This window comes from Actinoplanes awajinensis subsp. mycoplanecinus (assembly GCF_001509495.1).
GTDB lineage: Bacteria > Actinomycetota > Actinomycetes > Mycobacteriales > Micromonosporaceae > Actinoplanes > Actinoplanes palleronii.
Map to the genome: position 1 here is coordinate 112,284 of NZ_LLZH01000013.1, position 56,115 is coordinate 168,398.

Genomic DNA, 56,115 nt, shown 5'->3' on the forward strand with positions numbered 1-56,115 from the left:
GATGGCGGCGCTGGCACCCGCATACGGTGTCGTCATCGCAACGGCGCTGACCCTGAGGTTCGGGCAGGCGAATCTGCTCCTCGAATCGGTCCCGTATCTTCTGGTCAGCGCCGTTCCGCTGCTGGTCCGCAGCTCACGGGCCTTCAACGGCGCCTGCTACACGGCGGCCGTCCTGCTGGTGTGCGGCGGCTGCGTCTTCGGCGGCGTGGTGTTCCTCCCCGCGGCGTTGCCGCTCATCTGCGCCACCCCGCCCGGGCTGGGTGCCCCGGTACTACAGGTAGGCGTGGCCACGGCCCTGGCAGCCACAGTCGTGGCGCTGGTCGCATCCCTCTGAACCGACCCCCTGATCCGTCCGCGCGTCGTGGTTACGCTGTCGTACGAAATGGGGTGATCGGTGTTTCGGATCGAGTTCGTGCTTCGGCCGGTGCTGGACGTGCCGGCCTGGGGTGGTGACGAACCGAGGCTGCACTGGTTCGGCTTGACCAGTGCGTGGTATTGGATGAGCGCCCCGGGCTGCGAATTCCTCCGCTACACCGACGACGCGGTGCGCCACTGGGACCTCGAGCGGCCGCATCCCGACTACTACGTCGCCCGGCTCTGGGAAGACCTGAACGGGCTGCGCTGGGCGCTGCGGGAACCCGTACCCGAGGATCTGATCCCGCTGGTGGACGGAACCTTCGTGTCGCGCGAGTTCCCCGACGACGACTTCGGCGACGACGTGGATGCCGTTTTCGATGTCCAGGGCGACTACTGCCTCGATCTGGGTTATCTCACCGACTCGCCGGAGGTGAGCTGCTGGCGGCATGTGGTGGACGGCGCGGATCTGGTGACCTTTCGCCAGCAGGTGGCACCGGCGGGGCTCGGCACCTTCGGGCCGGCACAGCTGGACGCCACGGTGCCGGCCGTGGAGTTCTTCGCCGCGGTCGAGGATTTCGACCGCCGGTTCATCGCGGCGATGGAGGACCGGGTCACCGCGCTGGAACGGTCCGGGCCGCCGCCCGGGATCGACCTGGACGTACGGCAGCTGCGGGCCGAGCACACGAACCGCAGCGGCTGGCTCGGGCAGCGCCTGACCACGCCCCGCGCCGTCGACTGGGCGAAGGTACGAGTCGGGGCTGCGGAACTCCGCACGTGGCCACCACTACCCCAACCCGACAACGGCTGATCCAGGCCACTCCGGATGCCGCCGCCGACGACGGCGACGCAGGCGACGATGATGGCTCGATGATCTCGCGAGGGCGTGCTGTGGAGCTGGCCGAGGCCCGGATGCGGAGGGATCGCGAGAGCCGGCCGGCGAGCGCGCCGGAGTTGGCGGTCTCCGAGGTGGAGGAGCATGAGCTGGGCTGGATCGTGCACTGGGCCTCGGTCGACTACCTCCGCACCGGTGACCCTCAATATCGGCTGGGCGGCGGCCCCTACCTCGTGGACCGCTACGACCAGAGCGTCCACACCATCGGCACCGTCGCCTCCGTCACCGGCGACTGGGTGTGGAGGTATGTGGAGCAGGTCTGGCAGGTCACACTCCTGGACGTCCTCGCGGAGCGGGTCCGTCAGGTCCTGTCCGACGAAGGCTTTCTCTCCGCGATGCGGCATCTGCGCCGGACCGCCCCGGCACTGACCCCGGCACAGGCGAAGATCTATGTCACCTGCGTAGAAGACGGCATCGAGCTTCCGCCCGAGTTGGTCGGCTTGACGTGAGCGGCGGCCTACTACCGTGGCACCGTGACCGACAAGCTGCCTGAGGTGCCGCCGGCCTATCAGCCACCCGCGACCGTGCCGCTGGCGCCCTGGGAGCCGCCTCTCGTCGAAACCGGTCCACCCCAGACCAAGCGCGGCCTCGCCACCCTAGTGATCACTCTCGGTCTCCTGCTGTGCCTCGGCGCGGTCGTGCTGGCCATCCGCCTCTGGCCGCAGAGCAAGAACGAGACATCCCCCGCCGCCGTCACGACCACAGCCCCCGCGCCGGAAGCCACCACGCCGGAAGTGGCTGTGACCGGCCTGCCGGAACTCCAAGCCCTCCCGGCCACCGCTGAGCAGGATCTCAAGGACGCCACCGACGGCACGTCCACTTCGATCCGCTTCACCAACACCACCAGCGAAACGGTCAGCGTCTCCTGGCTCAACTACGACCACAACCGGACCTGGTACGCCGACCTGGCCCCCGGCCAGTCCTACGACCAGCAGACCTACACCGGCCACGTCTGGGTGATCACCCGCACCGGCGGCACCGCCCTCGCCCTCTACGTCGCCACCACCGACCCTGCCGAAGCGATCATCAAACAGTAGAAGATCAGACCGCCAACCGGTCCAGCCGCTCGATCGCCGCCGACACCTCACCCGTCAACGCGCTCAGAGTGCTCGCCTGCTCCCCCGTCATGACCTGCGCCTGCGCGGTCGTCACATCGATGTCCGCTATCGCCCCGCTCATCGTCGACATGATCTCCACGACCGCCTCCACGTGCTCGTTCAGCTCGTCCAGGGTCGCGCTGATGGTCGCCGTGGACTCCGCGGTTGTCGTCGCCAACGACTTCACCTCGTCGGCCACCACCCCGAAGCCCTTCCCGGCCTCCCCGGCCCGCGCCGCCTCGATCGTCGCGTTCAGCGCGAGCAGGTTCGTCTGCTTGGCGATCCCGCCGATGAACCGGGCCACCTCGTCCACCCGCCGCAGGCTCGCGTGCAGGGTGCCGACCGCGCCGGCGGCCGCCTCGTTGCTGACCAGCAGGCGACCCGCGGCATCGCGGACCCCGGCCACCTGACCTTCGATCCGCCCGGCCGCCGCGCTCACCGTCGCGGCCCGCTCGGACACGCCCGCCAGCTGCTCGTTGACCGCCGCCGACGTCCCGGTGACCAGTTCCCGGGCCGCGCGCCGCGAGGAGTCCTGTGCCGCGCGCTGCTCCTCGTGCGCGAGCTGCACCTCCTGCTGGCGCTGCTCCTGCTCGGTGCGCAGCTGCTGCTCGTTGGTGCTGATCCGGTCGAGCATCGAGTCGATCGCCCGGCCGAGCGCGGCGAGGTCGTCGGTGCCGGACGCGTTGATCCGCAGCTGATGGTCACCGGAGGCGATGATCTGCTCGGTGGTGCGCAGCAGCGGACGGACCCGGCCGCGCAGCGCCCGGCGGGTCGACCAGCGCATCAACCCGACCAGCAGCAGGCTGGCCACGGCCACCATGGCGAACAGCCGCCAGGCGGTACGGGTCGCGGCCTGGTAGATCGGCCGGGGCTGGATCGCCTCCAGGGTCAGGCTGCCGCCGTCGAGGGTGCCGATGGTGGCGTCGACCGCGATCCGGTCGGCGTCCAGCACCACGGTGTGCACCGCGACCGAGCCGATCATGCTGGTCAGCGCGGGCTGGGCGATCGCGCCGGACCTGGCGCCGGTGGCGAGCGTGATGCTCAGGTCGAGGTCCTTGCCGAGCGCGCCGAGACGGACGGTGCTGAGCTGTTTGAGCATGACGAAGCCGCCGGACGGCGTGCCCTCGCCGGTGCTGTGGAACGCGCCCAGGCCGCAGAACAGGTAGCCCCCGCCGGCGGACAGCACGCCGCAGGTGGCGGTTCCGGCCGGGGCGCCGGGATCGTAGAGCCGCTTGAGCAGGGCCGGGTCGGTCAGCCCGGCCGGCAGGGCGAGGTATTGGTCGCCACCGGGGGTGAGGCCACCGGCGCGCAGGCTGCCGTCGGGCCCGATGCCCAGGACGCCGTCCAGGTCGTTCGCGTCGTGCTGGGTGGCCGGCGGGAAGTTGGCCTCGAAGCTCGCCGTGTCGGCCGTGCCGATGGCGTCGTAGGCCTCGTCCCAGATGCTGTTGGTGACGCCGAACGCCGTCAGCAGCCGGGCCTGACCGTCGAGCCCGATCCGGATCCGCTCGGCGTCCTGCGCCACCTGCCGGGCCTCGAGGTCGCCGAACGCACCGGTGGCAACCTCACGGAGAAGCAGGAAGCCGAGGACACATGCGGTCAGGGCGCCTACGGCGGGCAGGATTCGTCGTGCTTCCGGTCGCATATCCGTTGCATCGGCGTGGCCGCTAAACGTCTGAGTAATAGCCGACTGTGTCCCCGGTTACTCAACGTGACCACAGAAGCAACCGAACCACGACTACAAGATCAGACAAGCACCGCCTGCCGGGTCTGTTCCCGATCAGAGTGATCGGCGATCAGCGGCCCCACGTCCAGGATCAGCGCGATCCCGCCGTCGCCCAGGATCGTCGACCCGCTGATGCACTTCACCCGGCTGAACAGCACCCCGAGCGGCTTGATCACCGTCTGCAGCTCGCCCAGCAGGCTGTCCACCACCAGCCCGGTCCGCAGCCCGGACTGCTCCACGATCACCACGCTCTGGCGGCGCGCCGGCGGACCCGGTATGTGGAACAGCTCCCGCAACCTGATGAACGGCAGCACCTCGCCGCGCAGGTTCATGCACTCCCGGCCCAGCTGCCCCTCCGGCAACTCCACGCACTCGGTGACCCGGTCCAGCGGCACGATGAACGACGACTGTCCGACGCCGACCAGGAACCCATCGATGATCGCCAGCGTGAGCGGCAGCCGGATCCGGATCGTGGTGCCCAGACCGCGGGTCGTCTCCACCTCGATGCTCCCGCGCAGCGCGGAGACGTTGCGCTTGACCACGTCCATGCCCACCCCCCGGCCGGACAGATTGGAAACGGTCGCCGCGGTCGAGAATCCCGGTTCGAAGATCAGGTTGTAGACCTCGGGATCGGTCAGCGCGGTGTCCGGCGCGATCAGCTCCCGTTCCACGGCCTTGGCCAGGATCCGCTCCCGGTCCAGCCCGCGCCCGTCGTCGGTCACCTCGATCACGATGTTGCCGGCGTCGTGATAGGCGTTCAGCCGCAACGTCCCCTGGGGCGCCTTGCCGTGCCGACGGCGCTCCGCGGCCTGCTCAATTCCATGATCAAGACTATTGCGTACGAGGTGCAGCAACGGGTCACTGATCCGCTCGACGAGAGCCTTGTCCATCTCGGTGTCCCCACCCGTGATCACCAGGGACACCTCCTTGCCGAGCTCCATGCAGACGTCCCGCACCACCCGCTCGAACCGCCGCAGCGTGGTACCGATCGGCACCATCCGCAGCGACAGCGCACTGTGCCGCACCTCGTCGACCAGCCGCATCACCTCACCCTGCGCTTCACTGGCGGCATCCGAGCGAGCGGTGTCGGATCTGGCCGAAGCCCCGGCGGACCCAGCCCCGTCCGACCCAGCCCCGTCGGAGCCGGTGAACCCGGTGCTGGACTGCGCGATCACCAGCTCACCCACCAGGTCGATCAGCTTGTCGAGCCGGGCCGCGTCCACCCGGATGGTCCGGGTGTCCTGCGAGCGGGTCTCGGTGGTGCGCCGCTGCCTGGACAGCGCCGCGTCCACGATCCCGCGCTGCACGATGCCCTGCTCGATCAGGATCTCCCCGATCGGCACCGGCTGGGTGCCCTCACGGACCGCCCGTTCCTGCTGGACGCGCAGCGCCTCGGCCAGTTCGAGCTCGGTGACCGCGCCGCTGCTGACCAGCACGTCGCCGATCCGGTCGTTCTCCGGCATGGCCCGGATCGCGGAGACGTACGCGTCGAGCCGGCTCTCCGCGGGCGTGATCCGGATGTCGCTGTCCTCGCGGACAAAATCGAAGACCGCTTCGATCTCGCTCTTCGGCGCGGTCGTCTCGAGGTCCACGGTGAAGCCCAGGTAACAGGTCTCCGGGTCCATCTCGGCGGCCTCGGGCAGCCGGTTGATGTCGGTGCTGACGGCGGTGACCGTGCCGAGCGTGGACAGGTAGCGCAGGAACGACAGCGGGTCCATCCCGTTGCGCAGGCAGTCCGGGCCGAACCGCAGGTCCAGGTGCCAGACGCCGTCCTGCGGCGGGGCGGCCACCGCGGTCTCGCCGACGGGCGCCGGCACGGCCGGGCCGCCGGCCAGGTACGGCTCCAGCCCGGTCAGCAGCCGGGCCCCGTCGGCGGCCCGGGCGGCGTCCGGTTCGAGCCGGCCCTGCGCGATCCCCTCGATCATCGCCGAGATGTGGTCGACGCACGGCAGCAGCGCGCTGACCAGCCCGGGTGTCACCGGCAGCTGGCCCTCGCGGACCGAGCCCAGCACGGTCTCCACCACGTGCGTGAACGAGACCAGGTGGGTGAGCCCGAACAGCCCGGCCGAGCCCTTGACGGTGTGCGCGGCCCGGAAGATCGCGTTGACCGCCTCGCCGCCGGACGGCTGGTCCTCCAGCTCGAGCAGGCCCTCTTCCAGGCCCTGCACCAGGTCACGCGCCTCGGTCACGAACATGTCGAGCGCTTCGCGCATGTCGTCGTCGAGGGCCATCACAGCTCCAGGCGGGTCAGGGAGAGCACCTCCGCGACGGCGGGGCTGGGGTCGGCGAACTCCACCGGCAGGCCCAGGCGTACGCCTTCGTTGCGGGCCACCAGCAGCACCTGCAGCCCGGCGGTGTCCAGGTCGGCGATGCCGGACAGGTCGATCCGCAGGCCGGCGCCGTCGCCGAGCGTGGCGAGCAGGCGTTCCCGGTGCTCGGCGGCGGTGACGACGGTCAGCTCGTCGTCGAAGACGAACCGGCGCAGCCCGCCGGCCGGTGCGACCGTGGTCACGGGCCGACCAGTTTCGACACCGCGCTGAGCATCTGCTCGGGCTGGAACGGTTTGGTCACCCAGGCTTTCGCGCCGGCCGCCTGGGCCTGCTTCTTCTTGTCCTCCTGGGACTCGGTGGTGAGCATGATGATCGGGGTGAACTTGTAGGCCGGCAACTTCTTCGCCTCGGCCACGAACGTAATCCCGTCCATGTTCGGCATGTTCACGTCCGAAATGATCAGGTGGATGCGCTGGCCGCCCAGTTTGCTCAGCGCGTCCTTTCCGTCATTGGCAGTGATCACCTCGTATCCGGCGCCTTTCAACGCGATGCTGACCACCTGCCGCACCGACGCGGAATCGTCCACGATGAGAATGGTTTTGGCCATCGCCGCCTCCTATGAGGAATCGTTCTGCGGGAAAATGGTGCTCAGAAGAATGTGATCTCGGATTCGCTGACCTTGGCGGGCCCGCCGGAGTTGTGCGCCTGGTGTTCCTCGGCCATCGTGTAGCGGGACGCGAGCTCGTCCAGCAGCACGCGGGCGTCCAGCGGCGCGGCCCCGGACGCGGCGGCCGCCGCGACGTCCGGGAAGAGCCCGATGTTGTCCCTCAGGTGTTCGAGCATCTGGTTGACCCGGTCCTGGAACTGCAGGTTGACCAGCGAGTCGCTGATCTCGCCGCGGATGCCGACGGCGGCCTGTTCCAGGCCCTGCGAGGAGTCCCGGATCCGGCCCAGCATGGTCATCAGGTCGTCGAGCACGGCCTGCACCTCACCGTTGGCGTGCGCGACCGCGTTGCCCTCGATCTCGGCGCTGGCCTCCGCGGTGGCCAGCACCGCGGTGATCGCCTGGGCGACCCGGTCGACCTTCTCGACCATGCGTTCGCTGGTGTTCTGCGAGCGGTCGGCGAGCTGGCGCACCTCCAGGGCGACCACGCCGAACGCGGCGCCGGCCGCACCGACGCGCTGCGCCTCGATCGCCGCGTTCAGCGCGAGCAGGTTGGTCTGCGACGCGATCCGGGTGACCTCGCCGGACATCTGGCGCAGCTCCTCGTTGAGGCTCAGCAGCGAGTGCAGCTCGGCGAGCGCCTCGCGTTTGCCGGTCAGCGCGTCGTCAAGGGTGCCGACCACGATGCCGAGGCGTTCGCGGCTGCGGTCGAACGCGCCGCCCTGCCCCTCGTCGAGCACCCCGGACGACGAGGTGAGCACGGTGTCGAGGTGCTCGACGATGCCGGCGAACGTCTCGGTGAGCTGCGAAACGGCGCTTTCCATCTGCGTACGAGATGAATCGATCTGGGCGGACCAGACCGGCGCAACCGAACCGGCGAACCTGGTGAGGTCCTGCCCGCCGCCGTCCGGCGGTACGCCGGCAGCGGCCGGGCCGTGGTTGATCCGGCGACCGCGCAGCGCCCAGCCGACACCGGCGCCGACGGCCAGCGCGACCGCCGCGATGAGGACGTCAGCCATGGTGGTGGATCACCTCCGCGATCGTGGACAGGGGTGTCTCGCGGTCGACGGCTCCGAGCGCGACCGCCTCCCGGGGCATGCCGTACACCACGCAGGTCGCCTCGTCCTGGGCCACCGTGAACGCGCCGGCCTTGTGCATCTCGAGCAGTCCGCGCGCGCCGTCGTCACCCATCCCGGTCATGATCACGCCGAGCGCGTCCGGGCCGGCCGCCTTCGCCACCGACCGGAACATCACGTCCACCGACGGCCGGTGCCGGTTGACCGGCGGCCCGTCGAAGACCCGCACCCGGTAGCGGGTGTCCATCCGCAGCACTTCGAGGTGCCGGCCGCCCGGGGCGACCAGCACCTCGCCGGGCAGCACCGGGTCGCCGTCCTTCGCTTCCCGGACCCGGACCCGGCACATGCCGTCGAGCCGGGCGGCGAACGCGGCGGTGAACTTCTCCGGCATGTGCTGCACCACGACCACGCCGGGTCCGCCGGGCGCGAGCGCGGTGAGCACCACCTCGAGGGCCTGGGTGCCGCCGGTGGAGGTGCCGATCGCGATCAGTCGTTCCGCGACGGAGGCCTGTGAGCGCGGCCGCGGCGCGGACGGCGGGGCCAGGACCGTCCGGGCTGACGGTGCGCCGGCCCCTGCGGGCCGTCCGCCGGCGGGGACAACCGCGGGGGTACGGGTACGCCGGCGCTGACCGGCAGCCGCCGCCGCGCGCACGGCCGCCACGATGTCGCCCCCGTCGTCCTCGATGAACTTCTTCAGCCCGGTCTCCGGCTTGGCGATCACGGCGACCGCGCCGGCCGACAGCGCTTCCAGGGACTTCTCCGCGTTGCGCTGGGTCAGCGTCGAGCAGATCACCACCGGTGTCGGGCGTACCTCCATGATCTTCTTCAGGAAGGTGAGCCCGTCCATCCGGGGCATCTCCAGGTCCAGCACCACGACGTCGGGCCAGGACTTGTTCATGTGCTCCATCGCGAAGATGGGATCGGCGACCGCGCCGGTCACCTCGATGCCCGGGTTCTCCCGCAGCCGGGCCGAGAGGACCTGGCGCATCACCGCCGAGTCGTCCACGATCAGCACGCCGATCATGCCGCTGCCACCGCGAGCGCGCGCATCCACACCGTGCCGGTGGCCACGTCGAAGATCAGGCGCCGGGCGCCGGTGCCGCCCAGCTGCCGTACCGAGACGGTGAACCCGTGGTCGCGCAGCAGCGCGCCGCCCGCCTCGATGTTGTGGTTCGCCACGTTCAGCGACGACGGGACGTTCAGGTGCGGGAACTGCTGGCCGCCGCCGAACATCTTCACCTCGTACTGGTCCGGGCTGGTCCGGGTGCGGCGCACGTCGCGCAGGAAGTGGGCGATCGCGCCGTCGGCGTAGCGGGCGTTGAACGGCTCGCCGGGCGGGGTGCCGCACGGCAGCATGTAGTGGCACATGCCGCCGATCCGCAGCCCCGCGTGCCACATGGTGATCGAGATGCACGAGCCGAGCACGGTGTGCATCCGGGTGTCCGCGGCGGCGAACCGGTAGTCGCCGGGGTTGAGGTAGATGTCAGCCACGGCCGTCACCGTCCGCCGCGTAGATCGACGGCTGGACCATCCGCAGCCGCGACGGGATCGCGTTGAGCGACTCCGAGCTGCCGACGATCAGGTGCCCGCCCGGGACCAGCATCTCCTGCAGCCGCTGGACCAGGGAGCGCTTGGTGTCCTGATCGAAATAGATCATCACGTTGCGCAGCATGATCACGTCGAACTTGCCGAGGTGGGCGAAGTCCTCGATCAGGTTGAGGCAGTGGAACTGGACCGTGGCGCGCAGCTCGCGGTTGACCGTCATCAGGCCCTCGTACTCGTCCCGGCCCTTGAGGCAGAACCGGCGCAGCAGCTGCCGCGGGATCTTCTCGGCCGCCGCGATCGGGTAGAGCCCGGTGCGCGCGCCCTCGACGACCCGGGTCGACACGTCCGTACCGATGATCTCCCAACTGCCCGGCGGCAACACGTCGGCCAGCACCATCGCCGCGGTGTACGCCTCCTCGCCGGTCGAGCTGGCCGCGCTCCACAGCCGGAACGTGCGCCCGGCCCGGCGGCCCGGCAGCACCTCGCGGCGCAGGAACTCGAAATGCTGCTCCTCGCGGAAGAAGAACGTCTCGTTCGTGGTCAGCAGGTCGATCATCTGGCGCAGCTCGCCCGAGCCGGAGCGGTCCTGCAGCAGCCGTACGTAGTCGGCGTACCCGGACAGCCCCAGCGCCCGGATCCGCCGGTCCAGCCGGCTGGCCACCAGCGCCTCCTTGCCGGGCGCCAGCCGGATGCCGGTGTGCTCGTGCAGGATCCCGGTGATGAACTGGAAGTCCGCCCGGCTCAACGACCGCGCGTACGCCTGCGGGGCGATCACGGCGAGCCCGGATCCGCCGGCTCGCGGTGCCCGGCCGGGCGCTGGGCGACCTCGCTGATCCGGACCATGTCGCTGATCGACAGCACGTGGCTGATGTCCAGCAGGATCAGGAAGTCGTCGTCGCGGCGGGCCATCCCGCTGATGTAGTCGGCCCGGATCCCGGCGCCGAACGCGGGCGCCGGCTCGATCTGGTCGGGCAGCAGCGTCACCACCTTGGACGCCGAGTCGACGAGCACCCCGATGTCCTGGCCGTCGGCGAGCCCGTCGGCACCGTCCAGCTCGGTCATCTCGGCCAGCGATGAATCGGTGATGTGCACGATGATGATGCTGGTGCGCCGCTGGATCGTGGTGCTGCCCCGGCCGAACCGGATGGCCAGGTCGATCACCGGCACCGCCCGGCCGCGCAGGTTGATCACGCCGCGGATGAAGTCGGGCATCATCGGCACCACGGTCAGGGCCCGGTACTCCAGGATCTCCGTCACGTGGAAGATGTCGAGCGCGTACGCCTCGCTGTTCAGCGTGAACGTCAGATACCGCCCGGCTTCGGTAACCGTGCTCACCGTCAGCCTCCCCCGTCGTGCTCTGCGGTCTGCTCATTCGATCAGATTCTTCACCGACCGGCGGAGCATCGACCATTTACGGCCCGTTGTCCGATTCCGTCGGCATTCCTCGGGAAACTGCTTTCCGGCATCGCTCCGACATCTCGCCGATAGGCTGGCTCGAAGGCGGTGAGAACCGGGTCCAGGGGGAGCAATTCCATGACGGAATCATCGGTAGCACGCCCGCAGCGGAGCCGGTTCTCATTCCGGGATCTGCCGATCGCGGGAAAACTGCGCGGGCTCGCCGGAATCGTGTGCGTCCTGCTGATCGTCCTCGGCGTTTTCGGGATCTTCCAATTGGGTCGTACCCAGGACCGCCTGGCGCATCTCTACAACAGCAACCTGCACGACGTGCGCCAGCTCGGGGAGATCGCTGCCGACTACCGGGACGTCCGGCTCGCGCTGCGCAGCGTGGCGATGGCCACCGCCGGCTCGGAGACCGATGCCGCCCTGGTCCGGCTCGACGGCGCGGTCACCGCGATGGATCAGATCTGGGCCTCGTTCACCCCGACTGCCCAGGGTGACGCCGACCAGGAGACGTTCACCGCCAACTGGATCGCGTACAAGAAGCTGCTGACCGACAAACTGCGCCCGCTGGCCGCGGCCAGCAAGATCAGCGAATTCAACAAGGTCGTCGCCGACCAGGTGAACCCGGTGTCCGACGCCATGAACACGGCCGTCGACAACTTGATCGCCAAGGACGACGGGGCGGCCAAGAAGTCGCTGGCCGAGTCCGCCGACGCCTACGCCACCGCGCGGATGCTGATGATCGTGCTGATCCTGGTGGCGCTGGTGCTCACGTTCACCGTGGTGCAGGTGATCGTCCGGGCGGTGGCGCGGCCGCTGAACGAGACGGTCACCGTGCTCACCGGGCTCTCCCAGGGCCGCCTCGACCAGCGGGTGACCGTTTACGGCCAGGACGAGGTGGGGCGGATGGGCATGGCGCTGAACAGCGCGCTCGATCGCCTCAGCGAGACGGTGTCCACCGTCGTCGAGTCCGCGGCCCAGCTCAACAGCGCGTCGAACCAGATCAGCGGCGCCTCGCAGAGCCTGTCGCAGGCCGCCACCGAGCAGGCCGCCAGCGTCGAGGAGACCACCGCGAGCATCGAGGAGATGACCGCCGGGATCAGCCAGAACAGCGAGAACGCGGCCGCCACCGAGGGCATCGCGACGACCACCGCGGCCGAGGCCCAGGAGGGCGGCAACGCCGTCCAGCTGACCGTCGCGGCGATGAAGGAGATCACCAGCAAGATCGGGATCATCGACGACATCGCGTTCCAGACCAACATGCTGGCGCTGAACGCGACGATCGAGGCGGCCCGGGCCGGCGAGCACGGCAAGGGGTTCGCGGTGGTCGCGACGGAGGTCGGCAAGCTCGCCGAGCGCAGCCAGATCGCCGCGCAGGAGATCAGCCAGCTGGCCGCCGGCAGCGTGCAGACCGCGGAACGCGCCGGGGAGCTGTTGTCCACGATGATTCCCAACATCGTGCGTACGTCCGATCTGGTCCAGGAGATCGCGGCCGCCAGCGGGGAGCAGTCCACCGGGGTCCGGCAGATCAACATCGCGATGTCGCAGATCGGCAAGGTCACCGAGCAGACCGCGTCGTCCAGTGAGGAGCTCGCGGCCACCGCGGAACAGATGTCGGCGCAGACCGCGCAGCTGACGTCCCTGATGGACTTCTTCACCACGGGCGGCGGCGGACACCGGTCGTCGTCGCGCAGCTTCGGCCAGCCGAACGCGACCTGGCCGGCCGCCAACCCGGGCCGCGGCACGTGGGACCGCGGCGGCGCGTACAACGAGAACTCGGCGCCGGCGATGAGCGCGACGAGCACCGCCCCGGTCGACCTGGAAGCCAAGTTCGACCGCTTCTGATCCCGCCCGCCGGCCTCTCGGGCGCCCGGTCCCCGGCGCGGAAGTCGCACCGACTCGAACGCAAACCGCCACGACCTCACGATCTTGTTGTGAGCGTCGCCAGCATGCCCGGGCAGCGGCTTGACTTCCGAAATGTGATCGTTAACATGTTGGCAATCACATAGACGTATGTGACTACGCTGACCCCCGTCCCCATGGGGCGGCCCCGTTTCCCCGAGCGGGGCCGCCCACCCCTCCCGGAAGGGCGAATCCCCCATGAAGACCCGCTTCCGTACCCTGCTGCTGGCCGGGCTGACCGGCGTCGTCGCCGTGCTCGGCGTCGGACCGGCGAGCGCCGCCACCTACCCGAACCCCGGCGTGGTGACCGGCTCGACCGGCGCGCACGACCCGTCGATCGCCAAGACCCCGAGCGGCGGTTACCTGCTCGCCACCACCGGCGACGGCATCACGCTGAAGACCTCACCCGACCGGACCAGGTTCACCGACGCCGGCAAGGCGTTCCCCAGCGGCACGTCCTGGGCCAACGACTACACCGGCGGCAGCGCCACCCTCTGGGCGCCGGACATCTCGTACCACGGCGGCAAGTACCTGATGTACTACGCCGCTTCCACGTTCGGCTCCAGCAAGTCGGCGATCTTCCTGGCCGCCTCCACCACCGGCGCGGCCGGCACCTGGTCCAACTACGGCAAGATCATCGAGTCGACGACCAGCAGCAACTGGAACGCGATCGATCCGAACCTCACGGTCACCCCGTCCGGCGAGTGGTGGCTCACGTTCGGTTCGTTCTGGTCCGGCATCAAGATGGTCAAAATCAATCCGAGTACGGGCAAGCGCGCCGACAGCACGCTCTACAACATCGCCGAGCGCTTCGTGAACAGCAAGTCGGTCGAGGCGCCGTACGTCTTCTACCACGCCGGCTACTACTACCTGTTCATGTCGTTCGACTTCTGCTGCCAGGGCGCGTCCAGCACGTACCGCACGATGGTCGCCCGGTCCACGTCGATCACCGGCCCGTACAAGGACCGCGCCGGCACCCTGACCACGGCCGGCGGCGGCACCGAGATCCTGGCCACCCACGGCAGCATCTACGGCCCGGGCCACCCGGCGGTCTTCACCGACACGGACGCCGACGTGCTGGTCTACCACTACTACACGTCCGCCGGTGACGCCCGCCTCGGCATCAACCTGCTCGGCTGGGACTCCTCCGCCTGGCCGTACGTGTACTGACCCCGCTCGGTGCGGGGATGTCACCGGCTTCGTCCGCTGGTGCCACCCCCGCGCCGGCCGAGGTCGCCCCGGGGTCAGGAATACGAGTCGGCGGCATCCAGCCCGAGAACACCGAGAATCGTCGTCAGCACCAGCGCGATCACAATCCCCGCTCCGACGAGCACCGCCGCGCCGACGATGATCGTCAGCCACGCCTTGCCCAGAGCGGAAGCGCTGGCCGCGAGCACCTGACCCGCGCTCGGCCTGATCCATGTCAGTGGTTGATACGTCCGCGTCGGCGCCGAACCCACCGCAGGGGACACGTGGCCCCGCACACCAGCGGATGAACTGACCTGAGCCTTCATGATGCCGCCTCCTTTGGCCGCAACACGCGATATGTATGCCCACTCCATCGGCCATGGGAATGCCTGGATGAGTGGCCGATCGGTCTGATTTGACCTGCCGAGCGTCGGACGGCCCGGTCCACATCGGGCCACCGCCGGTCGGTGCCCCGGCCCATCCGGCCGGACACACCGTGCCGGCCGAGGGCGCCACTCACTGGCGGGGGTGCGGCGACGGCCCCGGTTAGCATCGGGCCTCATGACGCCAGTGCGGGGACCGGTTCGGGAAGCGGCGCGGCGCGGCGACCTCGATTGGTTCGCCACCCACCTCGGCGTGCGGGACTACACGCTCGCCGTGCTGAGGTTTCTCGTCAGCCAGGACGACCCTCGGCTGCGGCATCTGGGCCTGGACCGCCTCGGCGCGCGGATCGCTCAGCCCCGGGTCGAGGAGTCCGAGTTGGCGGAGTTCGCCAGGCTGCTCCCGGACACTCTTGCCGGGCCGCCGGAGACCGCGCTGGTGCTGGCCGGGCTGTACCAGCGGCTCTGGCGGCACGTCCCGCGGCAGCACCGGCCGCGCTGGCGGGCCGCCGGGCTGCCGGTCGCCGTGCAGATCGCGTGGCTCCGGGCCGAGATCGTCAACGAGCCGGGGGCGGTGTGCTCGGAGCCGGCCGGTGAGCTGCTCTACCAGGCGGTCGCAGGGGTCACCGCCGCAGACGTGGCTCGGCCGGAACAGTTGGTGGGTGAGCTGATCGCCGGCGACGATCCGGTGCTGCGGGGTGCGGCGCTGCGCTTGATCCGCGAGGCGCTGCACAGCGGGTTGCTGGCCCCGGGCCGCGCTCGCGACCACCTCGGCGCGATGCTCGGCACCCCGGACGGAGCGGTGATCGGCACCCCGGACGTCGCGGTGCTCGCGGAGCTCGCCGAGCCGTGGGCCGCGCTCGCGCCGCTCCCCCGGGAGCTCCTGCGGCCGCTGCTCACCGTTCCGTCAGCGGCATCACAGGCCGCGCGGCTCGATGCTGTGGGGGTCGATGCCGCCATCCTGGTCGCGGCTCGGCATGGACACGGTGATTTGCTGCGTGACATCGTCGCGGACCCGGCCCGGCCGCCGCGATCCCGGCAGCACGCCCTGCAGACGCTGGGCGAGCTGGCCGGCCGCGGCGACATCGCCGAGGTCACGGCGATCGCGGCCGGCGATCCGCTGCTGTTCGGCGCGGCGGCGGCCGCCTGCCTGCGGGCGATGCACCGGCGTGGTCTCTTCCCGCGCGGCGAGGAGGCTGCCGCCATCGTGGAGCTGGCGCTCGCCGATCACAGCATCTCCGCGACCGAGGCCGCCACCATCCTGTTCACCTGCCGGCACGAGGCGTTCCGCGCGCTGGTGACCGAGGACGCCGACCATGCGAGCTGGCCGCGGCGGGTGGCGCTGCTGGTCGGCCTGGCCCAGCAGGGCAGCGACGACCTGCCGGTGGGCGACGCCCTCACCGCCGCGCTGTCCGCGACATCACATCCGGAACCGTTCCTGACCGCGATCCGCGCGCTCGGACACCACGCGGCCGAAGCGGCGGTCCTCGACGCGCTGCCGCGGGCACCCGAGGCGGCGCTGAGCGCTCTCGAGGCCATCGGCGGTCCGCGGACCGTGGCGGTGCTGCGGCAGGAACTCGGGCTGATTCCGCCGACCGACGACTCCCAGGCCGCCGCACCCCACGCCGGTCCCGGGCCGTTTCCGCTGTCCGACGACCCCCGGACCGCCGCACCCCCCGCCGGCACATCCGAGGTCGACCGGCCAGAGGCGGGCTCACCGCGGGTGGGCGCGCCTCCGGCTGGTGCGCCCGGGGCCGGGCTCGTGGCGCCCTACCTGCGGCCGGTGCGGCATCGTGCGCTCGCTCTGCTGTGGCATCTCACCGGCGATCCCGCGCGGCGGCACGCGATTCTGGAGCGTCTCAACCCCCGCGACCTGTCACCGGATGTCCGGGCCGACCTCGGCGCCGCCGATCCCCGGGAGCTGGCGGTGCTGAACGCCGACATCGACCCGGACGACCCCGAGCAGGCGCTGCTCCGGCTGGCCCGCAGCGGTGACCCGGCCGTGCTGCCGAGCATCACCGACATCCTGCTGCGGATCGTCGGGGACCTCGCCGGAACCGCCGATGCCGCACCCGCGGACGGCCGGCCCACGAGCGAACCCGTCGTGCCCGATGCGGTCGTGACCGCGATACACACCCTCGGCGCCCGGCTGCACGAACGCCGGAAGCTGCGACCGTTCTACCTGCGGGCGGCGGGCAGCGCCGACGAGGCCGGCCACGCGCTCGTCGCGACGATCGCGCTGGACCTGATCGACCGCACCGACCTGTCCTCCGCCGAGCGGGCGATCCTGCTCGGCCTGCTGCGCCAGGCGCCCTACCCGGGGACCCGGGCCAGGGTGCACCGCCTGCTGCGCCACCACGACCGGCACGTCCGCAAGCAGGTGATCGCGCTGATCGCCGCCGACGCCGAGGCGCTGTCGGCGAGCCTGATCGTGCTGACCACCGCCGGCGACCCGCAGACCGTCCGGCAAGCGCTGCTCGCGCTCGGCCAGGTCCGGGCCCACTGGGCCGCCCCGGCGATCGCAGCGTGCCTGGAGAACCCTTCCATGAACGTCAAGAAGACCGCAGCCACGGCCCTGGTCCGGGCCGGCACGCCCGCGGTGGTGCCCCGGCTGCTGTTCTGGCTGGGCCACCACGACAACCCGGGCCTGCGGGCCGACCTCGTCGCGGCGCTGCGGGCGATTCTCGGCGCCGCGTATGCCGCCACCGTCCTCGCGGCGGCCGAACAGGCCGGCGACGACCGGACCCGCGAACTGTTGCTCGACGGGCTCAGCCGGGAGCTGTCAGCCCGCGCGGTCGACGCCCTCGCCCACCAGGAGTCGCCGATCGCGCCGGTCCTGCTCGCCCAGATCGCCGCGGGCCGGATCGAGCTCGGTTCCGGCGCCATCGAGGACCTGACGGCCACATTGGCGGCACACGGCCTCGCCGCACCGGCCAGCAGCAACCGCCCAGCCGGCGCCGACCCCCTCGACTCTGACATCGATGCCCTGACGCTCGACGGCTGGAACCCGGCAATCGCCCAACAAATCGTGAACCGGCACGACCAACAGGACCGTCGAGACCACCGGGACCGTCGGGACCACAAGGACCGCCCGGCCGAGCAGGTAGGCACGGATCGGCTCGACCGGCTGCGGCCGATGCTCGCCGATTGGCTCGCACTGGCCGACGCTGTCCCGGGCAGCCGGCCAGCGACGTTGCGGTTCATCCTGAGACTCTGCCCGGCTCCCTGGTCGGCCGACGAGCTCGCGACCTTCAGCCGGGCCGCGCACACCCTGGTCAGCGGCCTGTCCGACACCACCGGGCAGGACCGCGACGACCTGATCGAGGTGTTCGAAGCGGTCGCTGCGCACCTGTCCCCCGCCCAGCGACTCGGCCTCATCTCCCGGATCCGCGCACTCGCGCCGGCCGCCGGGCGCCGGTCATCGCTGGTCCTGCTGCGCCGCTACGGCGCGGTCCTGACCCGCACGGACGTCGAGCACGCCCTCGCGGAGGCCCGGCTCGGCCCCGACCCGTGGCTGGCCGAGACCGCCCTGCTGCGCGACGCCTTCGCCGCGACCCGCACTTCCGGTTCCGCTCCTGGTCCCGATCCCGGTCCCGGCGCCGCGGCCTGGCGGCAGGCGCTCGAAGCCGCCGTACGCGGGACAGACACCCTCGACGAGTTCCGCCGAGCCGATGACGGCACGGTCTCCTCCCGGCAGCGCCTGGACACCCTGATCGACGTCTTCCCCGCAGCCGCCCAGGATGCCCGCGCCGCGATGCTGGACTGGATGGAAGCCCTCCAACCCATCGACACACCCCCCTGGACTCTGACCGAGGACGCCCACCGCCCCGTCCCCACCGCCCGCACTCCGTACGACGGCGACCTGGACCAGCCCCGCTCGGCCGCGCAACGCGACCGCCTGCTCGCCCTGCTCGACGCACCCACCCGGAACCAGCGCGACGCCGCGGCCGCGACGCTGCGCGACTGGCCCGAACCGGAGACCACCCGCACCGTGCTCCGCGCGTTCCTGCACGGACGCGTCGATCTGGCGATCACCCCCGCCCTCGCCCGCGCCCTGACCACCCTCGACGAGGCCGAGCTGCGGTCCGGCGGCGACGCCGTTCACGAACGGGCAGCCCGCGTGGCACGGCACCTCGCTCCGGCCGACCGGCAGCACCTGATCCCGCTGCTGCTGGACTGGTGGGAAAACGGCGGACCCGCCACCCGAACGTCAGCCGGACACGTGCTGCGCGCGTCGCCCGACCTGACCGCGGCAAGCCTGCGCGGCCGCCTCGACGCCGGAGCCTGGGGCTTCCTCGACCTGATCGTCGGCCAGCCCCTGCTGCGCACCCCGGAACTGTCCGATACCGATCGGCGGCTGTGCGCCGCGGGACGCGCCGACCTCGCCGACCGGCTCCTCCTGGTGGACGGCCCGCTCCGCGACCCGGACGCCGCCGCCCGCGATGCCGCCGCCCTGGCGGCCCTCCGCGAGCGCCGGCAGCCCCCGACCGGCCCCGCCACCCGTCGGCCGACCCGACCCGAGCTGATCACCACGATCCGGACCGGTCATCCCGAACAGATCCGTCGCGCGCTCACCCAGCTGGCCGACGCCGACCCAACCACTGGCCCCCGCCCCGGGACCAAAGCTGCCCCGGGCACCGGCCACCACCACGACACCACGGCTCATCCAGGCACCGGCCAGGACCCCGAAATCACCGACCTGCTGGCCGAGTTGCTCCACCATCCCCACGCCCGGGTCCGGCTGCACGCCCACCGCCTCGGTCGCCGGCTGCTGAGCCGCTCCACCTACCTGAGCCACACCATGATCCTGCTCGATGACCCCGAACCCGCCGTGGTCCGCTCCGCGATCAGCACCCTCAGTCACCCCGCCCACCAGCCCGCGATCCCCGCCATCGTCGGCCTGCTCGCCCACCAGCACGCCATCGTCCGCCGGGCCGCCACCGACGCCCTGCTCCGCACCGGTCCACCGGCACTCGGCGCCCTGACCTACGCGGCGAGCCACGCCCGCCCGGACCGACGGCACCTCTACCACACGATCCTCGACCGGATCACCGAAGCGGAGACCTCTGCCACCTGAAGATGCGGCCCGCAACCGCGGCGCGGGCCGGGAGCACGGCCCGGGGCCCGAACCCGCGGCTCGGGCCGGAGGCGGCCCGGAACCGCAGCGCGGCCCGGGGGCCCGAAACCGCGGCGCGGGCCGGGGCACGGCCCGGGGGCCTGGAACCGCGGCGCGGCCCGGGGGCCCGAAACCGCGGCGCGGCCCGGGGGCCCGAAACCGCGGCGCGGGCCAGGGGCCCGAAACCGCGGCGCGGGCCAGGGACGCGGCCCGGGGGCGCAGCCGCCGCGGCACTCACGTCGGCAGAGGCCGGTCCGCTCGACCGTCGGGTGGGCGGTGCGGGTACGCGATGCCCGTTCGCGTGCGCATACAGCCCCCCGGTGGGCGGCAGACGTCCGCACAACAGGAACGTGTACTGCTACCGCCCCGAGCCCCGTCGCCCGCGGGCCCCGACGCCCGTTGCCCACCACCAACCGGACCACCCTGCGGCGACGCGACACCAGCAGGTTCTCCCCGTGGCGTCAGGTGCATCCCGGCGCCAGTCGGTTTGCCAGGCGGCTGGGCCGCGGCTCGCGACGCCGCAATGACTGCTCGCCGGGTCGCGCCGGCGAGCACCCGTGGTGGTTCAACCGGTCAGACCCGGCTCGACCAACCCGGCTGGGCCTGACGGCCGCCAAACCGGACACAAACCGGCCACCAGAGCCAGCCGAGATCACCCAGCTGGGCCTGACGGCCGCCAAACCGGACACAAACCGGAGCCAGCCGAGATCACCCAGCTGGGCCTGACGGCCGCCAAACCGGACACAAACCGGCCGCCAGAGCCAGCCGGGATCGCTCAGCTGGGCCTGACGGCCGTTTTGAGGGCCTTGATAACGGCCGTGGCAACCAGCCGGGGACGCAACGTGCGCTGCTGTCGGCACCACCAAAAATACTGTCGCCACGGCAAAGATGCTGTCGCCACGGCACAGCGGACCATCTCATGGTCACCGACCTGCCATTGGCGCGCGCCGCCCCCACCGTGCTCCGCCTGAACCGCCGCGGCGCCCCGGGATCCGCGGGTGTGCGTCGTGCTCGAGAGCGGGCGCTGGGCACCAGAACGTGTGGAGCGAACCACGTGGCCTCAAGTTCGGGCCCGGCCCGCCGATACCAGCGAGGTCCAGTGCCCGGGTGGTGACGAGTGAGGCGTGGTCGTGACAGGTCAACGGGTGCGCGCCAGCAACGTGCAACGAGAGCAGGCCGTCGAGGAGCTCAACCGGGCACTCGGCGAGGGACGGGTCAGCCTGGCCGAGTTCGAGCAGCGCTCCGCGGCGGCCAGCTTCACGGTCTGGGCCGATCAGCTCGCGACCTTCACGGCGGATCTCCCCGGCCGCGCGACCTACGAGCAGCGGGCGCACGTCGTCGAGCGGCTGGGCGAGGCCGCCGCTCAGGGATATCTCCAGTTCCCGGAGTTCGAGGAACGTGCTGTGGCGGTGAACCAGACCGTCTGGGCTGCCGACCTGTCCCGGTTCGCCGTCGACCTGCCGCCGGCCTTCCGGACCGTCCCGCAACTGGCGGCGACCGCCCCGGCCGTCCTGCACAAGCTCTCCGGCTTCGGCGCCGTGAAGATCGCTCAGCGGAATCCGGCCAAGACCGCAGCCTTCGCCGCGATCCTCGTCGTGATCGCCGGCGCCGGGGTGGTGGCGTGGGGCGCGCGATCCAAACCTGGCGAGCCAAGCGCGGCCGTCGAGGCGGTCGCGGCCGCAACCGCAACCGCCGAGTACACGCCCCACCCGGCCATCCCGGCAGCGACGACGCGGATCCCGACGAAGAAGGCGACGGCGACGCAGATCCCGACGACAACGGTGGCGACGCCGGAGATAACGATCGAGTGCAACGTCGGCCGTTCCGATGACAAAGTGACGTACACGTCGCTCGAAGACGCCTGGGCGGAGAACAGCGGGACCTACTTCTGTGAGGCCCAGGTCCCGGACTCGCACCGGCTGACCGGGGCGGAGAAGAAGGCTGTCGTCATCGACCAGCGCATCGGCAACGGCGACAGCATCATCGACTCCCTCGGCGTGCTCCTCTCGTTCTGTGCCGACACCGTGAAATACGAGGTCACCGACGAGGAGACCCGGCCGGCCACGGTCCGGGACTTCGAGCAGTTCGGTGACGAACGGCTGGCCGCGATGTATCAGCTCTGCCCGGCCGCGCCCACCGCGAAGCTGATGCGCGAGGTCATCTACTCCCGCTGACCGCCGATTCAAAGATCAATACATTTGGTACGTGTAAGCAGTCTCCAACGTGAGCACGTTCCCCGTCGCCGACGGCAGCCCGAACCGCGCGTCGACCCGGTGCGCACGCGGGCCGCACCCGCTGGACGCCGGCACCGTGAACGCGGTGTCCTGCAGGGTGAACTGCTTGATCGGCGGGTCGGTCGGGATCGTGGTGGTGGCACCGACCCGAGCGGCATGTGTCCGGATCGGATCGGCCACGGTGCCGATCGTGCAGTGCTCGCCCAGCCCCGGGCCGCGCACCGTGAGCATCAGGTACAGCCCGCCCGGGTCCGGCCCGTTCCCGACCAGGTCGGCGTACCCGGCGTAGCGCACCTGCACCGTCATCCGGCCACCCGGCACCGCCGTCGGGCGCGACTGGAGCCCGCCGAAGATCTGGCCGGTGGTGCCGTCGGGGCGCGGTCCCTCGGCGTGCACCAGGCGCATCGGGATGCCGGTGAGCCGCTGCCGCCCGACGGTGATCGCGCCGGTGGCCAGGTGCACCTCGCAGCGCCAGCCGGTCGGGTCGATGCCGGACGGCAGGAGCGGGCAGTCGCTGTAGTCGTACGAAAGCGGATCGGTCGGATCCGGCGCGGTCTGGGCGGAGGCCGGAGCGGCCAGGGCCACCGTGGCGACGGTGACCACGGCGGCGCTCAGCGTACGAAGGAATCTCATGCGGCCGAGTCTCGCCGCAACCCGCGGCCATCGAATCGGGCCTATCCCCTAGGCCTACCCTGAGAAAAACGCGAGTCGCGTTCAACTTCCTGCAAACTTTGCAACTCCTTGTTATTGCATCGACGTTTCCCTATGGTCACAGGAAAGCGCTTTCCCGCCGACGGCCGCGGCGCGGAGCACCCCGGAGCGCACCCCCTGAAGACGACGGTGAGGCACCGATGAAACGATCTCTCGCTCTACGGTGGACAGCTGGCGCGGCCACCGCGATCACGAGCGCCGCCATCGCGCTGATGCTGCCGATGAGCCCCGCGCAGGCCGCGGACAACCTGAGCCTGAGCGCCGGCGCGGACGGCTCCAGCAAGGCCAGCGGCACCAGCTACGGCAACGTCAAGGACGGCAACACCAGCACCTACTGGGCGCCGACCAGCGCGACCGGCTCCGTCTCGGTCAAGTGGACGAGCGCCACGACGGTGTCCTCGGCCGTGATCAAACAGGCCTCGGGCGGCGGCACGATCAGCGCCTGGCGGGTGCTCAACGCCGACTCGGGATCCGTGCTGACCAGCGGCAGCGGCAGCCCGAGCACGATCAGCTTCACCTCGACCGCGCTGAAGAAGCTCACCTTCGAGATCACCAGCGCGTCCGCGGCGCCGCGGATCGCCGAGTTCGAGACGTACAACGGCGGTGGCACCACCCCGACCACCAGCCCCACCGCGAGCCCGACGACCAGCCCGACCAGCGGCACCGGCACGCCGACCGGCGCGTGGCCGAGCTCGGCCGGTTCGGTGAGCGTCTCCGGCACCATCTCGGTGTCCGGGACGTTCGACGGCGGGATGAAGACGTACTGCTGCATCGGTGACGGCTCGCAGAGCGAGTCGCAGGACCCGATGTTCTCGATCGCCAACGGCGGCACCCTGCAGAACGTCATCATCGGCTCCCCGGCCGGCGACGGCGTGCACTGCGAGGGCACCTGCACGATCAAGAACGTGTGGTGGAACGACATCGGCGAGGACGCCGCGACGTTCAAGGGCACCGGCGGCGGCACCAGCTACGTCATCGGCGGCGGCGCGCGCTCCGGCAGCGACAAGACCTTCCAGCACAACGGCAACGGCACGGTCAGCATCTCCGGCTTCTACCTCAGCGGCTCCGGCAAGCTCTACCGTGGCTGCGGCAACTGCACCAACTCCTACCAGCGCAACGTCAAGATCGACAACGTGCTGCTGAACGACATCGACATGGTCGCCGGGATCAACAGCAACTGGGGTGACGTCGCCACCATCACCCGCGTGACGATCAGCAACAGCTCCAGCGTCGTGGTCTGCGGCAAGTACAAGGGCGTCGCCAAGGGCAGCGAGCCGACCTACCTCGGCGAGGGCTGGAACGACACCAACTGCAAGGTCACCCAGAGCGACATCACGTACAAATAGCCCTTCAGACCTTCGTGCAGGTCTGAGCCACCTGATCGCGCCACTCCCCGAGGTCAACCGCGATCCGCCGCCGGTGGTCACCGTCCGTGGTGACCACCTCGGCGGTCGCCGGCGCGGTCCCGGCCAGCGCGGTGTCCTCGCAGTCGATGCCACCGTAGTTCGTGCTGATCGTCCCCTGACCCGGCGCGATCAGCTTGTCGACCGGCATCCAGTCGTCGGTCCCCATCCCGAACGCCGTGACGCTGATCGCGGCCAGCCGCACCGGCGCCGGACCCGTGTTCACCACGGTGAGATGCAGGACGGCGGCCACCCGGCGGCTGGCCTGGGCGCCGATCTCGTAGCGCATGGGCGGCAACAGGCTGAGATCGGCAAGCACCGCGACCTGGACCGTCGACCGGTTGCGCTGCTGCTGCCACCGGTCGGTGGCGAAACCGCCCAGCCCGGCCGCGACCAGCATCAGCGCCGCGGCCGCGGCGATCCGCCGCCAGCGGCGGGGCTCCCGGCGGGCCGTCTCCGGCACCGGCGGCGGCTGGTCCAGGTCGATCAGCGTCATGCTCTCCCCATCGGGTCGAGGGCGATTCACTATCGTACGGTGGACCGCATGTCCGGACCTGGAGACGTGCCCCCGGAGATCCTCGATCGGCTGCGGCCGATCTGCCGGCAGCTGCCCGAGACGTATGAGGAACCGGCCTGGATCGGCGTCCGCTGGCGGATCCGCGCCCGGACCGTCGCCCACGTCTACACCCCGGACGTGGAGCGTTTCCCGGTCTACGCCGAGCACGCGACCGGCGGCGAGGCGCCGACCGTGATGACGTTCCGGGTGCCGCTCGAGGACCTGCTCGGCCTGACCGCGAGCGGCTTCCCGTTCTTCCGCGCCCCCTGGGGCCACAACGTCGGCGCGGTCGTTCTCGGTCAGCACACCGACTGGACCGAGATCGCCGAACTACTCACCGACAGCTACTGCGAACTGGCCCCGAAATTCCTGGTCACCCGGCTGCTCAACCGACCACCTTGCCCGGGTTGAACAGGTTCAACGGGTCCAGCGTCTGCTTGACCGCGACCTGCATCGCCAGCACCCCGGCCGACAGCTCCTGCCGCATCCCGGCGCGTTTCAGCAGGCCGACGCCGTGCTCGCCGGTCACCGTGCCGCCCATCGCGATCGCCGCGGTCAGGATCTCCTCGAACGCCGCCTGCGCCGCCTGCCGCGCGCTGTCGTCACCGGCCGGCGCCAGGATCAGCGGGTGCAGGTTGCCGTCGCCGGCGTGGGCGATGGTCGCGATCGTGATGCCGTTCCGGTCCGCGATCCTCTCGATCGAGGAGAGCATTTCCGGTACGCGTGAGCGCGGCACACACACGTCCTCGGTCAGCACCGGCCCCAACCGCTCCAGCGCCGGATACGCCAGTCGCCGCGCCGCGAACAGCGCTTCCGCCTCGACCTCGTCGGTGGACTGCTCGGACCAGAGCGCGCCGGCCGTACGGAAGACGTCCGCGACCGCCGTCGCCTCCTCGTCCCCCGCCAACCCGGGGGTGTCGAGCTGGGCCAGCAGCAGCGCGGCCGCGTCGTCCGCCAGGCCCAGGTGTTTCCAGTCCTCGACGGCGCGCAGGCAGGTGCGGTCGAGCAGCTCGAGCGCGGCGGGCAGCAGGCCGGCCCGGGTGATCGCGGCGACCGCCTCCCCCGCCGCGACCACGCTGCCGAACGCGCCGACCACGGTGCGCGGCGCTTCCCGGCGGGCCGGGCGCAGCCGCAGGGTGACCTCGGTGATCACGCCGAACGTGCCCTCCGAGCCGGTGAACAGGCCGGCCAGGTCGTAGCCGCTGACGCCCTTGGTGGTGCGCCGGCCGAGCCGGACCGCGGTGCCGTACTCGCCGGCCGGGCCACCGACCACGGCCTCCAAACCGAGCACGTAGTCGCGGGTCACGCCGTACTTCAGGCAGCACAGCCCACCGGCGTTGGTGGACACGTTGCCGCCGATGGTGGACCAGGGTGCGCTGGCCGGGTCGGGTGGATACCACAGCCCGTGTGCGGCGACCGCGGCCTTCAGGTCGTCGTTGACCACGCCGGGCTGAACGGTCGCGGTCATGTTCTCCGCGTCGATCTCGACGATCCGGTTCATCCGCGACAGGTCGAGGATCATCGCGCCGTCGACTGCGTTCGCGCCGCCGGACAGGCCGGTGCCGGCACCCCGTGGCACGATCGGGATCCGCCGGGCGGCACAGGCCGCGACGACCCGCCGTACCTCAGCGGTGTTCGTCGGACGCACCGCGGCGAGCGCCGTGCCGTAGGGCGCCCACTCCGCGTCGTCGTGGCTGAGCCCGGCCAGCACATCCGGGTCCACGATCAGGTCGAGGCCGGCCGGCAGGTCAAGATCCAGTCGCATGACCTCGACCCTACGCGCGGCAGTGGGCTACCCGGCCGGGGCGACGGCGGCGGTGGCCGGGTCGGTGCCGCCGGCGTCGAGGCGGAACGGCGGGTAGGCGTCGGTCATCAGCGCGGTGTAGGCGGCGACCCGCAGCACCCAGCGGTTCAGCCCGAGGATGAAGTCGTAGAGGCCGGCCGGGTAGGTCCCGGTGACGGCCAGGATGATCGCGGCGATCAGCACCAGCAGGCCGATCAGGCCACCACCGGTCCAGCTGTAGCTGGCGGTGTCGGAGTTCGCGGCGAACCCGGCGCCGCCACCGGCCAGGAATCCCACGATGATCAGGTGCGGCAGCGCCAGCAGCCACCACTTCACCAGGACCAGGCCGCGGGAGAGCCGCTCCGGGTACGGCACGTACAGCCGGGCCGGGTAGTCCACCACGTCGGCCAGGGTGAACGGTGGGTACCGGTCGGTGCCCAGCGCGCTGTACGCGTAGTAGCTCACCCGCCAGCCCCAGCGCAGCACGCCGAGGTTGAAGTCGAAGATCCCCCGCGGGTACCGGCCGGTGAACAGGATCGCGAAGAACGCGACGACGGACAGCAGCAGGAAGGCGATCCACAGGAAGACCAGCACGACGTAGTGCGGGATGGCCAGCAGCCACTTCACCAGCCACAGCCAGCGGGACAGGCCCGGATCCAGCCGCGTGTCGACGCGTACCGGGTAGGCGACGGGTGCGGTCACGACGGCGTGCCTCCGTCCATCGATGGGCGTTTCTTCACGCAGGACATCACGCACCGGGGAGGGCGCACGGGGAATGTCCGAGATTCGACAACCCGTGACCGGTGCGGAGCGTCGCGTGCCCTACCGTGTGCGCATGGATCAACCTCCCGTGGTGCTGATCACCGGCGCGAGCGCGGGCCTGGGCGAGGAGATGGCCCGGCAGTTCGCGGCGCTGGGGTACGACCTCGCGCTCTGCGCCCGCCGCACCGATCGCCTGGAGGCGTTGCGCGAGCGGATCGTCGCGGAGCATCCCGGGCGCCGGGTCAGCGTCCGGGCGCTGGACGTCACCGACGACGCGGCCGTGTTCGCGGTGTTCCAGCAGTTCGCCGACGAGTGGGGCCGGATCGACCGGGTGATCGTCAACGCCGGGCTGGGCAAGGGCGCGCCGCTGGGCACCGGCCGGTTCGACGCGAACCGGGCGACCGCGATGGTCAACTTCGTGGGCGCGCTGGCCCAGACGGAGGCGGCCCTGCAGATCTTCCGCGCCCAGGGCCACGGTCACCTGGTGCTGATCTCGTCGATGTCGGCGCTGCGCGGCATGCGCCGGTCGATGACCACCTATGCGGCGACCAAGGCCGGGGTGGCGGCGATCGCCGAGGGGGTGCGCTCCGAACGCATTCCCGGCGTGGACGTGTCGGTCATCTATCCGGGTTACATCCGCTCGGAGATGAACGAGCACGTCACCCAGAAGACGAGGTTCATCGTGGACACGCCGGTCGGGGTGCGGGCGATGGTCACGGCGATCGAGAAACGCAAGGTCAAAGCGTATGTCCCGGCGTGGCCGTGGCTGCCGATCGGCGCGGCGTTGCGGGTGCTGCCGCTTTCCATCGTACGAAAAATGGTCTGAGAGGAACCGTGACATGGCCCGCCTTCTGCTGATCAGACACGGTCAGGCGTCCTTCGGCGCGGACGACTACGACGCGCTCTCCGATCTCGGCCACGAGCAGGCCCGGGTGCTCGGTCGTGCCCTGGCGGCCCGCGGCGTCAAGCCCGGCCTGGTGGTGCGCGGCACCATGCGCCGCCACGACGAGACCCTGGCCGGGCTGCTGGAGAGCCTCGGCGCGCCGGAGTCGCAGGTCGACGCGGGCTGGAACGAGTTCGACTTCCAGCACGTCGTCGAGATCCACCGCCCGCTCTACCGCGACCGCACCGCCATGATGACCGAGATCAACCGCACCGAGCACCCGGGCCGCGCCTTCCAGGAGGTCTTCGACGCCGCCACGCTGCGCTGGTCCTCCGGCTCCTACGACACCGAGTACGCGGAGTCGTTCACGTCCTTCCGCGACCGGGTGGCCGCCGCGCTGGCCCGCACCCGCGACCAGCTGCGCCAGCACCGCGACGTGGTCGTGGTGAGCTCGGGCGGCCCGATCGCGATGGCCGCCGCCCTGCTGACGCTGGGCCCGGACGCACCGCCGGCCCCGCTGTGGGCGTCCCTGAACCGGGTGTCGGTCAACACCGGCGTCACCAAGGTCATCGCCGGCAGCCGAGGCCTCTCCCTGTCGACTTTCAACGAACACACCCACGTGGAGACGGACGCCCGTCTGCTCACCTACCGCTAGGCCGCCATCCCTCGCGTCCGCCCCGGGGGTGTCTGCCAGGCCCGATGACCGGCCGCCCGCCGCCCCATGGGATGACGGAGTGCATGCGTCTGCCGCCCGCCGGGGGCGGTGAGGTTTCGCAATGCCAGACCGCGTGCGTCTGCCGCCCACCCGCGGGCGCCAAACGCACGCAGAACCCGACCGCGGACCGCCACCGCCCCCGTGCTGGCCCACCGCGGACTTCCGCCGCCCCACCTGCACCGATCGCGGACTCCTAGCGCCCCAAGGACACCCAGCGCGGCACCCTGCAGCCCCTTCGGCGTTGATCACCCACTTCAAGGCGGCGGGCCGGCACGGTGCGGTTCGGCTCCGGTCGACGCGACGATGCTGCTTTCCCCCGTACCAAAAATGGTCTTTTCGAAGAGCGGTTTGGGTAGAAGATGGCTCTCTGGTTCTCCGTGAAGGCGGCCTGAGCGCGTCGAACCCATTCGACGACGCGTATGGGGCCTCGGCGTTGGAGATCAGCCCACATCCTCCGCGATGATTTTCTCGATGTTGCGTTCGGCGAGGGCGGTGATCGTGACGAACGGGTTGACGCCGGTGCTGCCCGGGATCAGTGAACCGTCCATCACATACAGCCCCGGATAGCCGGGCAGCCGCCCGTAGTCGTCGGTGGCCTGACCGAGCACGCAGCCGCCGAGCGGGTGATAGGTGAAGTCGTCGCCCCACACCTTGTTCGTGCCGAACAGGTCGCTGCGGTAGACGGTGGCCTGGGCCTTGTTGATGGTGTCGAAGACACGTTTCGCCGCAGCGATCGCCGGCTGGTTCTGCGCGGTCTGCCAGCTCAGCTCGACCTGCCCGGTCGCGGCGTTGTAGGCGAACCGCGCCCGGTTGGGGTTCTTCGTGATGGCCAGGTAGAGGCTGATCCACAGCTCGGTACCGGCCGGGAACGGCGCGATCTCGGCGAAGACCGGCCCGGCCGGGTCGGCCCAGTTGTCGATCCCCACGGCCGGCATCCCGGACTCCAGGGCGCCGGTGGTGTTCCACAGGTGCTGGGCCCGGGCGACCATCACGTTGCCGTTGTTGCCCCAGCCCTGCCCGACCGCGGCCGGCAGGTTCGGCAGTCTGCCCTGCGCGCGCATCGCGACCAGCAGCTTGCTGGTGCCGACACTGCCGGCCGCGAAGAACACCCGGTCGGCCCGGACGGTCTTGGTGGCGACCGTCGCGCCCACCGTGTCGATCTGGTTCATCGTCACGGCGTAGCCGCCCGCGCTGTGCGGGGCGACGGCGGTGACCACGTGCTGGGCGGTGATCGACAGGCGCCCGGTGGCGGCCGCCGCGGCCAGATAGGTCTTGTCCAGCGACCGTTTGCCGTGGTTGTTGCCGTAGATGACCTCGCTGGCCAGCGCCGACCGGGTCACCGTTCCGGCCTGCTCCTGCTTCATGTAGCCGAAGTCGTACACGTTGTCGAGGAACCTGGTGGCGTAGCCGGACGCGGTGGCCTGGTCGCGGCTGACCCGCGCGTACCGGTAGCAGTCCGCGGTCGTGAACCAGGCGGTGTCGATGGCGTTGACGCCGAGCGCGGCCGTGGCGCGCGGGAAGTACGTGGCGTACATCGCGGCGGCGTCGACCGTCGGCAGGATCTCGGTGAAGTAGTCCCGCCGGGGCACCACGGCCATGCCGCCGTTGACCAGCGAGCCGCCGCCGACGCCCCGGCCCTGGTAGACCCGGATACCGGCGAACTTCTCCGAGTCGAGCACCCCGGTGTACTTCGAGATCGACTTGTTGGCGCTGACACCGAGGAAGTAGCCGACCGGCTGGTCGGTGGTGGTGCGCAGCCAGTACGAGCGCTGGTCCGGGTTCAGCACGTCGCAGAAGATCTTGCCGTCCGTGCCGGGACTGGTCCATGCCATGCCCATCTCGACCATGGCGGTGCTGACACCGGCCTGGGTCAGCCGTAACGCGGTGACCGCTCCGCCGTAGCCGCTGCCGATGACCAGCGCGGCAACGTGATCGCCGGCGGCGAGAACGGCGGACGCCTTGGCGAGCAGGGTCGCGGCCGGGACGCCGAGGGCGGCGGCGCGCAAGAGGGTACGACGGCTGGTCACGTCAGGTCTCCCGCCATCTCGCCGGCCGCGATGTAGCCGAACGTCATCGCGGGCCCGATCGTGGAGCCGGCGCCCGCGTAGCTGTGCCCCATCACCGCGGCACTGGAGTTGCCGGCCGCGTACAGCCCGGGGATGACCGAGCCGTCCGCGCGCACCACCCGGGCGCGCGGGTCGGTGCGCAGGCCGCCCTTGGTGCCCAGGTCACCGGGCACGAGCTTGCAGGCGTAGAACGGCGGCAGCAGCAGCGGCGCGAGGCAGGAGTTCGGGACGACGGCCGGGTCGGTGTAGTAGTGGTCGTAGGCGCTGTCGCCGCGGTGGAAGTCGGTGTCGCGGCCGGTCCAGGCGAACCCGTTGAACCGGGCGACGGTCGCCGCCAGCGCCGCCGCCGGCACGCCGATCCTGGTGGCCAGCCCGCCGAGGGTCAGGTCCTTGACCACCGCCCCGGAGGAGTACCACGCGTCGGGGAACGGCAGCGCCGGCGCGACGTCACGGAACAGATACCGGTTGCGGTAGTTCTGGTCGAAGATCAGCCACGACGGGATGTCCGGGACCACGCCGTTCTTGTCGTACATGACGTGCACGACGTCGCTGTACGGCGCGGCCTCGTTGACGAACCGTTTCCCGGCACTGTTGACGATCAGGCTGCCCGGCAGCGTCCGCTCGGCCAGGCAGAAATACGGCTCGCCGGGCAGCGGGATGGCCGGGCCCCACCACGAGTCGTCGAGGAAGTCGGTGGCCGCGCCCGCGCCCAGCCCGGCCCGGATGCCGTCGCCGGTGTTCTCCCTGGCACCCACCGTCCAGTCGACACCGATCGGCTGCCGCTGGTAGGTCAGGCGCATCGCGAGGTTGCGCTCGAAGCCGCCGGCCGCCACCAGCACGCCTCGGGTGGCGGTGATGACGGTCTCGACGCCGGCACGGGTGACCACGACCCCGGTGACCCGGCCGGTCGCGTCCTGCTGCAGACCGGTCAGCGGCGTGTTCAGCCAGACCGGCACGCCCGCGGCGGCCAGCCCGGCGCGCAGGGCGCCGGCGAGCGCCTGCCCCATGGTCAACGGCGTCTTCCCGGCGAGCACGGCCGCGGTGTAGCGGGCGACGCACTCGGCCGCGACGGCCGTACCCCGGGCATTGACCAGCGACAGGTTGAGCCATTTGTAGTCGGCGCTGAACACGCTCAGGCCGTCGGGGGTCGGCAGGTAGGCCGGGTTGAGGTTGGCCAGCTCCGCGCCGAGCAGTTTGCCGTCGAACAGGTCCGGCTCGATCGAGCGGCCCCGCGCGATGCCGCCGGGCAGCTCGGGGTAGTAGTCGCTGTAGCCGTCCATGTAGCGGAACCGCAGCGGGCTCTTCGCCATCACGAACGAGATCATCGGCGGCCCGTTGTCGAGGAACGCCCGCTGTTTGGCGGTCGGCACGTCACCGCCCACGACCGCGGAGAGGTAGCTGGCCGCTCTGGCCGGGGTGTCCGGCACGCCGGCCGCGAGAATGACCTGGTTGTTGGGGATCCAGATGCCGGCGCCGGACCGGGCCGCCGAACCGCCGAAGGTCGGCGCCTTCTCCACGACCACGACGCGGAGACCGAGGGCGGCGACGCGCAAGGCCGCTGTCATCCCGGCCGCTCCGCAGCCGACAACCACGACATCGTACGCAACAGCAGCGGCCCTGGCCGGAGTGCCGAGCGCGGCCGGACCGGCGACCAGGCCGGTCCCGAGGGTGGCGGCGCCGGCCAGAACCTGGCGCCGACTGAGGGTGGCAGACATGAGAGCTCCTCGAATGTTGGAGCTATAACGCGTTCTACTATCAGGCCACCCGAGCCTTGATGTCAAAGGGATGCGTCTATGAGAACACGTTTCAGTTCTCCGACCTCCGCGACCCGTTGCGCCCGGGTGACCGCCAGCGGGGAGACCAGCAGCGTGGTCACTCCCGCGGCGGCCAGCTCGGCCACCCGCTCCCCCAGCTCGTCCGGTCGCCCGACCAGAGCGGTCGCGTGCACGAGCTTGTCGGGCACGGCCGCGGCCGCCTCGGCTCGTCGTCCGCTCAGGAACAGGTCCTGGATCGTCGCGGCCTGTTCCGCGTAGCCGTACCGGCGGACCAGGTCGTTGGAGAAGTTCCGGCCGCGGGCGCCCATCCCGCCGATGTAGAGCGCGAGCTGCGCGCGATGCCGGGCCAGCAGGGTTTCCGTCGGGTCAGCCACCGCGAACGGCAGCGGGACCATGATGTCGAGCGGGCCGAGCGCCGGGTCACGGCGCGCCCGGCCCTCGGCCAGCGCCGGGCCGAACACCTCCGGCGCCGCCAGCGGGTCGAGGAAGAGCGCCTGCCAGCCGTCGGCGATCTCGGCGGCGAGGGCGACGTTGCGCGGCCCCATCGCGGCCAGCAGGATCGGGATGCGGTCGCGGACCGGCCGGTTGATCAGCTTGAGCGGCTTGCCGGCCAGCGGCAGACGGTAGTGCTCGCCCTCGTGCACCAGGGTCTCCCGGCGCCACACCTTCCGGCAGATCTGCACCACCTCGCGGGTCCGGGCCAGCGGCGCGTCGTAGGTGACCCCGTGGAAACCCTCGATGACCTGCGGGCCGGAGGCGCCCAGGCCGAGCGAGAACCGCCCGCCGGACACGTAGTCGAGCCCGGCCGCGGTCATCGCGGTCAGCGTCGGCGTGCGGGTGTAGAGCTGCATGACCCCGGAGGCGAGCTGCATCCGGGTGGTGCGGGCCGCGAGATAGCCGAGCTGGCTGACCGCGTCGAAGCTGTACGCCTCCGGCACCACCACGAGATCGGCGCCGGCCGCCTCGAACTCGGCGACCTCCTCGGCCGACTGCGCGAAACCCTGCCCGCTGTAGCCCAGCTGGATGCCCAGCCGCACGTCAGGCGTCCGCGTCGTGGACGATCACCTGGCGGATCACGTCGCCGCGCCCGAGTGCGGCGAGCGCGTCGTCGACCTGCTCGAGGCGGATCCGCTGCGTGATCATCCCCTCGAGGTCGAGCCGGCCCGCTCGCCACAGCGCGATCAGCCTGGGGAAGTCGCGTCGGGGGCTTGCCGACCCGTACAAGGAAGGGATGATCTTCTTTCCCTCGAAGAGCAATTCGAACGGGTTGAACTCGACGCGGTGCTCGGCACGGCCGGCGCCGACCACGACGACCGTGCCACCCCGGCGGGCCGCACCCCACGCCGCGCGCAAGGTCTGCGGAAGGGCGACCACATCGAACGCGTGGTCGAAGCCCTCGCCCCCGGTGATCTCGGTGACCAGGTCGCTGAGCCGGTCGGGGGTGACCGCGTGGGTGGCGCCGAAGCGGCGGGCCACGTCGAGCTTGGCCGGCACGGTGTCGACGGCCGCGATGAGCGTGGCGCCGGAGAGCCGGGCGCCCTGGACCGCGGCGATGCCGACCCCGCCGCAGCCGATGATCACGACGGTGTCACCCGGCCGGACCTGCGCGGTGTTGACGACCGCGCCCACCCCGGTCATCACGCCGCAGCCGACCAGCGCGGCCACCTCGTAGGGCACGTCGGCCTCGATCGGCACGGCGCCGATCCGCGGCACCACCATCTCCTCGGCGAACGCGCCGCAGCCGGCCATCCCGAAGATCGGCAGGTCGCCCACCAGGAAACGGGGCATCGCATAACCGGTCATCACGTGGGTCATGCACAGGAACGGCTCGTCGCGCCGGCACTCGGCGCAGCTGCCGCAGGCGGGCAGCCAGTTCACGATCACCCGGTCGCCGGGCGCCAGGTCGTCGACACCGGGACCGGTCTCGAGCACGTCGCCGGCCGCCTCGTGGCCGAGCACGGCCGGGACCGGCTGGGGCAGGCCGCCGTCGCGGGCGGACTGGTCGGAGTGGCAGACGCCGGCCGCGCGCACCCGGATACGGATCTCACCCGGGCCCGGCCCGAGCACTGCCACATCGTCGCGGATCTCGAACTTCTCGCCCAGATCGTGCAAGATCGCAGCCCGCACCTCGCCACCTCCCGCCAAAAGTAGAACGCGTTCTAGGATAGTGGGCGACCCGTGCCCGAGCAAGCGATTGGCCGGGTAGGCCATAATCGACCAGGTGACGACCACGAAGAAGGCTGCGCCGCCCTCGGAGCGCCGCGCCCATCTGATCCGGCTGGCCGCCGACCTGTTCGCCGAGAAGGGTTTCCGGGCCACCACGGTCCGCGAGATCGCGGACGCCGCCGGCATCCTGTCCGGCAGCCTCTACCACCACTTCGACTCCAAGGAGTCGATCGGCGACGAGATCCTGCGCGGATTCCTCGACGACGTGCTCGACGGCTACCGCCAGGCGGTCGCGGATGTCGACGACCCGCGCGTCGCGATCGAACGCATGGTGCGCTCCAGCACGGCGGCACTCAGCCGGCACCGGGCCGCCCTGACCATGCTGCAGAACGACTGGGCCTACTTCAGCGCCCAGGAGCGGTTCGCCTACCTGCGCACCGCGATGAAGGAGATCGAGCAGACCTGGATCGACCAGCTGGAACGCGGCAAGCAGGACGGCCAGTTCCGCGCCGACCTGGACGCCCGGCTGATCTACCGGCTGCTGCGCGACATCCTCTGGATCCCCACCTCCTGGAAGCAGGCCCAGGGCAAGTCCTGGACCACCGACGAGGTCGTCGACGGTCTGCTCCGGCTGCTGTTCGACGGCGTCGTCGCGCGCTGACGGTGTTACTCTCCCAAGCAAGCGCTTGGGAGGTCAGCATGGGCCGGCTGGACGGCAAGGTCGCTCTCATCACCGGTGGCGCGCGGGGCATGGGCAAGTCCCATGCCCGGCACTTCGCCGCCGAGGGCGCCCGGGTGGTCATCGGGGACGTGCTCGACGAGCGCGGGCGGGCGGTCGCCGACGAGCTCGGGTGCGTCTACCTGCATCACGACGTGACGAGCGAGACCGACTGGGTCGCCGCGGTGGCCGCCACGCTCGAGGCGTACGGAAAACTGGATGTCCTGGTCAACAACGCCGGCATCCTGCGGCACGCGCCGATCGCCGAGATGAACCCGGCCGAGTTCCGCCGGGTGCTCGACGTGAACCTGACCGGTTGCTGGCTGGGCGTGCACTTCGCCGCACCGCCGATGATCGCGGCCGGCAGCGGCTCGATCGTGAACGTGTCCTCGATCGAGGGTTTCGCCGGCGCGGCCGGACTCTCCGCCTACAGCGCCAGCAAGTTCGGCATCCGCGGGGTCACCCGGTCGGCCGCGCAGGAGCTGGGGCCGTCCGGCATCCGGGTCAACTCGGTGCACCCCGGCGGCGTGATGACCTCGATGGCGATCGCGGCGGCCGAGCACCTGACCGACGTCGACCCGGCCGCGTTCCTCAAGGCCCTGCCGATCGCCCGGTTCGCCGAGCCGATCGAGATCTCCCGCCTGGTGGCGTTCCTGGCCTCGGACGAGTCGTCATACACCACCGGCGCCGAGTTCCTGGCCGACGGCGGGCTGCTGGCCGGGCCGGGGTATTGAGATGGGCTCCCTGTCCTTGCACGGCAAGATCGCGGTGGTCACCGGGGCGGGTCAGGGCCTCGGTGCCGCGGAGGCGGTGGCGCTGGCCGCGGCGGGCGCCCGGGTGGTGCTCAACGACCTGCCCGGGCCGGGGCTCGACGAGGTGGCCGCGCGGATCCCGGAGGCCGTGGTCTGCCCCGGAGACATCGCCGAGTGGTCGACCGGGCAGGCGCTGCTGCGCGCGTGGGACGGCATCGACATCCTGGTCAACAACGCCGGGGTGCTGCGCGATCGGATGATCTTCTCGATGTCCGAGCAGGAGTGGGACACGGTGATCCGGGTGCATCTGCGCGGGCACTTCGTGACCACGCGGCTGGCGACGGCGTACTGGCGCGCCCGGAGCAAGGCGATCGGCGGCCCGGTCTACGCGCGGATCGTCAACACCGCTTCCGAGGCGTACCTGCTCGGCTCCGCCGGACAGGCCAACTACGCCGCGGCCAAAGGTGGGATCGTTGCGCTGACGCTCGCGACCGCGCGAGGTTGCGGACGATTCGGCGTACGCGCCAACGCCATCTGCCCGCGCGCCCGCACGGCGATGACCAGCTCGTTGATGGGCGCGGCACCGGATGGTCCCGATCCCCTGGCCCCGGGCCGGGTGGCGCCACTGGTCACCTATCTGGCCGGACCGGCCGGAGAGCGGATCACCGGCGAGGTCTTCGTGGCGCACGGCGACGTGGTGGCGGTGCTGGGCCCACCGACGGTGCGGGCGGCCTTCCACGCTGCGGGTGAGCAGTGGACGCTCGAGGAGCTGGACGAGACGCTGAGCAAGGTGTTCACGGCGGATCCGCCGCAGCCCGGTTATCTGTGCGAGCAGACACTGCCACTGGCGGACGCGACGTTCGGGGAGCGCCCGTGAAGCAGCGCGACATCGTGTCGATGCCGGCGCCCGACGTCGCGCGGCTGCTGGCCGATGGTCGCAAGCTGCAGCTCGCCACCATCAACGCCGACGGCACCCCGCACCTGGTCAGCATGTTCTACGCGATGAAGGACGAGCGGATCGCATTCTGGACCTATCGCGCCTCCCAGAAGGCCCGCAACCTGACCCGCGACCCCCGGCTGACCTGCCTGATCGAGGACGGCGACGACTACTTCGAGCTGCGCGGCGTCCAGGTGACCGGCACGGTGACCGTGGTCGACGACCTGGCCGCGGTGACCGGGATCGGCCGGTTGATCGCCGCCCGCATGCCCAGCCCGGTGGTGGGCGACCTGCCACCGGATGAGGTCGCTGCCGCGCTGGAGGCTTACGTCACCCACGCGGCGACGAAGCGGGTGGCCTACCTCGTCCACCCGAGCCGAGTGATCAGCTGGGACCACCGCCGCCTCACCGGCTGAGGGGCTCTTGCCGACCCACAGTTCACACCCCGTTGACCGGCTGGGCTGGTCGATGAATCACCAGCCGTGACTGACGGCCCGCGAAGGCGCTCGTCAAATCCCTGACTTCACGATCTTTCCGAACAAAGAACCCCGTCCCGTCAACGTGCACCACCAGCACGTCGTGCCGATCGATGAGACCAGAGATTCCCCGAGTCTGGATCGCGTCGCGCCAAGCCTCGACGTTCCTCCCGAACCAAGACGGAAGCTCACACGGCCCGCCACCGCATCCCAGAAGTCGTCGATCGTCTCCAGCCGTGTGCCCCGCAAATCGACGACGAGTTCCTTGGTCACCTCAGCGCCTCACTCCGAGATCCGCGTCTACGGGCTCCTGCCTCATCATTACGCTGTGAAAATTACCAAGCCCGCCTTGTTGATGCTGGTGATGGCGGCGGGGGTGCCGGGTGGGTGCGCGCGGGAGGCCGCGGTCTCCTCTCCGCCTCCGGGACGGGCGGTGGGCAGTGTTGCTCCCGGCTGTGATCCCGCCCAGGTCGGCGTCGTGTGGTCTGGCATAACGCACGAAACGGTTCTAGAGCATGTCTCGCTTTTCACCACCGATGCCGTTGGCCGGGGAACTGAGATCGTCGACGCGCCGGTGACGGCGGCCGTCACCGGGGTCGCCGTGCCGGAGGGGTGGGTTCGGCTGCTCGCCACCGACCTGGGTGCCGAGATCGGCGGGGAGGTGCACACGATTCGGGCTTCCCGGTCGTACGAAATGGGATTGGGAAGTTGGGGTGAAGTTGATCCGGGGATCTCGGAGAGCATTGCGTATGCGGGGGTTCGGCGGGTTTCGGCGGGCTTTACCGTGGCGTGCGCGCCTGCGGTGAGCGGCACGCTGACGGCGTGGACGGAGACGAAGGCGGGTGGTCTGATGTGTGGGGACGTGGCGCCGCCTGACGATCCTTTTACGCAAGCGGCCCGGCAGTACTGCCCGCGCACCCCTGACGTGTCGCCGAGCGCAGCCCCGGAGCGTTGACCGGTACCACGTCACCGGCATCGTCGACCGGCCGGGACCGTTCCCGGTGCGTTGCGGATGTTGGCTCGGCGGGCAGCTCTTCGATCGCCTGCTTCCCGACGAGCCACTCGGCACCGCCTGCGGCGTCCGAAGCCGTGGCCCGCTTGAAGCACCAGGTGGACACTCCGTGGTCTACATCATCTCGTCGCCGGTGGGGATCAGGATCGTTTTGACTTCGGTGTAGGCCTCGATCGCGGTGCGGCCGCCCTCGCGGCCCAGGCCGGACTGGCCGAAGCCGCCGAAGGCCACGTGCGGCTCCAGCTGGTAGCCGTTGATGCCGACCGTGCCGGCCCGGACCGCGCGGGCCATCCGGATCGCGCGCTTCACGTCGGCGGTGTAGACCGTGGCGGCCAGACCGTAGGTCGTGTCGTTGGCCAGGCGGATCGCCTCCTGCTCGTCGGTGAACGGGACGACCGCGAGGACCGGGCCGAAGATCTCCTCCTGGGCGATGGTGGCGTTGTTGGCGACGTCGGCGAAGACGACCGGGTCGACGAAGTTGCCGGCCGACAGCTCGCCGTCGGGGCGGCCGCCGCCGCAGACCAGCCGGGCGCCCTCGGCCTGGCCGCGTTCGATGTAGCCGAGCACCCGGGACAGCTGCCGGTCGTTGATCAGCGGCGCGGCGGTGACCTGCGGGTCGAACGGGTCGCCGTAGGTGACCAGGCCGGTCATGCCCTCGGCGATGGCGAGGAACTCGTCGTACACGTCGCGGTGGACCAGGGCGCGGGAGTGGGCCACACACGCCTGGCCGGAGAGGCCGAGCGTCACCGTGCCCATGGTGAGGGTGGCGGCCGCATAGACCTCGGCGTCGGGGAAGACGATCGACGGGCTCTTGCCGCCGAGCTCGAGGCTGACCCGCTTCATCCCCTCGGCCGCCGCGGCGAGCACCCGCTTGCCGATCGCGCGACTGCCGGTGAAGGTGATCTTGTCGATCAGCGGGTGGGTGATCAACGCCTGCCCGGTCGGGTCGCCCGGGCCGGTCACCACGTTGAGCACGCCCGGCGGGAGGCCGGCCTCCTCGAGCAGTGTGGCCAGGCGCAGCGCCGCGAACGTCGCGAACTCCGACGGTTTGAGCACCACGGTGCAGCCGGCCGCCAGGGCCGGTGCGACCTTCTGCGCGGCGAGCAGCAGCGGGCCGTTCCACGGGACGACCGCGGCGACCACGCCGACCGGTTCGCGCAGGGTCATCACCAGGTGGTCGCCGCCCTGATAACCGGGGAGCGTCTCGCCGGCGAGTTTGTCGACCCAGCCGGCGTGGTGGTCGAAGACGTCGGCGACGCACTCGATCGACATCGCGTACTCGTCGCCGAAGGTCAGCGGGACGCCGTTGTCGAGCGCCTGCAGGGTGCGCAGCTCGTCGGTGTGGGTGCGGATCAGCTCGGCGACGCGGCGCAGCACGGTGATCCGCGTCTTGGCCCGGGCGCCCGGCCACGGCCCCTCGTCGAACGCCCGGCGGGCGGCGCGCACCGCCGCGTCCACATCGGCCGGCGAGGCGACCGCGAAGTCACCGACCTGCTCGCCGGTGGCGGGGTGGGTGTGCGTCCAGGTGCGGCCGTCAGCCGCGGCGCGCCAGGCGCCGTCGATCAGCAGCTCACCGGCGGTCAGCCCGACCGCGTCCCGCCTCGTCTTGATCGAGAGAACCATCCGGCACCTCACTAGAACAGGTTCTATTTCTGCGCAGGGTACGCCGCATCGCGCAGGTCCGCCAGGTAGCCCGGCCACTCGCCGCCGCCGTGGACGGCCACCGCGGCGCCGGTCACGTATGAGGCCAGCGGGGATGCCAGCAGCAGGCAGACGCCGGCGACCTCCTCGCGGGTCGCCGCGCGGCCCATCGGCACCGTGCGGGCCACCGCCTCCGGGTCGAGGAAGCCGGCGACCGGGCCCGGCACCACGCTGTTGACCCGCACCGCCGGCGCCCACTCGACGGCCAGGCTGGTCGCGAGGTGGTGCAGGCCGGCCTTGGCCGCTCCGTAGGCGGCGGTGCCGGGTGACGGGCGGGTGCCGCTGACGCTGCCGACCATGAGGATCACTCCCCCACCCGGCTGGGTCCGCATGACCGCGTTGGCCGCCTGCGCGACGTGCAGCGGGGCGATCAGGTTGAGCTCGATGATTTTCGCGTGCAGCCGGGGTGAGGCGCTCGCGGCCGGGACCGGTGGCGCACCGCCCGCGTTGTTCACCAGCACGTCGACCCGCCCGAGCCGGTCCTTCGCCGCCGCCACCAGCGCGGCGGCCTGCACCGGATCACGCACGTCGGCCCTGAAGAAATCAACCGGATCGAACCGGCCGCTGCCACCCCCGGGCGAGGCCGGCGAGGACGCGGGCGGGTTGCGGCCGCAGACCACCACCTGCGCCCCGGCCGCCCGGAAGGCCGACGCGATCGCGGCCCCGATCCCCCGAGTCCCGCCGGTGACCACCACCCCGCGCCCGCTGAAGTCGAGGGGGTCCATAACCGCGATGCTAGCCCACCAAGCAAGCGCTAGGTTAGCCTGCGAGGATGGGCGTACACCTGGAACCCGGCGCGATCGCCGAGGTGGTGATCGACTTCCCGCCGGTCAACGCGGTGCCGGTGGCCGGCTGGTTGTCGGTCGCCGACCAGCTCACCGCGGCCGGCGCCGACCCGGCGACCCGGGTCGTGGTGCTGCGCGCCGAGGGGCGCGGCTTCTGCGCCGGGGTCGACATCAAGGAGATGCAGCGCTCCGAGGGCCATCAGGTGCTGCTCGCCGCAAACCGGGGGTGCGCCGCCGCGTTCGCCGCCGTCTACGACTGCCCGGTGCCGGTGATCGCCGCCGTGCAGGGCTTCTGCCTCGGCGGCGGCATCGGCCTGGTGGGCAACGCCGACCTGATCGTGGCCGCCGACGACGCCACGTTCGGCCTGCCCGAGGTCGACCGGGGTGCGCTCGGCGCCGCCACCCACCTGGCCCGGCTGGTGCCGCCGCAGCTGATGCGCGCGATGGTCTACACCTGCCGCACGGTCACCGCCGCCGACTTGCACCGCTTCGGCACCGTGCACGAGGTGGTGCCGGCCGCCGGGCTGCGGGTTGCGGCGCGGGCGGTGGCCGGCGCGATCGCGGCCAAGGACCCGGTGGTGATCCGCCGGGCCAAGGAGGCGCTCAACGGCATCGACCCGGTCGACGTGAAGCGGTCGTACCGGTTCGAGCAGGGTTTCACGTTCGAGCTCAACCTCAACGGCGCTGGCGACCGTGCCAGGCAGAAGTTCGTGGAGGGCAGATGACGGTTCTGACCGTCGACGACGTGGTCGGCGAGCTGCGGGACGGGATGACGGTCGGCGTCGGCGGCTGGGGGTCGCGTCGCAAGCCGATGGCGCTGGTCCGCGCGGTCTGCCGGGCCGGGCTGCGTGACCTGACCGTGGTCTCCTACGGCGGGCCGGACGTGGGGCTGCTGATCGCGGCCGGCTGCGTGCGACGGGTGGTCACCGGGTTCGTGTCGCTCGACAGCATCCCGCTCGAGCCGCACTTCCGGCAGGCCCGCCAGCACGGCACCGTCGAGCTGACCGAATATGACGAGGGGATGCTCTACTGGGGACTCCTAGCGGCCGCCAACCGGCTGCCGTTCCTGCCGATCAGGGCCGGTCTCGGTTCCGACATCATGAGGATCAACCCCACCCTGCGCACGGTGCCATCGCCGTACCCCGATGGCAGCAACCTGGTGGCGATGCCCGCCGTGACCCTCGACGCGGCGCTGGTCCACCTGAATCGCGCCGATCGGCGCGGCAACGCGCGCTACCTCGGCCCGGATCCCTACTTCGACGATCTGTTCTGCCTGGCCGCCCGCCGCCGCTTCGTCTCCTGCGAGCGGCTGGTCAGCACCGCCGACCTGATCGAAAGCGGACCGCCGCAGGGTCTGCTGCTCAACCGGATGATGGTCGACGGCGTGGTGGAGACCCCGCACGGGGCGCATTTCACCAGCTGCGTGCCCGATTACGATCGCGACGAGGCGTTCCAGCGGGAGTACGCGACGGCCGCCGCTTCACCCGACACGTGGGGGCGCTTCCGGGCCGCCTACCTGGACGGCGACGAGGAGCACTATCAGAAAGCGGTGGCCGCGCGATGAGCCGCGCGGATGTCTGCGTGGCCGCGTGCGCTGACGCGTGGCGCGGTGACGGCGCGGTGCTCGCCTCCACGACCGGGCTGATCCCCCGGCTCGGCGCCCGGCTGGCCCAGCTCACGTTCGAGCCGTCGTTGCTGCTCACCGACGGGGAGGCCACGCTTACGCACGCCGACGAACCGGAGGGCTGGCTGCCCTATCGCGCGGTCTTCGGCGTGGTCGCGGCCGGCACCCGGCACGTGATGATGGGCGCGAGCCAGATCGACCGGTTCGGCAACCAGAACATCTCCTGCGTCGGCGACTGGCACCGCCCGACCCGGCAGCTGCTCGGCGTCCGCGGCGCGCCCGGCAACACGGTCAACCACACCACCAGCTACTGGATACCCCGGCACGAACCCCGGGTCTTCGTCGAGCACGTCGATCTGGTGTCCGGAATAGGTCATGACCGGGGCGCGGTCGAGATCCGCGTGGTGGTGACGAACCTGGCCGTGCTCGACTTCACCACCCCGGACCGGTCGATGCGGCTGCGCTCGGTGCATCCGGGGGTGTCGGTGGCCGACGTGGAGGCCGCCACCGGTTTCCCGCTGACGGTGCCGGTCTCGGTGCCGGTCTCGCGCTCGCTCACCGGCCCGGAGCTGGCGCTTCTCCGCGAGCGGCTCGACCCGGACGGCCTGCGGGAGTTCCGGTGAGGACCCGGCTCACCGAGCTGCTCGGCTGCCGGCACCCGATCGTGCAGACCGGTATGGGTTATGTCGCGGGCGCCGGCCTGGTCGCGGCCACCTCGGCGGCCGGCGGTTTCGGCATCGTCGCCTCCGCGACGATGACCCTGGATCAGCTGCGCGTCACCCTCGAGAAGATCCGCGCCCGCACCGACGCGCCCTTCGGCGTCAACATCCGCGCCGACGCCCCCGACGCGACCGAAAAAATCACCTATTTGGTACGGGAGAAAGTCCGCCTGGTCTCGTTCGCCCTGGCGCCGAGCCCCGATCTGATCCGCCGCTGCGCGGACGGTGGCGTGCTGACCATGCCCTCGGTGGGCGCCCGCCGGCACGCCGAGAAAGTCGCCGGGTGGGGTGCCGACGCCGTGCTGGTGCAGGGTGGTGAGGGTGGCGGGCACACCGGCCCGGTCCCGACGACCCTGCTGTTGCCGCAGGTGGTGGACGCGGTCGACATCCCGGTCGTGGCGGCCGGCGGCTTCTTCGACGGGCGGGGGCTGGTGGCGGCGCTGGCGTACGGCGCGTCCGGGATCGCGATGGGCACCCGGTTCCTGCTCACGTCGGACAGCCCGGTCGCCCCGGACGTGAAGCGCCGGTACCTGGCCGCCGGGGTGACCGGCACGGTCGTCACCACGCGGGTGGACGGGGTGCCGCATCGGGTGCTGCGGACGCCGTTCGTGGACTCGCTGGAGCGGGCCGGGCGGGTCGCGGTGCTGTCGCGGGCGCTGCGTAATGCCGCGGCGTTCCGGCGCGAGTCGGGGCTGTCGTGGCCCGAGCTGCTGCGCACCGGGCGCGCCGCCCGCCACGGTCGCAACCTCTCCTGGGCGCAGACGCTGATGGCGGCGAACACCCCGGCGCTGCTGCGCGCGTCGATGGTGCAGGGCGACCTGTCGGCCGGGGTGATGTCCGCCGGTCAGGTGGCCGGGCTGATCGACGACCTGCCGTCCTGCGCCGAGCTGATCGACCGCATCATGGTCGAGGCGGACGCCAGGGTGGCCGCGCTGGCTGCCGTTCGATGATCGGCCGCGGCCCTGCCGCGGCTTTTCAAATGCGGCCCTGCCGCGGCTCTTCAGAGTGGCTCTACCGCGGCTCTTCACAGCGGCCGCTACCGGCTCTCGACGTCGGCTCGTTGGCAACGCGTTCCGTCAGGCTCGTTCGATGATGGTGACGTTGGCTTGGCCGCCGCCCTCGCACATGGTGAGCAGGCCGTAGCGGCCCTCGCAACGCTCCAGCTCGTGCAACAGGCCGGTCAGCAGGCGCGCGCCGGTGGCGCCGAGCGGGTGTCCGAGAGCGATCGCGCCGCCGTTCACGTTGACCCGGGACGGATCCGCGCCGGTCTCGCGCAGCCAGGCGATCACCACGCTGGCGAACGCCTCGTTGACCTCGAACCGGTCGATGTCGCCGACCCGCAGGCCGGCCCGGGCCAGCGCATAGGCGGTCGCCTCGATCGGCGCGGTCAGCATCAGCACCGGGTCACCGCCGCGAGCGGACAGGTGCCGGATGACGGCTCTCGGCCGCAGGCCGTGCTCGCGCAGCGCCCGCCCGGACGCGACGAGCAGCACGGCGGCCCCGTCGGCGAGCTGGCTGGAGGTGGCGGCCGTGGTGACGCCGCCGGGTCGCAGCGGGGACAGCCCGGCCATCCGAGCGGCGGTGGTGTCCCGGCGCGGACCCTCATCGGTTGACCAGGCCGTCGGCAGTCCGGACCGCGCCGTCTCGGCCTCGGCCTGGCTCTTGGACTGGCTCTCGGACTGGGTCGCGGTGTTGAGCGTCAGCGGCGCTGTCTCGGCGCGGAAACGGCCCTCGTCGATGGCCTGGACCGCGCGCCGGTGGCTGGTCAAGGCCCACTCCTCCAGTTCGGCTCGGGTCAGCGACCACTTTGCCGCGATGTCGTCGGCACTGCGGAACTGGTCGACCTCCTGATCGCCGTAACGGGCCGCCCAACCGTGTGATCCCCGGTAGGGCCCCGCCGGCGCCATCGCGCTGCCGATCGGCACCTGGCTCATGCTCTGCACCCCGCCGGCCACGACCAGATCCGCGGTGCCGCTCATCACCGCCTGCGCCGCGAAGTGCACGGCCTGCTGGCCCGACCCGCACTGCCGGTCGACGGTCACCCCCGGCACGTGCTCGGGCAGGCCGGCCGCGAGCCAGCTGGTTCGCGCGATGTCGCCGGACTGCGGCCCGAGCGTGTCGACGCAGCCCAGCACCACGTCGTCGACCGCGGCCGGGTCGACACCGGCGCGGCCGAGCAGCGCCGTGATGACGTGCGCGGCCAGGTCGGCCGGGTGCACACCGGACAGGGCACCGCCGCGTTTGCCCACGGGCGAACGGACCGCCGCCACCAGGTAGGCCGGTTCCATGGTTGACGCCCCTCCGCCGGATGGACTCTACTAGAACTTGTTCTAATCTATGACACCGGGCGGCCGCCATGCACGTGGGATACACGCCGGAGCAGGAGAAGCTGCGCCAGGAACTGCGGGCCTATTTCGCCGCCCTGATGACCCCGGACCTGCGCGCCGCGCTCACCGACGACGACGGCGAGTACGGCGACGGCGAGGCCTACCGCGCGGTGGTGCGCCGGCTGGGCCACGACGGCTGGCTGGCCCTGGGCTGGCCGGTCGAGCACGGCGGCCGCGGGCGGTCCCGCCTGGACCAGCTGATCTTCGCCGACGAGGCGGCCATGGCCGGCGTACCGGTGCCGTTCCTGACCATCGACACGGTCGGCCCGACGATCGCCCGGCACGGCTCCGGCCAGCAGCGCGCCGAGCTGCTGCCGCGGATCGCGGCCGGCGAGGTGCACTTCTCGATCGGCTATTCGGAACCCGAGGCCGGCACCGACCTGGCCGCGCTGCGCACCCGCGCGGTCCGCGACGGCGACCACTACGTGATCAACGGGCAGAAGATGTGGACCAGCCTGATCCGGTACGCGGACTACGTCTGGCTGGCCTGCCGCACCGACCCGTCCGCGGAGCGGCATCGCGGCCTGTCGATCCTGGTGGTGCCGACCGACGCGCCCGGTTTCTCCTGGACACCGGTGCGCACCGTGGCCGGTCCGACCACCAGCGCCACCTACTACGCGGATGTCCGGGTGCCGGTCTCGGCCCGGGTCGGCGCCGAGAACGAGGGCTGGCGCCTGATCACCGACCAGCTCAACCACGAGCGGGTCGCGCTGACCTTGGCGGCGCCGCTGCGCCGAGCGCTCGACGAGGTCACCGCGTGGGCGGTCGAGACCGGGGCGGTCGAGCGCGAGTGGGTGCGGCTGCACCTGGCCCGGGTGCACGCCAAGACCGAGGTCCTCAAGCTGCTGAACTGGCGGGTCGCAGCCAGCGCGGACGCCGATGCGAGGGTGGCGGCCGGCCCGGCAAGCGGAGCCGGTGCAGCTGGCGCGGACGCCGACGGCGGGGCGGCCCCCGGCCCGGCCTCACGTGGCAGGCCCGCCTTCGGCACGGACGGTCTTTCGGCGGCGGTGCGCGCTTCGGCCGGGAAGGTGTATGGCACCGAGCTGGCCGTGGAGGCGTATCGGCTGCTCATGGAGGTGCTCGGCCCGGCCGCCACGGTGCGCGCCGGATCCCCGGGCGCGCTGCTGCACGGCCGGATCGAGCGGATGCACCGCGCCTCGCTGATCCTCACCTTCGGTGGCGGCGCCAACGAGGTGCAACGCGACATCATCGCGGCGGGTGCGCTCGGCCTGCCGGTCAAGCGATAGGAGGCGGCCATGGATTTCGACCTGAGCGACGAGGCCCGCGAGCTGGCCGCGCTCACCCGTGACCTGGTGAACTCCGGGCGCCCGCTGTGGCCGGCGCTGGCCGAGGCCGGGGTGCTGGCCGCCGCGCTGCCGAAGCACGCCGGCGGCGACGGGCACGGCGTCATCGAGCAGTGCGCGATCCTCGTCGAGCTCGGCCGCGCCGCCGCCACCGTGCCCTACCTGTCGTCGATCGTCGCCGCGGCGTCCACGCTCGCCCACTGCGGCACCGATACGCAGATGACGGAGTGGGCGGCCCCCGCCGCCCGCGGCGAACTCCTGCTGACGACCGGCCCGAGCGCACTGGACGGGACGGCCAGCCCGACCGCCATCGCGGGGCTAACCGCAGCCGCCGGGACAGTCAAACAGGCCGGCCCGCGCCCCGGCGACGACCTCTGGCGACTGGACGGCGAGGTGCCCACTGTTCCCGCCGCAGCCGAGGCCGCGCTGATCCTGGTCGCTGTCGGACCCGACGTGTTCCTCGTCCGAGCCGGCGACCACGGTGTCGCCGTCGAGCCACAACAAGCCGAGGGCGGCCCGCCAGCCGGACTGCTCACGCTCACCGGCGCACTCGGCGACCGGCTGCCCGGCGCGGCGGCACGGCTCGCCGCGTACACCACCGTCGGCGCCTGCGCGGCCCAGCTCGGCGTCGTCGAGCGCGCCCTGGAGATGACCGCCGACCACGCCCGGACCCGGATCCAGTTCGGCCACCCGATCGGCTCGTTCCAGGCCGTCTCGCAGCGCCTCGCCGACGCGTACATCGACGTCGAAGCCCTGCGGGTGGCCCTGTGGCAGGCGGCCTGGTCGCTCGCCGAGGACCGGCCCGCCGCTGCCGAGGTGGCCACTGCCGGTTTCTGGGCCGCCGAGGCCGGGCACCGCGTGCTGCACACCGCGGTCCACGTCCACGGCGGGGTGGGACTCGACCTCGACTACCCGCTGCACCGCTACTTCCTGGCCGCGAAGCACCACGAGTTCCTGCTGGGTGGCGCCACCGGCCAGCTGCTGGCGCTGGCCGACACCTTCCGGCCTGAATTAGAACACGTTACAGTTCTAGGATGAAGTTCAGCCTCGGCATCGCGCTCAGCCCGCTCGACCAGCTCATCGACCTGGCGCAGACCGCCGAGGAGTGCGGCTTCGCGTCGATCGCGCTGCCCGACTCGCTCTTCTACTCCGAAGAGGTCAGTGCGAAGTATCCGTATACGCCGGACGGCAGCCGGTTCTGGACCGCGAAGACACCGTGGTCGGATCCGCTCGTCACGGCCGCCGCGCTCGGCGCCGCCACCAGGCGGATCCGCTTCTACACGCAGGTGCTCAAGCTCGGCCCGCGCAACCCGGTGCTGCTGGCCCGCCAGGTCGGCTCGGTGGCCCACCTGACCGGCAACCGTTTCGGCCTCGGCGTCGGGCTCGGCTGGTCGCCGGAGGAGTCGCTGTGGTGCGGCGCCCCGTTCGCCGACCGGGGCGACCGCGGTGACGAGGCCATCGAGGTGCTGAAGCTGATCCTCGGCGGCGGCATGGTCGAGTTCCATGGCAAGCACTTCGACTTCGGCCGTCTGCAGATGAGCCCGGCCCCGACCGAGCCGGTCCCGATCTACGTGGGCGGCCACGCCGACGTGGCGCTGCGCCGCGCCGCCCGGGTCGGCGACGGCTGGTCCTCGGCGATGATGCGCTTCGACGACCTGCGCGCGACGATCGCCCGCCTCGCCGAGCTCCGCTCCGACTATGGCCGCGCCGACCAGCCCTTCGAGATCCAGGCGGTCTGCATCGACCGCTTCGGCCTGGACGGCTTCCGCCAGCAGGCCGACGCCGGCGTCACCGACGCGATCGTGGTGCCCTGGCGCTTCTACGGCACCGGCTTCGACGGCCCGCTGTCCGCCAAGAAGGACGGCCTGCACCGCTTCGCCGACGAGGTGATCACCAAACTCGGGTAGGCGCCCGATCGTGCGGGTGATCACATCTCGAGCGGGTGGCGCCGCCGGGCCACGCGCCGCGACGCTGCCAGAACGGGCTGTGAAATTCTCTGGAGCTTTCGCCGGATTTCCGCGCGCGAGCAAACTTTGACGGTTCCGCGACCTCTGCGGCCGGGTGAGCGATGCGTGACTCCGTGTCCATTCCGAACAATAACGAATTGGTGATGGCGGGCGACCCGAACGGACAGTTTCGTGTACCGTTCCTGCCATGTTTGATTTCGAGTACGAGTCCGATTTGCACATCCAAAGCGCACCCCGCTGGGGCCGAATAGGATCGCTGTCCGGCACGGTCTTCGCCATGGTCGGCGTCGCCCTCGCCGCCATGACGGTGCCGACCTTTGCACTGGTCTGGGCTCTCCAGCTCGCCGGAAGCTGACCTCGGCAGGTAGCGGATCCACACTCGATCGGTCACCATCGGTAACAATTAAATCGCGTCGCGGAATGCGGTTTGGACATCCATGGCGGTCAGACCGAAGTCGGCCAGGTCGTAATGGTGAGCCGGACCACTTCGCTCGGCCTGCAATGACACCATCACGCTGCGTGCCATCGGAGTCAGTGGCGTACCCAAGCGGTGATAAACGACCTCGACCACCCCGATCGGGTCGGCCACGAAATCGTCGTAGTCGACGTCGATGAAGTGCGCCGGATCGTGCCGCGCCCGGTCGGCCGTGAACCGCCGCAACCCGCGCGACCACAGCGCGAGCTGCGCCCGTCCGAGCACCTCGCCGCGGAACGCCGTGGACCACCCGGCGCACGCCTGCGCGTTGAGGCTGCACACCGAGGCGATCACGGTCTGCGGAGCGCGATGCGTCTGGATCACCACGGCGTCCGGGTAGGCGGCCAGCAGTGCGTCCAGCGCGAACAGGTGGCTGGGGTTCTTCAGCACCCAGCGCCGCTCCGCGTCGTGCAGGCCGATCAGCTGCAGGTTGCGCCGATGCCGGCGGTAGGCGTCAGTCCAGTCCCGGCCCGCCAGCCACGCCGCATAACCCGGGATGTGGGCCAGGCACTCGAACGACACCGACATCATCGACTGCCGCAGCAGCCGCCAGCACTCCTCGACCTGGTCAGCCGCCGTGTAGTGCGCACCCGTGAACGCCGGATTCTCCGCGTTGTGCCGCTGATAGCCGTCCTGCAGCACCGCATAGACCGGGTTCTCCGCCCAGCTCTCCCGCGGCGGGCGCGGCTGCGGCGCCTCGGTCAGCCACAACTCCAGCCCCTGATGAGCCGGGTCGGCGGCGAGCAGCCGGTGCAGCGCGGTCGTCCCGGTGCGCGGCAGCCCGGTCACGAACACCGGCCGCGTCACCGGCACCGCGGCATGCTCCGGAAACTGCTTCCACGCCGCCTCACTGAGCAGCCGCGACACCAGCGCCGCACGCACCAAAGCCCTGCTCACCTTGCTGCCGACCGGGGTCAGGACCGCCTCTTTCCGGTACGACCCGAGCAGCACCTCCAGCCCTTCCCGATAGTCGTCGACGCCGAAGTCGTCGAGTCCGGTCAGGCGGGCCGCCGAGGCATGCAGATCGTCGAGCGTGCCGACGTCGGTGCGCGCGCTACGCATGCTCACCCCCCCGAGCTCAGTGGTGGAACTCGCCGCAGTTGACGTCGAGGCACTGGCCGGTGATGCCCCGGGCCAGTCCGGAGAGCAGGAACAGCGCGGCGTCGGCCACCTCGTCGGGCTCGGGCAGCCGGCGCAGATCGGTTCCGGCGGCGATCTCGTCGTAGATCTGCTGGGGCGGCACCTCGCGCTGGGTGGCCTGGTAGTCAAACCACATGCGCAGGCTGTCCGCCCAGATCCAGCCGGGCGCCACCGAGTTGACCCGCACACCTTTCGGTCCGAGCTCGCTCGCCAGGTTCTGCGCGACCGCGAGCAACCCGGCCTTGGCGAGCTTGTACGGCCCGAACGGGTGCCGGGAGTGCCGCAGCACCGCCGAGTTGACCATCACGACCGCGCCGCCGGACTCGACCAGGGCCGGTGTCAGCAGCCGGGTCAGGCGCAGCGCGGCGAGCACGTTGACGTCGAAACTCGCCCGCAGGTCGTCCAGGTCGACCTTGCCGAGGGCGCGCATCGGCGGCATCACGAACGCGTTGGTGACCAGCCCGTCCACCCGGCCGAACCGGTCGAGCGCGGCCCGCATGAGCGCGGCACTGGCGTCGTCGTCGGTGAGATCGGTGGGCACCACCAGGGCGTGACGGCCGGCCGCGGTCACCTTCCCGGCCACCTCGGCCAGGAAGGACTCGGTGCGCGCGGCGAGCACCACGTCGGCGCCGTGCTGAGCGGCCCGCACCGCGAGCGCCTGGCCCAGGCCGGGACCGACCCCGGCGACCAGCACGACCTTGTCGGCGAGCACGGCTCAGCCCAGCATCCGGGCCGCGGTGGCGACCTGCCGGGCGGCGATCCGCTCGTGCCACGCCGCCGGGTCGATCGGATCGTAGTAGGGCAGCTGTTTGGGCAGGTCGTCGACCGCGATCACGTCCACCCGGGGGCCGTCCGCCTCGGTCAGCGCGCGGGACAGTCGTTGCCAGCGCAGTTGCACATAGCCCCGGTCGTGGCCGGTGCGCTCGATCCAGTTGGCGACGCCCGGGTCACGTTCGCTGATCACATACCGAATGGTGCCGTCCGGGTCGACCTGTGCCTGCGGGACGGTGAGGCTGGTCTGGTGGTTGGCGTAGTCCATCGAGACATACCACATCGTGCCGAGCTGGAGGCCCTGGTAGGGGGCGTCGGCGACCGGGACGGTGACGACCATGGCCTGGTCGTCGGCGAGCTGGTAGTGGCCGACCGAGGAATACTGCGTGGCCAGGCCGCCCGGGGTCAGCCGTGGCGGGGTGAGCGTGTTGACCGGCAGGTTCAGGTAGAAGCGCTCGGCGAAGGCCAGGAACGTGCGGATCCGGCCGACCAGCATCTTGCCGGCCACTTCGTACCGTCGGATTTGCCTCTCGGTCGTCAGCGGCGCGGGTGTGGCGCCGAGACGGTCGGCACGGTGGATGCGGAGCATGCCGGGTTGCTCGCTGGCCCAGTCGCTGAACACCTCGCGCACCACGAGCATGGCCGAGCCGGGCTCGAGCGGGAACGTGTTGCGGCCGCTCAGGCCCGGTCCGAAACGGATCTCGAAGCTGCCGTCGGCGGCGACGTCGAACGCCCGGTCGTCGAAGGCGGCGAGGCTGCCGGGGACGGTCACCGGCGAATACGACCCGTCGAGGATCTGGAAGCTCAGATCGGCGGTGCCGCCACGACGGCCGGTCACCACATATTCCGCGTCGTCGCGGAGCCACGCGTGGAAGTAGAGCGTGTCGGGATTGTCCAGCCCCATCTTGGTGTGTGGGCCGGTCGATCGTACGAAATAGGGAAAATCGCGGTCGTAAGCCCACGCCATCTGGATCGAGGCGCGGATGCCGCCCGCCAGGTAGTCATAGCCCTCGATCAGGTCTTGCTCGCCACGGACGTGCGGCGCCTCGGCGATGACGCGCTCGGCCAGCGCGATGGCCTCGGCGAACGGATCGGTAAGCACGGCTTATGCTAGAACGCGTTCTAGATTCGGGTCAACTTCTGTTCGCTGACAGCTTGACCCACGATGGAACGTGTTTCACTCTGAGGCGCATGCGCGCCTATCGGATGACCGGCTGGGGGAACCCGCCGGAGCAGTGCGAGGTGGCCGAGCCGACGCCCGGGCCGGGGCAGATGCTGATCCGGGTCGCCGGGTGCGGGCTGTGCCGCTCGGACCTGACCATGCGGCAGATTCCGCGGGTGGCCGGCGAGCGGCTCGGCTGGCGGATGCCGTTCACGCTGGGCCACGAGACGGCCGGCTGGCTGACCGACGGGACGCCGGTGGCGCTGGTCTCCCCCACCTCGTGCGGCGTCTGCCGGCTCTGCGTGCGCGGACGGGACAACGCCTGCCCGGACGGCCGGGCCGGGCGCGGGTACGGCCGGGACGGCGGGCTGGCCGAGTATGTGGTGGCCGACCGGCGCAGCGTGGTGCCGCTGGGTGAGCTGGATCCGCGGTATGCCGGGCCACTGACCGACGCGGGCGCCACGGCCTATCACGCGGTGCGGCGGGCCCGCGGGCATCTGGCGCCGGGGAGCACCGCGGTGGTGGTGGGCGCGGGTGGGCTGGGCGCTTTCGCGGTGCAGTTCTTGCGGATTCTGACCGCGGCCCGGGTGGTGGCCGTGGATGTCTCCGCCGAGCGCCGGGCCTATGCGGCGTCGGTGGGCGCTCATGAGGCGACGTCCGCGTTGGGCGAGAAGGCGGACGCCGTGCTCGACTTCGTGGGCACCGACGAGACGATCGCCGCCGGGGTCGCGGCGGTCCGGCCCGGCGGGGCGTTCGGGTTGATCGGCTCGGCCGGCGGGCGCCTGGAGCGGCCCTGGTTCGGGACGCTGCCCGCCGACGGCGAGGTGTTCACGTTCCAGGGGTCCTCGATCGCCGACGCGCAGGAGGTGATCGCGCTGGCGGCGGCCGGGCTGATCCGCAATCAGGTGCAGGAGTTCCCGTTCGAGAAGGCCGGCGAGGCATATGAGCAGCTCGCCGCGGGCACGCTGACCGGCCGGGCGGTGGTCCTGCTCTAGCCGGCCAGCTTGCCCAGGCGGGACAACGTCTCGTCGGCCTCGGCCACCAGCTCGGCGAGGACGTCCGCGACCGGGCGGACCTCGTTCATCCGGCCGACGATCTGGCCGACCGGCATCGGCACCACGGTCGGGTCGCCCGACTCCATCAGCCGGGTGTGGGCCTCGGCCACCAGCAGGTTCTGCAGCGGCATCGGCAGCGGCACCGGCGCCTGCTCGGCGGACCAGGCGTCGGTCCAGCGGTTGCGCAGCAGCCGGGCCGGCTTGCCGGAGTAGATCCGGCTGCGGACCGTGTCGGACGACCGGGCCTTGAGCAGCGCCTCACGCAGTGCCGGGGTGCTCCGATACTCCGTGGTACCGAGCCACACCGAGCCCATCCAGACGCCACGGGCGCCGAGCGCGAGCGCCGCCGCGACCTGCCGGCCGCTGCCGATCCCGCCGGCGGCCAGCACCGGCACACCCTCACCCACCGCGTCGACCACCTCCGGTACGAGCACCATGCTGGCGATCTCCCCGGTGTGCCCGCCGGCCTCATACCCCTGCGCCACCACGATGTCGACGCCGCTCGCCACGTGACCGCGGGCGTGGTCGGCCCGGCCGGCCAGCGCGGCGACCAGCACACCACGCTCGTGCGCCTGGGCGGTCACGTCCGGCGGTGGCGGCCCCAGCGCGTTGGCGATCAGCCGGACCGGGTGGCGCAGCGCCACCTCCACGTGCGAGCGGGCCACCGAGTGCAGCCAGCCGAGCACACCGGCCCGCTGCGCGGCGTCGACGCCCAACGGGGGCACGCCGAGGCGCAGCAGGGTCCGCTCGACGAAGTCACGATGCCCGGCCGGGATCAGCCGATCGAGGTCGGCGGCGACACCCTCGGCCGGCTCGTGACTGGGCATGACGACGTCCACACCGTACGGAAAACCCTGGGTTTGATCGTCGAGCCAGGTCAGAACCTCGTCTAGCTCGGTGGCGTCGTTGAATCGCACGCAGCCGAGCACACCGAGCCCACCGGCCCGGCTGATCGCCGCCACCACCTGCTCCGACGGGCTGAACCCGACCACCGGGTGCTCGATCCCCAGCCGCTCGCACAGCTCAGTCCGCATGACTCACCTTCTTCCTGACGACCTTCACCGGTTGCCTCGGCCGAGGAACCAGGTCGACCGGTTCTGCGGGATCACACCGGCCCAGCGCAGCGACGCAAGATCGAGATCGCTCAGCTGGCCGACGTCGCCATCGGCCCTGACGAGGTCCTTCATGGCGCGGAAAGCGATGTCCGAGGCGATCAGTTCGCGTTCGTCACCCCGGATGGTGCGGCCCGCCAGCAGCTTCTCGACGACCTGCGCTTCCAGCAGGAGTTCGCGGTGCTCGGCCTCGATCGCCCGGCTCCGGGTTACCGCGGCGCGGCGGGCTGATCGCACGGCGGCGTCGGCCAGCAGCTCCCGCATCCAGGGTGGCGGCTCCTCGGCAAGCGATCGCCAGGCCCGGGCCTGCTCAACGGTCAGGGGTTGTGTGGTCCCGGCGGCGCGCATGGCGGACGCCACCGCGGTGACCTTGAGGCCCAGCGCCTGAGCGACCGCCACGGGGCAGAGGGCACGGTCCGCCTGCTTCGCGGGCGTGAGAGGTTTCCTGGTCATCGTCTCGCTAGCCGTCGGTGGCGGGGTGGTCGGTGGCGTGCTGGTGGGCCCAGCGGTAGTCGGCCTTGCCGCTGATCGTGCGGTGGATCTCGTCGACCAGCCAGACCGAGCGGGGCACCTTGTAGCCGGCGATCTGCTCGCGCAAGTGCTCCTCGACGCCGGGCAGGTCGATTTTGGCGCCGGGGCGGGTCTGGACCAGCGCGGCGACCCGCTGGCCGAGCCGCTCGTCCGGCAGGCCGATGACCAGGGCGTCGAAGACATCCGGGTGGTTCTTCAGGGCGCCCTCGACCTCCTCCGGGAAGACCTTCTCGCCGCCGGTGTTGACGCAGGTGTTGCCCCGGCCGAGCAGGGTGACGGTGCCGTCCTGCTCGAGCCGGGCGAAATCGCCGGGGAACGCGTAGCGCACGCCGTCGACGTCGGCGAGCAGGGCGGCGGTCTTCTCCGGGTCGTTGTAGTAGCCGAGCGGGAGGTGGCCGCTCTTAGCGAGCCGGCCGACCTCACCGGGTGACACCGGCCGGTTGTCGTCGCCGAGCACCACGGTCTGCGGGCCGGGCATCACCCGCGGGTCCTCGACCGCGCCGCCGGGCACGTCGGCGACCACGCCGATCCCGGTGAAGCCGGTCTCGGAGGCGCCGATCGCGTCGGTGACGAGCACGTTCGGCAGCAGGTCGAGATAGAGCCGCTTGACCGCCGGGGAGAACAGCGCGCCGCTGGAGGAGACCGCGCCGATCGAGGAGCCGTCGTAGTCGCCGGCCGCGTACGCCTCGATCAGCGGGCGGGCCATCGCGTCGCCGATCAGCACCACCACATTGACGCGGCGCCGGTCGATGGTGCGCCAGACCTCGTCCGCGTCGAAGTGCGGCAGCATCACCACGGTGTCGCCGGCGAACAGCGCCATCA

The 56,115-nt window shown here is 71.3% G+C and carries 54 protein-coding genes (1 of these 54 cut by a window edge); 26 read left to right on the forward strand and 28 right to left on the reverse strand.

The features are described from left to right. The first annotated feature begins 1 nt into the window (after position 1). The 4 genes from ADL15_RS03875 to ADL15_RS03890 are packed head-to-tail and all read left to right on the forward strand — an operon-like array spanning position 2 to position 2,286. A complete protein-coding gene (locus tag ADL15_RS03875) occupies positions 2–334 on the forward strand; it encodes a hypothetical protein (protein WP_157441145.1) in 333 nt (110 codons plus the stop codon). A 60-nt stretch (positions 335–394) separates the two neighbouring features. After that, entirely contained in the window at positions 395–1,165 is a 771-nt protein-coding gene (locus tag ADL15_RS52620; protein WP_067685184.1) for a DUF5984 family protein, read from the forward strand. Between the two features lie 59 nt (positions 1,166–1,224). Then, a complete protein-coding gene (locus ADL15_RS03885) occupies positions 1,225–1,698 on the forward strand; it encodes a YrhB domain-containing protein (protein ID WP_083970879.1) in 474 nt (157 codons plus the stop codon). A 24-nt stretch (positions 1,699–1,722) separates the two neighbouring features. Beyond that, on the forward strand, positions 1,723–2,286 hold the full coding sequence (locus tag ADL15_RS03890) for a VHL beta domain-containing protein (protein WP_067685186.1): 564 nt from the start codon (positions 1,723–1,725) through the stop codon (positions 2,284–2,286). A 4-nt stretch (positions 2,287–2,290) separates the two neighbouring features. On the opposite strand, the gene ADL15_RS03895 is transcribed toward ADL15_RS03890, so the two are convergent. The 9 genes from ADL15_RS03895 to ADL15_RS03935 all read right to left on the reverse strand — a co-directional run bounded on the left by ADL15_RS03895 (position 2,291) and on the right by ADL15_RS03935 (position 10,959). After that, the gene (locus ADL15_RS03895) at positions 2,291–3,988 is read right to left on the reverse strand and encodes a methyl-accepting chemotaxis protein (RefSeq protein ID WP_067685187.1); all 1,698 of its coding nucleotides are present in this window, start codon (positions 3,986–3,988) and stop codon (positions 2,291–2,293) included. Between the two features lie 101 nt (positions 3,989–4,089). Further along, positions 4,090–6,300, reverse strand: a complete 2,211-nt coding sequence (locus ADL15_RS03900; RefSeq protein WP_067685188.1) for a chemotaxis protein CheA — start codon at positions 6,298–6,300, stop codon at positions 4,090–4,092. After that, on the reverse strand, positions 6,300–6,581 hold the full coding sequence (locus ADL15_RS03905; protein WP_198170511.1) for an STAS domain-containing protein: 282 nt from the start codon (positions 6,579–6,581) through the stop codon (positions 6,300–6,302). Before ADL15_RS03905 ends, ADL15_RS03900 begins: the two co-directional genes overlap by 1 nt. After that, positions 6,578–6,946, reverse strand: coding sequence for a response regulator (locus ADL15_RS03910; RefSeq protein ID WP_067685189.1), 369 nt, complete (start codon positions 6,944–6,946; stop codon positions 6,578–6,580). The genes ADL15_RS03905 and ADL15_RS03910 overlap by 4 nt, the downstream gene beginning before the upstream one ends. Before the next feature lie 41 nt (positions 6,947–6,987). After that, positions 6,988–8,022 (reverse strand): methyl-accepting chemotaxis protein, encoded by a 1,035-nt coding sequence (locus ADL15_RS03915; protein ID WP_067685190.1) that lies wholly within the window; start codon positions 8,020–8,022, stop codon positions 6,988–6,990. Beyond that, positions 8,015–9,103: a protein-glutamate methylesterase/protein-glutamine glutaminase gene (locus ADL15_RS03920; RefSeq protein WP_067685191.1), complete on the reverse strand. Its 1,089-nt coding sequence runs from the start codon at positions 9,101–9,103 to the stop codon at positions 8,015–8,017. Before ADL15_RS03920 ends, ADL15_RS03915 begins: the two co-directional genes overlap by 8 nt. Then, a complete protein-coding gene (locus ADL15_RS03925; RefSeq protein WP_157441146.1) occupies positions 9,100–9,570 on the reverse strand; it encodes a chemotaxis protein CheD in 471 nt (156 codons plus the stop codon). The genes ADL15_RS03920 and ADL15_RS03925 overlap by 4 nt, the downstream gene beginning before the upstream one ends. Continuing rightward, positions 9,563–10,399 carry a CheR family methyltransferase gene (locus tag ADL15_RS03930; protein ID WP_232343881.1) on the reverse strand — a complete coding sequence of 279 codons (837 nt, stop codon included), beginning with the start codon at positions 10,397–10,399 and terminating at the stop codon, positions 9,563–9,565. The genes ADL15_RS03925 and ADL15_RS03930 overlap by 8 nt, the downstream gene beginning before the upstream one ends. Beyond that, positions 10,396–10,959, reverse strand: coding sequence for a chemotaxis protein CheW (locus ADL15_RS03935; protein ID WP_232343882.1), 564 nt, complete (start codon positions 10,957–10,959; stop codon positions 10,396–10,398). Before ADL15_RS03935 ends, ADL15_RS03930 begins: the two co-directional genes overlap by 4 nt. Before the next feature lie 198 nt (positions 10,960–11,157). Between ADL15_RS03935 and ADL15_RS03940 the strand changes: the two genes are divergently transcribed. Both ADL15_RS03940 and ADL15_RS03945 read left to right on the forward strand, forming a co-directional pair. Further along, the gene (locus ADL15_RS03940) at positions 11,158–12,870 is read left to right on the forward strand and encodes a methyl-accepting chemotaxis protein (protein ID WP_083970881.1); all 1,713 of its coding nucleotides are present in this window, start codon (positions 11,158–11,160) and stop codon (positions 12,868–12,870) included. Positions 12,871–13,125: 255 nt separating this feature from the next. Next, positions 13,126–14,097 carry an arabinan endo-1,5-alpha-L-arabinosidase gene (locus ADL15_RS03945; RefSeq protein ID WP_067685195.1) on the forward strand — a complete coding sequence of 324 codons (972 nt, stop codon included), beginning with the start codon at positions 13,126–13,128 and terminating at the stop codon, positions 14,095–14,097. A 74-nt stretch (positions 14,098–14,171) separates the two neighbouring features. Here the strand turns inward: ADL15_RS03945 and ADL15_RS52625 are convergent, their stop codons facing one another. Beyond that, positions 14,172–14,441, reverse strand: a complete 270-nt coding sequence (locus ADL15_RS52625) for a hypothetical protein (RefSeq protein WP_157441147.1) — start codon at positions 14,439–14,441, stop codon at positions 14,172–14,174. 235 nt (positions 14,442–14,676) lie between these two features. Between ADL15_RS52625 and ADL15_RS03950 the strand changes: the two genes are divergently transcribed. Both ADL15_RS03950 and ADL15_RS03955 read left to right on the forward strand, forming a co-directional pair. Further along, entirely contained in the window at positions 14,677–19,572 is a 4,896-nt protein-coding gene (locus tag ADL15_RS03950) for a HEAT repeat domain-containing protein (protein ID WP_157441148.1), read from the forward strand. 1,169 nt (positions 19,573–20,741) lie between these two features. Next, a complete protein-coding gene (locus ADL15_RS03955; protein ID WP_198170512.1) occupies positions 20,742–21,785 on the forward strand; it encodes a DUF1707 SHOCT-like domain-containing protein in 1,044 nt (347 codons plus the stop codon). 15 nt (positions 21,786–21,800) lie between these two features. Here ADL15_RS03955 and ADL15_RS03960 read toward each other — a convergent pair whose 3' ends face one another. Then, positions 21,801–22,478: a hypothetical protein gene (locus ADL15_RS03960; RefSeq protein WP_067685198.1), complete on the reverse strand. Its 678-nt coding sequence runs from the start codon at positions 22,476–22,478 to the stop codon at positions 21,801–21,803. A gap of 218 nt (positions 22,479–22,696) precedes the next feature. Between ADL15_RS03960 and ADL15_RS03965 the strand changes: the two genes are divergently transcribed. Further along, complete coding sequence (locus ADL15_RS03965; RefSeq protein WP_067685199.1) at positions 22,697–23,902, forward strand: pectate lyase; 1,206 nt, start codon at positions 22,697–22,699, stop codon at positions 23,900–23,902. A gap of 4 nt (positions 23,903–23,906) precedes the next feature. Here ADL15_RS03965 and ADL15_RS03970 read toward each other — a convergent pair whose 3' ends face one another. Next, the gene (locus ADL15_RS03970; protein ID WP_067685200.1) at positions 23,907–24,455 is read right to left on the reverse strand and encodes a hypothetical protein; all 549 of its coding nucleotides are present in this window, start codon (positions 24,453–24,455) and stop codon (positions 23,907–23,909) included. Positions 24,456–24,503: 48 nt separating this feature from the next. On the opposite strand from ADL15_RS03970, the gene ADL15_RS03975 reads away from it, so the two are divergent. Continuing rightward, positions 24,504–24,926, forward strand: coding sequence for an MmcQ/YjbR family DNA-binding protein (locus ADL15_RS03975; RefSeq protein WP_067685201.1), 423 nt, complete (start codon positions 24,504–24,506; stop codon positions 24,924–24,926). Here ADL15_RS03975 and ADL15_RS03980 read toward each other — a convergent pair. Next, a complete protein-coding gene (locus ADL15_RS03980; protein ID WP_067685202.1) occupies positions 24,901–26,280 on the reverse strand; it encodes an FAD-binding oxidoreductase in 1,380 nt (459 codons plus the stop codon). The genes ADL15_RS03975 and ADL15_RS03980 overlap by 26 nt on opposite strands. Before the next feature lie 27 nt (positions 26,281–26,307). Next, positions 26,308–27,000, reverse strand: coding sequence for a DUF4389 domain-containing protein (locus ADL15_RS03985; RefSeq protein ID WP_067685203.1), 693 nt, complete (start codon positions 26,998–27,000; stop codon positions 26,308–26,310). A 133-nt stretch (positions 27,001–27,133) separates the two neighbouring features. Between ADL15_RS03985 and ADL15_RS03990 the strand changes: the two genes are divergently transcribed. Together ADL15_RS03990 and ADL15_RS03995 are read left to right on the forward strand one after the other, a co-directional pair. Then, entirely contained in the window at positions 27,134–27,886 is a 753-nt protein-coding gene (locus tag ADL15_RS03990) for an SDR family oxidoreductase (protein ID WP_067685204.1), read from the forward strand. A 13-nt stretch (positions 27,887–27,899) separates the two neighbouring features. Next, positions 27,900–28,598 (forward strand): histidine phosphatase family protein, encoded by a 699-nt coding sequence (locus ADL15_RS03995; RefSeq protein ID WP_067685205.1) that lies wholly within the window; start codon positions 27,900–27,902, stop codon positions 28,596–28,598. Between the two features lie 500 nt (positions 28,599–29,098). Here the strand turns inward: ADL15_RS03995 and ADL15_RS04000 are convergent, their stop codons facing one another. The 4 genes from ADL15_RS04000 to ADL15_RS04015 all read right to left on the reverse strand — a co-directional run bounded on the left by ADL15_RS04000 (position 29,099) and on the right by ADL15_RS04015 (position 34,626). Then, on the reverse strand, positions 29,099–30,685 hold the full coding sequence (locus ADL15_RS04000) for a GMC oxidoreductase (RefSeq protein WP_067685206.1): 1,587 nt from the start codon (positions 30,683–30,685) through the stop codon (positions 29,099–29,101). Continuing rightward, positions 30,682–32,439: a 3-oxosteroid 1-dehydrogenase gene (kstD, locus tag ADL15_RS04005; protein WP_067685207.1), complete on the reverse strand. Its 1,758-nt coding sequence runs from the start codon at positions 32,437–32,439 to the stop codon at positions 30,682–30,684. Before kstD ends, ADL15_RS04000 begins: the two co-directional genes overlap by 4 nt. Before the next feature lie 62 nt (positions 32,440–32,501). After that, positions 32,502–33,536: an LLM class F420-dependent oxidoreductase gene (locus ADL15_RS04010; protein ID WP_067685208.1), complete on the reverse strand. Its 1,035-nt coding sequence runs from the start codon at positions 33,534–33,536 to the stop codon at positions 32,502–32,504. A gap of 1 nt (position 33,537) precedes the next feature. Then, the gene (locus ADL15_RS04015; RefSeq protein WP_067685209.1) at positions 33,538–34,626 is read right to left on the reverse strand and encodes a Zn-dependent alcohol dehydrogenase; all 1,089 of its coding nucleotides are present in this window, start codon (positions 34,624–34,626) and stop codon (positions 33,538–33,540) included. Between the two features lie 94 nt (positions 34,627–34,720). On the opposite strand from ADL15_RS04015, the gene ADL15_RS04020 reads away from it, so the two are divergent. From ADL15_RS04020 to ADL15_RS04035, 4 genes are read left to right on the forward strand one after another with little or no spacing between them, the layout of a single operon-like run. Continuing rightward, positions 34,721–35,326, forward strand: a complete 606-nt coding sequence (locus tag ADL15_RS04020; protein ID WP_067685210.1) for a TetR/AcrR family transcriptional regulator — start codon at positions 34,721–34,723, stop codon at positions 35,324–35,326. 38 nt (positions 35,327–35,364) lie between these two features. Continuing rightward, the gene (locus ADL15_RS04025; RefSeq protein ID WP_067685211.1) at positions 35,365–36,117 is read left to right on the forward strand and encodes a glucose 1-dehydrogenase; all 753 of its coding nucleotides are present in this window, start codon (positions 35,365–35,367) and stop codon (positions 36,115–36,117) included. Between the two features lies 1 nt (position 36,118). Further along, positions 36,119–37,012: an SDR family NAD(P)-dependent oxidoreductase gene (locus ADL15_RS04030; RefSeq protein ID WP_067685212.1), complete on the forward strand. Its 894-nt coding sequence runs from the start codon at positions 36,119–36,121 to the stop codon at positions 37,010–37,012. After that, positions 37,009–37,488 (forward strand): pyridoxamine 5'-phosphate oxidase family protein, encoded by a 480-nt coding sequence (locus ADL15_RS04035; protein ID WP_067685213.1) that lies wholly within the window; start codon positions 37,009–37,011, stop codon positions 37,486–37,488. The genes ADL15_RS04030 and ADL15_RS04035 overlap by 4 nt, the downstream gene beginning before the upstream one ends. Positions 37,489–37,581: 93 nt before the next feature. Here ADL15_RS04035 and ADL15_RS51005 read toward each other — a convergent pair whose 3' ends face one another. Further along, positions 37,582–37,821 carry a hypothetical protein gene (locus ADL15_RS51005; RefSeq protein ID WP_232343883.1) on the reverse strand — a complete coding sequence of 80 codons (240 nt, stop codon included), beginning with the start codon at positions 37,819–37,821 and terminating at the stop codon, positions 37,582–37,584. Between the two features lie 55 nt (positions 37,822–37,876). Between ADL15_RS51005 and ADL15_RS04040 the strand changes: the two genes are divergently transcribed. Continuing rightward, on the forward strand, positions 37,877–38,503 hold the full coding sequence (locus tag ADL15_RS04040) for a hypothetical protein (protein ID WP_157441149.1): 627 nt from the start codon (positions 37,877–37,879) through the stop codon (positions 38,501–38,503). Between the two features lie 171 nt (positions 38,504–38,674). On the opposite strand, the gene ADL15_RS04045 is transcribed toward ADL15_RS04040, so the two are convergent. Together ADL15_RS04045 and ADL15_RS04050 are read right to left on the reverse strand one after the other, a co-directional pair. Further along, positions 38,675–40,183, reverse strand: a complete 1,509-nt coding sequence (locus ADL15_RS04045; RefSeq protein ID WP_067685215.1) for an aldehyde dehydrogenase family protein — start codon at positions 40,181–40,183, stop codon at positions 38,675–38,677. 23 nt (positions 40,184–40,206) lie between these two features. Beyond that, positions 40,207–40,986: an SDR family oxidoreductase gene (locus ADL15_RS04050; protein WP_067685216.1), complete on the reverse strand. Its 780-nt coding sequence runs from the start codon at positions 40,984–40,986 to the stop codon at positions 40,207–40,209. A 47-nt stretch (positions 40,987–41,033) separates the two neighbouring features. Here ADL15_RS04050 and ADL15_RS04055 point away from each other — a divergent pair, with 47 nt between their 5' ends. The 4 genes from ADL15_RS04055 to ADL15_RS04070 are packed head-to-tail and all read left to right on the forward strand — an operon-like array spanning position 41,034 to position 44,339. Then, positions 41,034–41,771, forward strand: coding sequence for an enoyl-CoA hydratase family protein (locus ADL15_RS04055; protein WP_067685217.1), 738 nt, complete (start codon positions 41,034–41,036; stop codon positions 41,769–41,771). Further along, positions 41,768–42,610, forward strand: a complete 843-nt coding sequence (locus tag ADL15_RS04060) for a CoA transferase subunit A (RefSeq protein ID WP_067685218.1) — start codon at positions 41,768–41,770, stop codon at positions 42,608–42,610. Before ADL15_RS04055 ends, ADL15_RS04060 begins: the two co-directional genes overlap by 4 nt. Next, entirely contained in the window at positions 42,607–43,293 is a 687-nt protein-coding gene (locus ADL15_RS04065) for a CoA-transferase subunit beta (protein ID WP_067685219.1), read from the forward strand. Before ADL15_RS04060 ends, ADL15_RS04065 begins: the two co-directional genes overlap by 4 nt. Next, positions 43,290–44,339 (forward strand): NAD(P)H-dependent flavin oxidoreductase, encoded by a 1,050-nt coding sequence (locus ADL15_RS04070; RefSeq protein ID WP_067685220.1) that lies wholly within the window; start codon positions 43,290–43,292, stop codon positions 44,337–44,339. The genes ADL15_RS04065 and ADL15_RS04070 overlap by 4 nt, the downstream gene beginning before the upstream one ends. Before the next feature lie 126 nt (positions 44,340–44,465). Here ADL15_RS04070 and ADL15_RS04075 read toward each other — a convergent pair whose 3' ends face one another. Next, the gene (locus ADL15_RS04075) at positions 44,466–45,677 is read right to left on the reverse strand and encodes an acetyl-CoA C-acyltransferase (protein WP_067685221.1); all 1,212 of its coding nucleotides are present in this window, start codon (positions 45,675–45,677) and stop codon (positions 44,466–44,468) included. 68 nt (positions 45,678–45,745) lie between these two features. Between ADL15_RS04075 and ADL15_RS04080 the strand changes: the two genes are divergently transcribed. The 4 genes from ADL15_RS04080 (at position 45,746) to ADL15_RS52635 (ending at position 49,402) form a co-directional block, all read left to right on the forward strand. After that, on the forward strand, positions 45,746–47,023 hold the full coding sequence (locus ADL15_RS04080; protein WP_232343884.1) for an acyl-CoA dehydrogenase family protein: 1,278 nt from the start codon (positions 45,746–45,748) through the stop codon (positions 47,021–47,023). 9 nt (positions 47,024–47,032) lie between these two features. Next, positions 47,033–48,118 carry an acyl-CoA dehydrogenase family protein gene (locus tag ADL15_RS04085; RefSeq protein WP_067685222.1) on the forward strand — a complete coding sequence of 362 codons (1,086 nt, stop codon included), beginning with the start codon at positions 47,033–47,035 and terminating at the stop codon, positions 48,116–48,118. Next, entirely contained in the window at positions 48,115–48,987 is an 873-nt protein-coding gene (locus ADL15_RS04090; protein ID WP_067685223.1) for a TIGR03619 family F420-dependent LLM class oxidoreductase, read from the forward strand. Before ADL15_RS04085 ends, ADL15_RS04090 begins: the two co-directional genes overlap by 4 nt. 247 nt (positions 48,988–49,234) lie before the next feature. Beyond that, the gene (locus ADL15_RS52635; RefSeq protein WP_157441150.1) at positions 49,235–49,402 is read left to right on the forward strand and encodes a hypothetical protein; all 168 of its coding nucleotides are present in this window, start codon (positions 49,235–49,237) and stop codon (positions 49,400–49,402) included. A gap of 48 nt (positions 49,403–49,450) precedes the next feature. Here ADL15_RS52635 and ADL15_RS04095 read toward each other — a convergent pair whose 3' ends face one another. The 3 genes from ADL15_RS04095 to ADL15_RS04105 are packed head-to-tail and all read right to left on the reverse strand — an operon-like array spanning position 49,451 to position 52,535. After that, a complete protein-coding gene (locus ADL15_RS04095; RefSeq protein ID WP_067685224.1) occupies positions 49,451–50,584 on the reverse strand; it encodes a sulfotransferase family protein in 1,134 nt (377 codons plus the stop codon). Between the two features lie 16 nt (positions 50,585–50,600). Further along, on the reverse strand, positions 50,601–51,374 hold the full coding sequence (locus ADL15_RS04100; protein ID WP_067685225.1) for an SDR family oxidoreductase: 774 nt from the start codon (positions 51,372–51,374) through the stop codon (positions 50,601–50,603). 3 nt (positions 51,375–51,377) lie between these two features. Beyond that, the gene (locus ADL15_RS04105; RefSeq protein WP_067685226.1) at positions 51,378–52,535 is read right to left on the reverse strand and encodes a hypothetical protein; all 1,158 of its coding nucleotides are present in this window, start codon (positions 52,533–52,535) and stop codon (positions 51,378–51,380) included. A gap of 89 nt (positions 52,536–52,624) precedes the next feature. On the opposite strand from ADL15_RS04105, the gene ADL15_RS04110 reads away from it, so the two are divergent. Further along, positions 52,625–53,590 (forward strand): alcohol dehydrogenase catalytic domain-containing protein, encoded by a 966-nt coding sequence (locus tag ADL15_RS04110; RefSeq protein WP_067685227.1) that lies wholly within the window; start codon positions 52,625–52,627, stop codon positions 53,588–53,590. Here the strand turns inward: ADL15_RS04110 and ADL15_RS04115 are convergent. From ADL15_RS04115 to ADL15_RS04125, 3 genes are all read right to left on the reverse strand, one after another. Beyond that, positions 53,587–54,684, reverse strand: a complete 1,098-nt coding sequence (locus tag ADL15_RS04115) for an NAD(P)H-dependent flavin oxidoreductase (RefSeq protein ID WP_067685228.1) — start codon at positions 54,682–54,684, stop codon at positions 53,587–53,589. The two genes, ADL15_RS04110 and ADL15_RS04115, sit on opposite strands and share 4 nt — an antisense overlap. Before the next feature lie 24 nt (positions 54,685–54,708). Then, on the reverse strand, positions 54,709–55,122 hold the full coding sequence (locus ADL15_RS04120) for a hypothetical protein (RefSeq protein ID WP_157441151.1): 414 nt from the start codon (positions 55,120–55,122) through the stop codon (positions 54,709–54,711). A gap of 100 nt (positions 55,123–55,222) precedes the next feature. Next, positions 55,223–56,115 carry the 3' portion of an acyl-CoA synthetase gene (locus tag ADL15_RS04125; protein ID WP_067685230.1) on the reverse strand. The gene runs 706 nt beyond the window's last position, so only the last 893 of its 1,599 coding nucleotides appear in the window; the start codon falls outside the window, past its right edge; it ends in the stop codon at positions 55,223–55,225.

Excerpts from the sequence above, each read along its gene's own strand:
- ADL15_RS04110 (WP_067685227.1), top strand. The coding sequence starts at position 52,625 with ATGCGCGCCTATCGGATGACCGGCTGGGGGAACCCGCCGGAGCAGTGC.
- ADL15_RS04050 (WP_067685216.1), bottom strand. The coding sequence starts at position 40,986 with ATGGACCCCCTCGACTTCAGCGGGCGCGGGGTGGTGGTCACCGGCGGG.
- ADL15_RS04060 (WP_067685218.1), top strand. The coding sequence starts at position 41,768 with ATGACGGTTCTGACCGTCGACGACGTGGTCGGCGAGCTGCGGGACGGG.
- ADL15_RS04055 (WP_067685217.1), top strand. The coding sequence starts at position 41,034 with ATGGGCGTACACCTGGAACCCGGCGCGATCGCCGAGGTGGTGATCGAC.
- ADL15_RS04115 (WP_067685228.1), bottom strand. The coding sequence starts at position 54,684 with ATGCGGACTGAGCTGTGCGAGCGGCTGGGGATCGAGCACCCGGTGGTC.
- kstD (WP_067685207.1), bottom strand. The coding sequence starts at position 32,439 with ATGTCTGCCACCCTCAGTCGGCGCCAGGTTCTGGCCGGCGCCGCCACC.
- ADL15_RS03920 (WP_067685191.1), bottom strand. The coding sequence starts at position 9,103 with ATGATCGGCGTGCTGATCGTGGACGACTCGGCGGTGATGCGCCAGGTC.
- ADL15_RS03995 (WP_067685205.1), top strand. The coding sequence starts at position 27,900 with ATGGCCCGCCTTCTGCTGATCAGACACGGTCAGGCGTCCTTCGGCGCG.
- ADL15_RS03945 (WP_067685195.1), top strand. The coding sequence starts at position 13,126 with ATGAAGACCCGCTTCCGTACCCTGCTGCTGGCCGGGCTGACCGGCGTC.
- ADL15_RS03940 (WP_083970881.1), top strand. The coding sequence starts at position 11,158 with ATGACGGAATCATCGGTAGCACGCCCGCAGCGGAGCCGGTTCTCATTC.
- ADL15_RS03900 (WP_067685188.1), bottom strand. The coding sequence starts at position 6,300 with ATGGCCCTCGACGACGACATGCGCGAAGCGCTCGACATGTTCGTGACC.
- ADL15_RS03885 (WP_083970879.1), top strand. The coding sequence starts at position 1,225 with ATGATCTCGCGAGGGCGTGCTGTGGAGCTGGCCGAGGCCCGGATGCGG.
- ADL15_RS03960 (WP_067685198.1), bottom strand. The coding sequence starts at position 22,478 with ATGAGATTCCTTCGTACGCTGAGCGCCGCCGTGGTCACCGTCGCCACG.
- ADL15_RS03875 (WP_157441145.1), top strand. The coding sequence starts at position 2 with ATGGCGGCGCTGGCACCCGCATACGGTGTCGTCATCGCAACGGCGCTG.
- ADL15_RS04025 (WP_067685211.1), top strand. The coding sequence starts at position 35,365 with ATGGGCCGGCTGGACGGCAAGGTCGCTCTCATCACCGGTGGCGCGCGG.
- ADL15_RS03915 (WP_067685190.1), bottom strand. The coding sequence starts at position 8,022 with ATGGCTGACGTCCTCATCGCGGCGGTCGCGCTGGCCGTCGGCGCCGGT.
- ADL15_RS03975 (WP_067685201.1), top strand. The coding sequence starts at position 24,504 with ATGTCCGGACCTGGAGACGTGCCCCCGGAGATCCTCGATCGGCTGCGG.
- ADL15_RS03895 (WP_067685187.1), bottom strand. The coding sequence starts at position 3,988 with ATGCGACCGGAAGCACGACGAATCCTGCCCGCCGTAGGCGCCCTGACC.
- ADL15_RS04045 (WP_067685215.1), bottom strand. The coding sequence starts at position 40,183 with ATGGTTCTCTCGATCAAGACGAGGCGGGACGCGGTCGGGCTGACCGCC.
- ADL15_RS52635 (WP_157441150.1), top strand. The coding sequence starts at position 49,235 with ATGTTTGATTTCGAGTACGAGTCCGATTTGCACATCCAAAGCGCACCC.
- ADL15_RS04085 (WP_067685222.1), top strand. The coding sequence starts at position 47,033 with ATGGATTTCGACCTGAGCGACGAGGCCCGCGAGCTGGCCGCGCTCACC.
- ADL15_RS04065 (WP_067685219.1), top strand. The coding sequence starts at position 42,607 with ATGAGCCGCGCGGATGTCTGCGTGGCCGCGTGCGCTGACGCGTGGCGC.
- ADL15_RS04030 (WP_067685212.1), top strand. The coding sequence starts at position 36,119 with ATGGGCTCCCTGTCCTTGCACGGCAAGATCGCGGTGGTCACCGGGGCG.
- ADL15_RS03990 (WP_067685204.1), top strand. The coding sequence starts at position 27,134 with ATGGATCAACCTCCCGTGGTGCTGATCACCGGCGCGAGCGCGGGCCTG.
- ADL15_RS03910 (WP_067685189.1), bottom strand. The coding sequence starts at position 6,946 with ATGGCCAAAACCATTCTCATCGTGGACGATTCCGCGTCGGTGCGGCAG.
- ADL15_RS03965 (WP_067685199.1), top strand. The coding sequence starts at position 22,697 with ATGAAACGATCTCTCGCTCTACGGTGGACAGCTGGCGCGGCCACCGCG.
- ADL15_RS04075 (WP_067685221.1), bottom strand. The coding sequence starts at position 45,677 with ATGGAACCGGCCTACCTGGTGGCGGCGGTCCGTTCGCCCGTGGGCAAA.
- ADL15_RS04095 (WP_067685224.1), bottom strand. The coding sequence starts at position 50,584 with ATGCGTAGCGCGCGCACCGACGTCGGCACGCTCGACGATCTGCATGCC.
- ADL15_RS04090 (WP_067685223.1), top strand. The coding sequence starts at position 48,115 with ATGAAGTTCAGCCTCGGCATCGCGCTCAGCCCGCTCGACCAGCTCATC.
- ADL15_RS03950 (WP_157441148.1), top strand. The coding sequence starts at position 14,677 with ATGACGCCAGTGCGGGGACCGGTTCGGGAAGCGGCGCGGCGCGGCGAC.
- ADL15_RS03980 (WP_067685202.1), bottom strand. The coding sequence starts at position 26,280 with ATGCGACTGGATCTTGACCTGCCGGCCGGCCTCGACCTGATCGTGGAC.
- ADL15_RS03970 (WP_067685200.1), bottom strand. The coding sequence starts at position 24,455 with ATGACGCTGATCGACCTGGACCAGCCGCCGCCGGTGCCGGAGACGGCC.
- ADL15_RS04080 (WP_232343884.1), top strand. The coding sequence starts at position 45,746 with ATGCACGTGGGATACACGCCGGAGCAGGAGAAGCTGCGCCAGGAACTG.
- ADL15_RS52625 (WP_157441147.1), bottom strand. The coding sequence starts at position 14,441 with ATGAAGGCTCAGGTCAGTTCATCCGCTGGTGTGCGGGGCCACGTGTCC.